The sequence below is a fragment of the Clostridium estertheticum genome, from assembly GCF_018861295.1.
Taxonomy (GTDB): domain Bacteria; phylum Bacillota; class Clostridia; order Clostridiales; family Clostridiaceae; genus Clostridium_AD; species Clostridium_AD estertheticum_D.
In genome coordinates, this window is sequence record NZ_JAHLDM010000026.1 from 1 (window position 1) to 57,671 (window position 57,671).

The window sequence follows — 57,671 nt, forward strand, 5'->3', positions numbered from 1 at the left end:
GCTTTAGTTGTGGAGCTAAAGGTGACATTTTAACTGCCGCCCAGTATACCGAGGGTATAGAAGGATTTCATAATAGTATGAAATTTTTAAGCACAAAATATAATGTTGAAATTGAAACACAGGACCCTAAGCCTTCTACAAACCGTGACTTTAAGGCGAAACAAAATTTTAATTATCAAAAGAAAACCACATCTAAATATTATTATGAGGATGAACTTGGAAATATATTATATAAGATTTGTAGAAGAGAGTGGATTGATAATGGCAAAAAGAAAAAGGATTTCATGGCTTATGCTAAAGATAATAATAGTTGGAGCTTTGGAATAAAGGCTGCGAGACATGTTATTTATAAGCTACCAAAGGTTTTAGATGGCATTAAAAATGATAAAACTATTTTCTTTGTAGAAGGAGAAAAATGCGTGGATGAAATTTTCAAGTTAGGACTAGTCGGAACTACCACTGCTTTTGGAGCTAGGGGATTTTCATCTTATAGTGCAGATTATGTTACTTCTTTAAAGTCCGCCAATATAGTAATTCTACCTGATAATGATGAAAGTGGTAAGGCTTATGCAAATGATGTTCTAAGTGTTATAAAGAATGTGGTCAAATCTGTAAAAATAATAGAACTTCCCGGTTTAAAACCTAAAGGTGATATTGTAGATTGGGTGGAAAATGGAGGCACTGTAGACGATTTAATAACTTTGGTTAATAAAGCAGATGAAGCGGTAGAAAACACCTCCGTGCAGAATAAACCTATAGGTAATATTTATGTAGATGAGTTTTGTTACTACAAATATTATAAAAAGCAGATAATTAATATCTTTAATTTTATTATTAATCCAAAATATTATATTGAAAATGAAGGTGATACTCAAATTATAGGTGATATTGTTACCCAGGAAGGGGTTATAGGTGAGAGGACTTTTAAAACCTCCGATTTTGATGATGTATTATCTTTTAGAAGAGCACTAAACAGCTTTAAAACTTTTTATATAGGAAGAGTTGAGGACCTTCAATATATAAGATTTATTATTTCAAATAAAACCCGTGAAATAAGGAAGGGCGTTACCTACAGTGGTTTTCATAAAATTAATAATCAGTGGTGCTTCGTATCGGAGCATGGCGCTTTAAATTCTGATGGAAAGCCCACTTTAGATATAGCTATGCAAAATCAATATGCAGAGCTTAATACTAATATTCTAAAGACCGATGTTATTACAAAAGAAGAGCTTTTAGAAGTTGCACCATATTTATTTAAATTTAGTATACTTAAAAATACTGCAGTCATATTAGGTTATGTATGTGGTTTGTTTCTGAAAGAAAAGCTTAAACGGAGTAGAATTCAATATAACCATCTTTTAATAGAAGGTGAAAGCAGTAGTGGCAAAAGTAGTGCTGTAAAATATATTATTACGCCTATATTGTGCATGGAAGACGGAATATTAAATGCTGCGCAGTGTACAGACTTTGCCTTAAACAAAACCGCCAGCAGTAGTAATTTTATACCTCTTATTTTAGAAGAGTACAAGCCTCACATAATAGGTAAAAATAAAGTGGATTTAATATCTGGGGTTATGAGAAATTCCTATGATAACTACAAAGGAATAAAAGGGGTAGCCACCTTAGATAAAAATAGAAGTTTTATTCCTAGGGCTTCAGTGATTTTATCTGGAGAAGTAGGTATTGAGGAAACGGCAAACATAGGAAGAAGCCTTAGAGTTATATTTGCAACTTCTTATTTTGATGAGATAACCAAAGAAAGTCTAGAAAAATTAAAGGGAAATTCTATTTTACTTAATAAACTTGGAGTCAGTCTTTTGAAGGAGGCCTTAAAAATGAGCGAGGAAAAAATCAAAGAAATCCATAGTGAAATTTTCGAAAAACTAATTGATAATGATATTAAAAATGATAGAGTTAAAAACTCTATAGCCAACTGTATGATTGGTATAGCTTTACTTAAGAGGGTATTTGATGATTTAGATTTGAATATGGAATCGTGCACAGGTTTTGCCATGAAAGAAATTATTTCATCAATAGAACGGGGGGCTTTTGAGGACTTGTTAGATGGAGGAACATCGAATAAAACAGTTATAGAACAAAATTTTGAAACTATGAATCGTATGGCAGCTAATAACGAACTTTTAAGAAATATCGACTATGATGCAGTTCTTGATTTAGATGGAGATTTTGTGCTTCGCCTTAATTATACATGCTTCTACGATAGGTTTGTAAAATACTGTAGAGAGCATAATGTGACTCATGAGGTGTTGCCACTGAGTAGTTTCAAAAAACAATTAAGTAATATGCAATATTGTAAATGCTACAATAAGCCTGTGAATTTTTCAGTGAGACAAGAAAATCCAAAGAATAAAAAGACTTTTAGGTGTGCAGTGGTTTATATTAATAAACTACGCGCAAAGAATGTTGATATAGATTTTATTGCAGATGATAACATGGTAGAATAGTTATATAAATATGCTGTATAATTGAATTAGAAAACAATTTTACAATATTGTGTTTAGGTTTTGTATTAACTAAAATAAAATATGTGAATTGAGGTGGATGTTTTGGAAAAGTGGGAATATACAAGTATTACAGTTGAATCCAAAGGGTTTATGGGCGGAATCCTAGATACAAGTCATTTTGATAATGAACTTAATAGCTTTGGAGAACAAGGTTGGGAATTAGTGTCGTGTTTCTCAACTACTCAAGATGGTGGAAAATGTAAAGAAATTGTCGCAGTCTTTAAAAGAAGGAAATAAGTATGCTTACAGGACATTAATATTTACTTCTAAATGTTCATAAGGGAATGTTCCCCTTATGAACATTGTGTATTTATATACTTAATTTTCTAGTTTGTTGTTGATATCATTCAAAACCAAAATAATTCTTTTATTTTTTCATCAGCTTGCATGGTGGCCTGCATGGTAAGTTGCGGGGTAGCTTGCGGGGTGCTTGCGGGGTCTGCGGAATAATCATCTTAAAATATCTCCTACCATGTAAAAATTATCATTCAAATGCTTTGAAGCAATGGTATGTGATAAGCCAAAGAACAATAACCATTTTATCCACAATATCATGATAAAAAATTTACTTGTCCACAATTACTATCACCAAATTAGCAAGCGATGAACCAAATTCAAAATCAATATCATTATGAGCGTATGTTCCACCATATCTCAACCAACACTCGGTTTTTCATTTTCTTCGAGTGACTTAGCAACCTATAAAATGGCAATATGATTCAACCAACTTAGTTGTGTCAACAGTGTTGACACAACTTTAATATCTTTATAGGTTTCATAAAATTGCATCCTTATATAAAGAACACGTTAATTAAATCCTTTAATTTCATGACAACTTTCCCACTTTTAAGAAAAGGTGATACTATTATAGATTAAAGCTGGAACTATAAAAGAGGCAGGAATACCTGCCTCTTTTATGGAATATCTCGATTTACCTACCCAGTTTATCATTATAATATTTTTGATTAGGACTTGTAGGTTTATTAGGTATTGATAGCTTTAATAGACTACCTTTTAGCAAAGGGTTTAATATCTTTTCAATAAAATATCGTCTACTTTTAATACCACTAAAATCTTGAATTTCACTCCTACTTCTAGCCGTTTTGCAAAACTCCAATATTTTTCTGGTACTATCCTCACCTTGTTCACTAGCTTGTTCACTAGCTTGTTCACCATCTTGAGGTTTTAATGGAATAATAGTTCTAAAAACATCACCTTCTATAAATTCTGGTGCTGCTCCTGAGTATACTTTATTGTATTTATATATATTTCTAACACCAGAACCGAGTTCTTCCACTCTGCCTATTTCTTTAAAGAATTTTGCTATTTTAGGATTTTTAGGATATGGTGAAAAATTATTCGGATCAATTACACCATTACCATGTGGCTTATTACTATTTTCAGTAAAAACCCTATCAATTTCAATCACGAGTTTTGCGGGAAATGGATTCAAAAATTCTCTATGAATTAGAATATTCGAAACCACTTCTCTGAATATCTTATCTCTTAATCCTATTCTTTGGTCCTTTTCCAGATAAAATTTGTCATTTAAATGCTTTGCTATAAACTGCATAAGCCTTTCATAGCTATCGATTAAATTGGTTCTAATATCGTCCCTGTCATCATATCGGTCAATATCTTCTCTACGTAAAATAGCATCTGTTTTAAAGTGGGGGATCAAAAACATCTTTATTTAATTTATTTTTACTTTGCTTGAACTCAACAGTTATACTTTCTCCACCATTGAGAATTTCTTTTATTCTTTCAACTTTCATATATATATCAACTTCCACTCTAAATTTTTTATTTAAACCCTATAATTATACCATATAATATATTTTATCTAATTTCAAACAAAGCATACAAATTTCTTCAAAGTAAAAAATGAATCCACCCATATTTGCCATACTATGATAAGTAATGCTCCAATTCCATACAATATTATAAGTGACAGATATATACCATTAGACTTATAATCCAAGACAATTTACCATTTTTTTACAAATAAAAGATGATTATACATATAAAAATATGCTATAATTACTATTAATTAAGACGGCATTATATTTTATTACAAAGTAATGATTATTTTCATAATCCTAGGAGGTTAAATGTGAAATAATATGGATAGTTACCCAGAGTGGCTTGAAATGGTTTCAAAGAATGCAGATATCGAAATGTATAACCAGGGTTGCCAGAAGTGTTTTTATCTTACATGAAAGGTAATGTTCCTTCAAGGAAAACTATACTGAATAACGGTGGAGAATACTTAAGATATTTTACATTTAATAATGAAGTTGGCGAAGTGTTCAGCATAGTTTTATAATATTTGTGTGTATAATGAATGGTTGTGTTAAGTCGCAATTTTGTTTAAGTCTTCATCAATCGTAAAAGTACGATATATTCAACATTGTATAATATTACGTAATAAATAATAAAATTAAGATATTAAGTATTGAAGGAGAATAATAATGCAAAATGTGTTTAAATACATATGGTTAATTAGCTTTGTTTTAGGTTTTATGATGACTGGGATTGCACTTTTACTTATTAAGAAAATGGGAATAGAACATAATAAAGTAAGTAATGATGATTTTTTATTAGAGAACGAAAAGCTAATACAGAAAAAGAATATTGTAATTTTAATAACAGGATTAACGTTTATGATGATTTCTTCATTAACTGGTTTCATTGCATTTATATTTCATAATTTTTAATTCGGAATCTTCTTCCACTACGTCATAATCGATTACACAATTTTCCATAAACCATTTCATTTATATGTTAAACGAAGCATTGATTTATATAGATTATTAAGCAATTAAGTTTTTGAATATATCATTTTATTTGATATAAGGAAGCCCAAAATGGATTCCTTAAATTATTTACATCGTTTTTCAATCAGTTTTAATGCCCTATATGCTTCTTTTATGATAAGTTCTTCATTATCATTACGTATTATTTTTTTTAGTTCAGAGGTTGCAAATTCATTATTAAAAGCCGAAAAAGCCATTGTAATTTTCCAACGAAGAATGTAATCATCTTTATATTCTTCATAACACTTGATAAGTTTTTTAACAACAAAACATTCATTAGGAATATCATTATAAAAACATAAAAATCCTATACCATCAATAACCTCTCGAATTGCAAAAACATCATAATCGTTAAGGGCTTCAACTAATATAGGCAATACCGATTTATTCATTTTTCCCATTACCCTTGCTATAATATCTCTTGGCAAAGGATAACTTATTTTTTCGGAAACTTCATTAGGTAATTTAACATGTTGATTTTTCCCTATTTTCCCCACATAACTAAGCATTTGTTTCGCAATTTCACTATCCCCTTTTTCTAATGCATTACATATTTCTATTTTTGTATAGAGAGATTTCTCTTTCACAAGCGTCTCTAATAAAATAATACCTAAATCTAATTGCAAAATATTATTACAGTTTTCTAACAGCCTTATAGCAATAGTTCTTTCAAATGCTTTTTTTGATTCTAACAAAACACATAATTCATCAAGTGTCAGTAATTTATAATCATTAGTAATATCATCATCCTCTATATAACCACGTTTTTTCAACTCTTCCTTACTACTTTTCATATCTTACTCCTTATTGTTTATTAATCATAATTCTATGATTTATAAACCTTATACTATTTCGTACAACTTAAACTAAGGAAAGCAATTTGGCTTTCCTTAAAATATGTCAAGTTTTCAACACTATTACATTCACTTATCTACTCGATGCTTATTGTTATATTTAGTTTATGTTTTAAGAACAGTTTTAATTTTCAACATAATAATATTAGGACTCTATTGACGATACCACTGACTTTCCATCTTTATCTAACAGTGGAGTAATCCCTCCAGCATAACCCTCAATATTAATTAAATAGTTTATTCCTGTTTCTATATCAACAATTATTTTACAACGTGATGCCATATTCCCCTCCTCATATACAGTTTTAAATCTTTTATTTTCTTTCTTATCTTTCTTATCTTTCTTATTAAACATTTCTTAACTCCTTTGTATTTTGTTATTTTAATATTGTGCCTTTAATTGTTCTTATATGGAGTATTCGAGATTTAATGATGATTTATATTATCCCTTCTGCCTCACATCTTAACTTATAGAAATAGTTAATGATCTCTACCTCATTTTTTATTGTATCTTTTAATTTTTCTAATGTTCTTTTTCCTGTTCGCTTATCAATTAACGCAAAAATTTTAACAAGCATATTGTCTGAAATTAAGGATTTTTCAATAGATGCACTAAAATAAAACTCTAATGCTTCAAAGAAGTCATATTGACAAAAGATACCTTCTTTTTTTGTTAGCTCCCATGCCTTATAATCAATTTTTCTGTTGGTATCATAATCATCTACACTGTAATTCTCGTCTGGAAATCTTAATTCATCATATATGGCATACTGTCTTCGTTCAGCTATAAATGTACACATATTTAATACTTCTTTTTTATCAACTGTTATGTAAGCTCTTCCCATACCATCATCGGCTTTTTTATAATTTACAACAAAAAAGTCTACCCTATTTTTTAGTGCCTCACATATAAAGCTTTCTAAATTTTTCTTAACTTTACTCCATTTTCTTTGCATATAAGCCCCCTAGTATAGATTTAATTTTTTTCATTAAATTCTTGATATATTATATATATCTATACCTTTTTTATAAATTCTGTATATACGTACGCTAGCTACATATTGCTTATATTATCTGAAAACCTTGTTATCAATTTTAACCTTATATATTTGGTTTTTCGCTTTTAGTAATTTCTTTAAGCATAAACTTACTATTATCTATAAATTCATTTTCACCTATATTGTCTATAACTACTTTCGTCTATAAAAGCTGATATTACATTATAGCTCATACTATCGCAAAAAAATACCCAGTTTTTAATATCATTCCTCACTATATTCATCTCCTCTAAATATCTAGCAACCTTGCTTGTAGCATTTTTTGTAAAAATAGTCATATTATTTAATTTGTAAATTTACATTCATATACCCCTCACATAATTAAATATTTACCTGTCGGAAACTATTCTAAAATTAATTTACATATTATTTAAAATACTATCTTCTATTCCTTTTATATTTAATTTCAGTACATTCGCCTCGCCTATATTCTTTCCACTCTTTTATCTTTCCGTAATACCTTATCCCAGCCTCTTGTTTGAATTTTGTCATAGGTTGATAAAATGCTATATACTCCACTGACTCTCTAACCTCTTTTAATCTTGCTATAGGAATATGATAAAAGAGATTTTTTTTATACTCTTTTTATTAGAGTAAATCATCTTAGCCTGCGAATCCTTAGATAATGTTAAATAGAACCCATTGTCCTTATACTTTAATATTCCATATTCCTCAACCGTGTAACCTAAATCACTGAGAATATAATCTATTTTCATATATATATCAATAGTTTGCGAATGCTGTTGAAGCTACTTCTGACAATAATCAATATAATATTATTATTGTTAAGCATTGGAATGATAGTACTGAATTATTTGGTTATAAAAATATAAATGATGAATTTGTTCCTGGTAAGTTAACTGAGATTATTTTTAGAGCCTCAAAAGAGGAGAATATTAATAAACCTTATTTTATAATCGCATGGTAAATAGCAGAAGATATTAGACATATATTAGTTAAATTCGCACAAAAACAAGCGTTGATATATTAACACATATCAACGCTTGTTTCAACTTAATCAAACTATTCAAATTTTTGAGGTTCTTCTGCATAAGGCTCAATATATCCACATTTTGGACATACATAAGGAATAATTTGGCTCATATAATTTGGATTAGAAAAATCAAATATACCCTTTTTATCTTTTTTCTCTGCACCTTTCTTATAAATTCGAAAAGGACCAGACTGATCAAGAATAGCCTCTTGCATTAAAGCATTACATTTAGGACAAATATGTTCCATAATATTACCTTCTTTCTATTATAATAGGCTTATTTATTTTGATTTATATAATTATAGTCATGAAAGTCAAACTTTATCATACTTATATAGGCTATTTAAAGTATAGCATATCATAAATAGTATAACACTTATATGAAATTTCAAGAATTTAAACAGGTATCCATAAAAATTAATTGTGAATCTTCTAATCTCTGTTGCTAATCTATACTTTGTTTCATGTAACATTTATTTAACCAATTAATTTAATTAACCTAAAAGTAAACTTATATTTATAAGTACCATATTGACGTATACTAAACAACAAACTGCAAATACTAACCTTAAAGTATTAATAAAAAAGGACTGAGGTTACTATGGATTATAAACAATGTAGACACTGCAAAGAAACCAAGGAACTACAACAGTTTAATTTAAATAAATCTTCTAAGGATGGGCATCAAAAATACTGTAAAGAATGTAATAAATATTTAAATAGAAAAAATAAAGAAAGAAAAGCCTCTAAAGAAGGCAGAGTTATGCTCCCTTATAAATCCAAGAAATATTCAACTGTAAGTGATGAAGAATTACTACAAATTATAAAGGATTTCTTTAATGAATTTAAACGCGCACCAACAACCTGTGACTTTGATAATAATGATAAATATCCCCATTTCAAAACATATTATAGGCACTTTGTTTATTATAAACCAGATACTTTAGTGTCTAGTTGGAATGATATCTTGAGCTTGGCAGGTGTATCTCCTCTTGATTATAGAGACTTCTGGTCTGCATGGCAGTATCTTGTTGAGTTATCAGCGTCAATTCTGGAAGGCGACTGTCTCTTTCAATATTGCGGATTTGGTTTAGATTTTAAACCAGATATTTATATTCCTCTTAAGCATAAAGTAATTGATGCGGCTACTTCCAATTACGCATGTAAACACAAGGTAAAACAATATAAAAAAGCTACCGATAAAGGTGCCTCTGTAGAATACTGGTGCTTAAACAAAAATAACAGGCCCGGATTAAACTTACCGAATCTGAAATATGTTTTTGCTGATGAAATTATTTTGAAGTTATCGGAACTAGGTTATCATAAATTATGTTATGATATCGAGAACCTTCATCTAGTATATAAAGACTTTAATGACGCATATAATATTCATAAAAAAGACTATATAATTAAAAAGCTAAAGGAATTTCATCTTAAAAATGGTAGAGTTCCTTTTACTAGAGACTTTTTAGGCAACCCAGATTACCCCTCCTCATCAGCTATAACACATTCGTTTGGAACCTTTAATAATGCATTAATTGCATCCGAATTAACTATAAATACTTTTGCTAATTTACCCTTTGATGAAAAAATAGCTAAGGTGATTTAATGAATCTTGTTAATAAACTTGGGAGGTTGCCTAAATGGCGAGAACTACGTCCCCCTAATACTACTTTTACTCAAAAGGTTTATTATAAATATTGGGGTAGTATTGAAAATTGTGTTACCGCAATTGGACTTGATTATACTCACTTAAAAAATTCATCTATCGACCTCAGAGTTAACTCAAGACTAGATTCAATAATAGAATTTAAAACATTATACAATCGCATGCCAGTAATTAGTGAGTTTGGCGCTAAAAATGCCCTTCCTAGCTACCACTGGGTCTGCAATAATTTTGGGACTTATGAAAATTTAATAATACATTTAGAAAATCTCATAGATACTAACTCTAATATTTAAGGTCATTTTATCAACAATATTATGATAAAATAGTATACTTGTCCACAAATTAGGTGTGTACTATTTTATCATTCCTTCTCTGTTTCTCTTTTTACTAAACCATAAATAATATCAATACCATTTATTAATGTTTGCCTTTGCCGAGCATTTATTTCTATATTATTAAGAAGTATTTTTCCGTCTCCTGCTAAATTCTTTATCAATGTTGCTATTTTTTCTAGCTCAATAAATTCAGAATCATTAAGCATATTGTACTTTTGACCTAATTCCTTAACAACATGGATATCATTACACAACAAATAATCCAATGAAACATTAAAGTATTCTACAAAATTCCTAATAGCATTCATCTCTGGTACTCTTTTATTATTCTCGTATTGGCTAATAGTTGTTTTCGTGAATGCATATCCATATTGCCTATTAAATTCATTAGCAATTTGCTGCTGAGTTAATTTCTTAGACAATCTTATGCTCTTAAATCTTTCTCCAAAAGTATTCAAAATAAATCCCTCCATAACCTTAGCTTTATTTATAATTATGGCCAAACATTCTCTTATCTACTCGATGATTATTTTTATATTTAATGCCTGTAATTAAATATACCCCCTCGCTTTTACACTAACCCATTTTATGCTAAAATTAATTAGAGGTGTTTTATATGAAAAAACTAATAAAAGTTGTAGCAGCTATTATTGAAAATGAAAATAATGAAATCTTATGTGCCCTTCGCTCACCAATAATGTCCCTTCCAAACATGTGGGAATTTCCTGGAGGTAAAGTAGAAAGTGGTGAAACTTTAAAAGAAGCTATTGAAAGAGAAATAAAAGAAGAACTCCATTGCGATGTTGAATTTATAGATATATTTAATGATAATACTTTTGAATATGATAAATTTATAGTGAATTTGATTACCATTAAGTGCCGCATAACATCTGGTGCTCCTACAGCAAATGAGCATTCGAAGTTGATATGGTTACATAGAGAAAATTTACTTTCACTAAACTGGGCTACAGCAGATGTGAATGCGGTAAATCAGCTTTTGAAGGAAGTGTAATGCACGGTTGAAAACTTTAACTGAGATAGAACAAAATAAGGATTTAAAATCTATTATAGACTTTAAACCAATTGATGAAGGCAGTCATAATCAAATTAATATTTCCCAGGATATTTTAAATGCAAGTGAAACAGGCTTAATAAATAGCTTCGTAAATTCCAATTTAGCATTGAGACCCAAACTTATTTTAAATGATTATAGTAAAGGTAGTAAAGTATTAAGTGATATTGTTGTAGAACTTATGAACTGCAATGAATTTATGATATCTGTCGCGTTTATTACAAGTAGCGGTATTACCCCACTACTTGAGACCTTTAAATACTTAGAGGCCAATGGAATCAATGGTGAGATATTAACCACAGATTATCTAAATTTTAGTGAACCTAAGGCATTAAAGAAACTTTTAGAGTTTTCTAATATTCACATTAAACTATATTCTAAAAATAACTTTCATACTAAAGGATATATTTTTAAACATAGTGATCATTATAAGCTTATTATTGGTAGTTCTAATTTGACTCAAGCAGCATTAACTAAAAATAAAGAATGGAATATAAAACTATCTTCTTTAGAGGAAGGTTCATTAACAAATGAAGTAATAACCGAGTTTAGATCTATGTGAAATGAAGCTGATAATTTAACTTTAGAATGGATTGAAGCTTATGAAAAGATATATTTAAAACAAAGAGAGTTTGCTCGAAAAAGCAAAGTTCCTAGACTTTCTCAATACACACTAAAGCCCAATAAAATGCAGGTATCTGCAATTCAAGCTTTAGACGCATCTCGAGACAACGGAGCTAAAAAAGCTTTATTAATTTCAGCTACTGGTACGGGTAAAACTTATTTATCAGCTTTTGATATTAGAAATTTCAATCCGACACGGGCGTTATTTATTATACATAGAGAACAAATTGCAAAACAAGCCTTAGATAGCTTTAAAAATGTATTTGGGGATACTAAAAGTATGGGTATTCTTTCAGGTAACTCAAAAGATATTAATAAAGATTTTATATTTTCAACTGTACAGACTTTATCGAAAGACGAAGTATTATTAAGCTTTCCTAAGAATGAATTTGATTATATTGTTATAGATGAAGTTCATAAAGCCGGTGCCATTAGTTATCAAAAAATTGTGGATTATTTTGAGCCAAAATTTTTATTAGGAATGACAGCTACTCCAGAAAGATCTGATGATTTTGATATTTTTAAAATGTTTGATCATAATGTTGCTTATGAAATTCGTCTGCAACAAGCTTTAGAAGAAGATTTACTTTGTCCATTCCACTATTTTGGGATTACAGATATATCTATAGATGGTAATGGATTAGATGATACTACAGATTTTAAATGTTTAGTAGATGACCAAAGGGTTAATAATATTATCAATAAAATTAACTTTTATGGTTATTGTGGTGATCGAGTAAAAGGACTAATATTTTGTAGTGATAAAAAAGAGGCTAAAGAATTATCGATTAAATTTAATAAATGTGGCTTAAAAACATTAGCTTTAACAGGAGATAATACTCAACTAGAACGTGAATCAGCTATTGATCGCTTAGAACAAGATGAACTCACTAATTGTTTGGATTATATTTTTACAGTTGATATTTTTAATGAAGGAATAGACATACCCTCAGTTAATCAAGTTGTTATGCTAAGGGCTACTAAATCAGCTATAATTTTTATACAACAATTAGGACGTGGTCTTAGAAAACATAATTATAAAGAATTTGTTGTCATCATAGACTTTGTAGGAAACTATGATAGTAATTTTTTCATTCCTATAGCACTTTCAGGAGATCGAACCTATAATAAAGATAGCAAATTCGCATCGCTCATAAAAACCCCTGGGATATGTGAACAAATTGTACGAATGTAAAGTTAGATGACAATTAGTGCTGGTGTTTTCGCTTTGAAATTTAGCTAAATGTAAAAAAATTACTTTCTAATCAATTCTTTCGATTTGCCCTAAATAATAGAGAAGTACTTACAATTATGTTTTAAGGGATTCCCTATTTTGAAATCCCTTTTATTGTGTTCTATGTTTATATTCTTTTCAGAGCATCTTAATTCAAAAACAATTGAGCTCACCCATGTTTTTGTATAGCATTATTTGCTATCACCACTTATTACTATTTACTAATTTCACACCCTAATAACCCCAATAAATTACCGAATTTCTTATCTTTAATGAATGCATCAAATATCTTCTCTGCATTAGCAAGAATTAAAATTATTTCCTTACCCCCGAAATAATCTATTTTTAATTTACCAATAGGTTTCATAATATCAATCGTTGAATCATCAGCTGGAAATACAAAAGCATTGTATGTTTTCATGTTACTATTAGATAAATATTTTTTTCTTAATACTTCTTCATACATAAATTGCTTAATAATATCTTCAATACCAGGAGAGTGCTCATAACTAGCATTATAAAGCTTAAAGTTATAATACTTTGCATCCAATATGAATAGTGTTTTTGAGTTGTCGCATTCTTCCAATTTTAATATATCTGGTTCTAATGTTTTTGTTTTAGTAGCTATATATTCATTTTGTAAACTATAAAATTTAGCTTTGTCCATATCTTTGCAAATTTGATTATAGTTATTATCACACAAATAACTAAGAATATATTCCCATATTATATGGAATGAGCTAGTCCCATAGAATGTTATATCATTGGATTCATCACTATTTAATTTATTGTATATTAAATTAATTAATGATTTTAGTAAAGCTACATTTCTATCGTCATAAATTTCGCTTAGTTCTATATTAATAAGATTTATCCACGAATCATAATTAGGGACATCTGTTACTAAAGACTCAACATAATAAGAATCATACCCAAGTATATCAGCATATTTCATATAACAATAGTTCATAGCCCATGCATGAATTTTTGTTACTTGATTATAAGTATCGATGTCTGAAATAGTATGATATGTATTAAAATAAATAGGTTGATCTTCTATTAGTATTGGGTCAATTCCATTAATTGTTTCATCCCAATCTATATCATTGTTACTGTTCATATCTATGTAGGTACATTCTTTATTGTATATTCCATTTAAGAAATAATCTTGAAGTAGATAGTCAGCAATAATAATTTCATTAGAATCATCATTTCCTAAATTTGTATCAAAATATAAATCTTCTTCATTTGAAACCTTACTTGGATCAATTTTTTTAAATAATTTAATTATTTTTTTTGTAATTAATAGTTCTTGCCCTTTTGTTTTTATTTCTAAATATTTTGGTAAAATAGAAATAATATGCTGTTGCGTTGCAACAATTCCAACGTATTTAAACTTGTATTTATCTCCGCTCTTAGATTTACATCTTTTTAAAATACCTCTCTCAGTTAACTTGTGGAAAATATCTAAAATGCCATATAGATCGTCCTTTGAATATCCATATTCTTCATAGAAATACTTAATCAAAATTTACCCCTCCACAGCATTATATTTAGAAATCCCTTTTAAGTTTGCCTTTATAGTATCATGAAAAATATCTTTACCGTTATCAAAATTCTCAATAATTTCTGTAAAAGTATTATATTTAAAAACTTGATTTGCTTTATGTCTTAAAACATCATCTTTTAAATATAACAGTAATTTAAATTTAAAATCATCAGGGTCAACGATTTCTTTTTCCTTCATGAAAAATGGCCCGATTAATTTATCTTCTGCAATATCCTTATTAACTAATATAGCATTTAAAGATTTTCTAAGTGTACTCCAATTTATTATGTATGAAACATTCTCATTTATTTTCAATATTATATCTTTTTTAAGATTTCCATTCATATTTTTTTCATATTCATTTATAGATATGAATTTATATGACCATCTTCTTTTGAATGCGGTGTCTAATTTTTTTACCCCTTGGTCTGCACTGTTCATAGTTGCCCAAATATATAGGTTTTTTGGCAACCTTACAAAAGTATGAGCTTTATAACACCTGCCTTCATTTATCACTACTTGTGCTAAATAATTCATAACATCTGCATTGAATTTTATTGAATATTTACTATTATTTTCTTCATCTCTATCTAACAATTGAAATATATCTCCAAAAACATCAGCCGCTTCAGCTCTATTTATTTCTTCAATTATTAATAAGAAGTTACTATTTGGATGATTCAAAGCATTTTCTAATATTTCAATAAATGGCCCAGGCACAAATTCATAAGTTAAAGATGACTTATGCTGGATTTCTCTCTGAGTTACTGCATCTTCGCAAATATAAATATACTTGTCCTCATTTTCAACATCTTTAATATATATAGGTACTGGTTTATACGATCCTACGAAATTCGAATAATTATATCTTGAATGGAACATAATTCTCTTATAAAGTTTTTCATTAGCAAAGTATTTATCCTTAAATTCTGTATCTATAAAACTGCTCTTTCCCGTACCCGGAGCTCCGGTAATTAACCTATTTCTAGACTCATAATCGGGAATTTGATTTTCCGGTAAAATTTCTTGAAGTTGATTTACTGGTGATTGCGGCTGAACATCATTATAATTTGAAATCATTTCGGATAATATTCTTTTGTACTCATCTTCTGTAATATCTATCACTTTGGGTAACTGTGAACCTATCTCCATAGTATTTTCGTAGCTAACCCGGATGCTAACTTCTAACATCTTTTTTATAATTAGTCTACCAGATATAATATTTGTAACATTTATAATCAAACTTACTTTAAAATTGCTACCCTCTTTAATGCCTAATAATAAAGTATCATTAATAGCTAAACCAACAAGTGGGTTACCTATGCTTGTCTCAATTTTCAATTCTATTTCTTCACTACTAAATAAAGAGAAATAGTTATCATAATTCTCTAACAATAAAATTTTGTACACCATTTACACCTCTTTTAAATTGTTGACAAGCTTATCGTTGTCCATTTTTGTGACTTATTACTACATTTGTTTTCTAAGACGGATTCTTTGTTTTTATGCTTACATTCTATAAAATACAATATCTCTTCATTCTTACAATATTTCTTGAAAATTATTTTATCCCCTGATACTAGGTTTTTATCTTTCCTATAATTATTTATTTCACCAGCAAGTCTTGGATCTTTACCCATTCCTTTTATTGTAATGGTACACTTATAATACTTACTACTTTCTTTATCTATGATATCTATTGGTAGTGTATTATTAAGTTCAAAAACTTTCTTTAAATTACCACTTAAAGAAACAGCACTTTGGTTCGAACTTGTTTCATTAGTATCTGTAGGGTTAATATTTTAGTTCCTTCGAGTATATACAAAGTTATCACCCCTATTCTAATTAATTATACACACCATTAACTCTATTATTGAAAACTAGATGCTTTATTAGCATTTATTTTATTCCATATTATAGGTTTAGATATTATTATATTTTTCACGAAATCTAGTAATATTAACGGCTGTGTATTATTTAATCCAACTAATTCTACCACTTTATATTTAGTTGGAGAGTCATCTCGCTTTGAAATTGATCCAATATTAGTAATTTTAATATCTTCTCCGTCAATTATTAAATTAGTAAATTCATTCTGTAGTTCAATATTATAATAAAGAAAAAATTCCTTTTGATTCCAAGGAATATAACAATTATTCTTTTTGTTATTCTCGAGTACAAAGTAGGAGTCATTTTTAATATAATCTATTAAAAACTTTACTTGTGAATTTATAACATATTTTTTTAATATTATTTTATCTCCAGACTCTAAAGATTTTAATCTTATATAGGGCCCTAGTTTAGTTAATCTTTTTTCTCTTCCAGTGGTTGGCCTTAGAACAATATCTTGTAAAGTCTCAATATCTTTAAATGTTATATTAGTATTATACTCTGTTAACATAAAAAAATCTTGATACTGTGGTTGCAGATACACATATGAATCCTTAGTATTAGTACCACCAATTTCTGTATTGTTCAACATTTTTATCAATTCATATACTTCCATAGATTTCTCCTTTATATATATTTTTTAATAACTTTTGCAATCCCTCTAGACATTAATGGAGGAACAGCATTACCTATTTGCATATAAGTCTTTAAATAAGCGCCCAAAAATATATAATCATCTGGAAATGATTGAACTCTTGCAGCTTCTCTAGGTGTTAAACTCCTAACTTGTGTAGGATGAATATGTGAATGACAATCCATTTTCATATGCGCAGTTATAGTTCTCGATGGTTTGTTTTCAATAAGCTTAAAATATTTATCCTTGAATACATGATTTCTATGAGCATAAGGCATAATATCTGCTATTTTATCACTTGTTGAATCCTCGCCTTGATCTAATCTTTTATATATTTCATAATTTACATCACTACAGTAACGTGCTTTATGATTAAAAACTACATACGAATTCGAACCATTATTAATTTTTCTTAGATACTCATTAGTTTTGTTGAAATAGATATTCTTATCAACCTTTTTCCCACTTTCTTCTGAATCATTTTCTGTCATATTCTTTATTCGTGTGGCATCAAGGGGCTTTATTAATTCAAGTGCATCCTTTAAATCAAATCTCTGATTTGTATTTGTACTATTCTTTATTTCCTCTATTATCTGTTCTGGTGATATATTCTGAGTTTCTTGAATATCACTTCTGATTCCAATATAAATCAATCTTTTCCTATTTTGTGCCACAGAAAAGTCATGAGAATTAAATACATTATATGCTACATTATAACTAACATTTTTCCCGTTTTTAATAATATTTACATTATTAAAATCTTCAACTACTTGATCTGCTACTTTTAACATACCTTTAACATTTTCCATAACTACAAATTTGGGTTTAATTATTGCAATTGCTTTTATATAATACTTATACAGTTCATTTCTTGGATCATCGATTATTCGTTGTTGATTTGCTGAACTAAACCCCTGACAGGGTGGGCCTCCAATTACTAAGTCTATTTCCTTGTTAAATTTAATTAGGTTATCTAAACTTTCCACTACATTTCTTATATCATCTTTTATGATTCTACTTGTGTTTAAATCTGGATGATTAAGTTTATAGGTTTCTACGCAAACGTCTTCTACATCATTAGCTAGTTTTACTCTGAATCCTTCTTGAATAAATCCCAAGCTAAGCCCACCAGCACCAGCAAAAAAATCAATTAATGTAGGAGCATTAAAATCCTCTATAGCTAAACGTTGTTGTGATGCTCTGTAATTATTGTAGAATTTATCAAGCACAAAATTTGTTAGTTCTTTATTAATTATATAAAAATTTAATGCTCTACAAAAGGATTTAAATTTCCGTTGTAACAACCCTTTTAGTAGATCAAAGTCTTCACTCTTCACAATTATACCTATCTCTACCAATTCAATTTCAATTTTAAAATAATTTATACTATAATCATCTAAAGAATAATTATTTAATGAACAGAATTCTTCAATTATTCTAGTCATAATATCTATTTTTTCTATGAAAAATGCCTTTTGACTCCTATTTTCTAATCTCGATATACCTTCAAAAATCAATTTATATTTCCTCCTTAGTACAAACCACTTTTAGTAAATATTTTTTTATAGATTTAGCTATTGAATTTGCAAATAATGGAGGAACTGCATTTCCTATTTGCTTATATTGTTGGGTCCTTGACCCCATAAATATAAAATCATCAGGAAATGATTGAATTCTAGCCGCTTCTCTTGCTGTAAATGTCCTCCCTTGCCTATAGTCTGGATGGATAAACTGATTACCATCTTTATAAAGGTGGGCAATAATAGTTTTTGCTGGCAAGTCAAATACTTGAACAACATAACTGTTTTTAAATAACCTCTTTTTTTCATGTATTAAATCTGGTCTATTTTCATATAATTCTGTAAGAGTCCATTTATTTTTACTCATTTCAGTGTATCTTTGAATATCTTTATCATTATGAGTTCTTGCAACATGATTATAAATGAGCTTAAAATCACTCCGCCTTATCCTTTTTATATAATCATTAGTTTCTTTTATCTTAAATTCAACCAGTTCTTTACCTTGACCTGGTAAAAGTGTTGGTAAATCCGATATAGCTTCTGCAACTGTTACATATTTTTTTAAATCTTTGGATGGCAAATAATCCGTATCATAATGAGTAGGCTCTATTGATGCATAAATTTCATCAGGAGTAATGTTTATATCATTTCTTACACCTATAATAATAACTCTTTTTCTAAGTTGAGGCACCCCATAATTAACAGAATTTAAGACAATCATTTTAGGCGTAAAATTCACTTTATAATTTTCACTTAGTTTACTAATGATTTCTTCAATAATTAATTTTCCATTTAATTTTGCTGTCAATATCCCTGTTACATTTTCAAACACAAAAAATTTAGGTTTAAAATGATTCAATATTTTAACGTAGCTTTCAAATAAATAATTTCTAGGATCATCTTGCATTGCATTTTGATCCTTTGCTCTACCTAATGAAGAAAAACTTTGGCATGGTGGACCACCAATAATAACATCGACTTCCTTATTTCCAACCGATTCATCTAATAATTCTAAAATATTATCACTGGTTATATCAACATTTAGTACAGATTTTGTAATTTCATTCTCAGTATAATTATAGTAATTCATTCTCTTCTTTAAGGTTTCACATGCATCTTTATCTATTTCTACATGTGCTAATGAATAAAAGTTTTCCATGTAAAATCCCTCACTTAATCCTCCACATCCTGCGAATAAATCTATAAAATTAAATGTATTTCTTTTGTTCATATCTTACTCCTCACTATTAGGTTAAATATTTTTTTAAATTCACCATCCATGTTTTTAATTATACACTTTTCTTAATTCAATTCAAGAACATTCGTTCGTAGTTATTATATCCAACTTTCTTTATTTTTATAAGGAATTTTCCCTTAACTTTTCACTAAATTATTTTCAATATCACTATTCTTATTTTCATATAAGAAAACAAGATATGTTGTTTTTATTGATATATATTGTTTTTATTGATATAATTTATTTGTATGATTTTTTATTTAGAATATCTATATTATACACGAAAAGTAGGTTGCTAGGAATCCACTTTTTTACTTAGAAAAAGGTAGCGACTAAAAAGTCTCTACCTTTTCTATTTCTCGATTTATGCTTAGTAAATTCACTTCGCTCATATTCCCATCCCGTCAAGCTGAGCGAAAAGTCAGTTTTCGAGAAAATTACGAATAGAGAATATATGGATATTATAATCTAGATTCTCTTTATTTTTATATATTTATATATTTACTTAAGAAATAAATACCCATACGTGTTAGTGAATATTTGATAGTTTATAAACCCAAAAGGCTAATTAAGCTATCTTCATTTAATTATTTTATATGTGCCATTGGCCCTTTAATGTCTATTATTGATATCACTCTTTTAACATTATATACAAAAACGACAACACTAACCTCACCTCTCACCATTTTAAATTTCCTTGTAAGAAGCTAGTAAAACTTCATTGTCCTTTTTATAGTTCCAAAAGGATGTTCCACAATATTTTTTCTCTTTTTATACCTTGTCATTTCATTTTTTAGTCGTTCACGTAGCTGCTCTGCTATTACTTCCTTTGGTCCCCTGAGTGCAATCTTACCGTCTCTAGCTGTTGTGCCTATGTTTGAGCCATTAATGAAACTGTAACAGTTTTTATTGATAATTGCCATTAATGTGACACAAACTTTTCTCTCCTAATAGCATTTTAAATTCATAATACCCCCATAACTTATCCAAAGTCAAAACAGTTCCAGATTTTGTCCTATCGATTCCTGCTTTTTCTATTTCATCTTTGCGTTCATTCCGTAATTTCTCTATTAGCTCCCTTGCTCCTTCACCATAGTGAAATTTATTATGGCATCCACTGCAGAGTGATATAATATTAGCTACCACGTCAAGTGAATTCTCAAATTCATCTGAATATTGTAATGGTATTAAATGATGTGGTTCCATATATTTAATTTCAGTATTTCTTCTCAAGAAAGATTCGTGCCTATTATCAACTTCACATTCAAAATCAGCACGTATTAATGCCTAAATTGCTTTCTTCTTACTTCTTTTATATACCTTTCTTTTTCCTTCTGTTTTTTATTCTTGTTTTGGTTCTGGCTCAGGTATATATTCTTCTTTTTCCACTTGCAGATCTTCTACAGTTATACTATCAATTAATTCTGAATCAGCTTTATTGTTTTCAATTAGCAAATAGGACTCGTCCACTTTGTTACCAATTTCTGTAACAGGGTCGTATCCGCCTCCTTAAAAAAGTAAATATAGAAGTATAGGGTGTACATTTAGTATAGAATAAGTCATGAATGAAAATTAAGAATAATGCCTTTCGAAAAGTTACCTCTAATTTCAATTACATTTATTAGGCTTCCGATGCGACCCTCTTGTAGCATATGGAAGCATATTCGAACATATTTTACTTGCTAACAGCATTGCTTGAATCTGGATCTTTAGGGCCTATTTCTAAAGAAGAAAGTTCTAATATTTTATCTCCATAAATATCTTTAATTGGACAAGGATAAACCGAGTTTATACTTTCGTCTAAGACTGAAACAAGTTCTCCATCTTTCATTATATAAAGCGATTGCGATCCACTTTGTGCACCGATAGAACCGGATACAAAGACTCCATTTATATTACTTTTAGCTTTTGATATATTCATACTTATACAAAATTCGGAATCATTTTGCGCTGTGCTTACTAAACTATACTTATCATTTATATATGTTTTTTAACTAATGAAACTGCATATTGCTAAGAACATTAATAGCAAATTCCTTTCTCTCATAAAAACCCTGGCAGAGTGAACGAAAACTAATTTCTATGAAATATTTTAACAATGAGGTTTCATGGAATGTTCATATTCCTGTTAGGATTAAGATTAAAACCAGATTTTTAGCCGTTTTCGTAACATAATTATAAATTTTTATTAAAAAACGAAATATAGATTTTAAAACTTGCACGCATTTTTAGTTTTTGCTCAGCCTGCTGGTAGACGTGAACAAATTGTAGCCACAATTTGTTTTGCTAATAAATAAAATTTAAATTTATTTCTATTTTAGAAAAATTGATTTACAAGTAGCTTAATTTAAATATCCCGCCACTCGCCTTCCATATAATTAGATTTTATAGGCTAGCTTTGCTGTGCTTATTTTTATCAAAAGCATAACATTGAGCATAACTCAACTTCTACAAGGGCTTATCACTGTGTAAAAATCAATATATTTTTTACCACACTGTATAATCAATACCGTCTAAATCCAAACTATAAGTAATTCGGACTACCGATTTTGGGAATATTCCTTCTTTAAAAGAATCCTTTGTAATTTTAGGGAAATTATAATCTACTAAATATTTTCTTTTTTCAAGTACTTTATATTTACTTTCTCTTATACTTGAACCCAATTCATATCCTTGCTTTAATAATTGCATCTCTAATTTAGCTTCATCATATCCTAAATTTATTAATTTAATTTTCATATCATTAACTGATAATCCAGTATTTGATTCTTCAAGTCTGCAAAAATAGAGATATAATTCCTTTTTACTAAATAACTGGTGCTGTCCTGTAATTGTAATAATACTTCCATATCTTTTTATTGTTGATTTTACTTCAAAACTTTCATTATCACTTTCTATATCATGACTTCCGCTGTTTGCTGCTGACCATTCTACATTTTTGTTCATCTTATATAAATATTCTAATACAAGCATCTCTGCAATAATGCTGTATGCTTTTTTATCATATATTGAGTTTCCTAAAAGTTCTTTCCAATGCTTCCACCATTCAACGGGATTGTTCAAAAGCCTAATTCTATCCTCGCCATTTTCACCAGGTCCAATAAACTGTACACAAAGTGTTGCAAATTCATTCCTCACATTTTCTATAAAACAGCTTAATATAAGATACTTGCTGATAATACCATCAATATATATTTCTTTAGAATAAAGCCTGGCATTTGCGAATTTTTCATATATATCTTCTTCTTTATCATATGGTATGGCTATACCATATTCTTCATCCATCCGTATTACAATTGCTGGAAATTGCTTTGGTACATTTATAATTTCTCTGACACCTCTTTTAGTAGATGCAAAGTATTCTCGTATTTCATCCAATATGTTCATTCTTTTATATCCCTTCTAAATAGTTTACTTTCTTCTTCAAACTTAAACACTTATTTCCAAATCCTTAAATAATGAACGTACATATTCCCCCTCACCGCCTATGTATAGAGCCGGCTCAATAACTTTTGTTCTTGCAGTATTCAGTTTCATTATAACTCTGAACAATGAATCTGCTTTAGTTGCAGTATTTCTATTAAACTCTGCTAGTTCTCCTTTTGATACCCTACTATGAAAATACATAATGTTTCTATAAACACCAATGTAATATCCCTTCCCTGAGCGATCAATCAGATTAAGAATTGTATCCGTAGTAAATCCAGGTGATTCAATTACATCAAGTGTTTTTTGTACATTTCCCTGCCATGATAAATATATGTACCACCATAATGTTCGCAGCCATATTTTGCTTCCGCGTTTCCAAAAGTGCGCTTCATTATCTTTTCCCCACCTATCTGTCACTAAATCAGGTACTACTTTCAATGATAAATATCTCCAAAATCCATCATCTGAAGCAGTTCTCATATTAAATAAAGATCTATTTTCAAAATAGTTATAGATATAAATTCCAAAATGAATGTCTATATCATAGTCCCTTGAATATTTTTCTTTTACTTCTTTATAAACATTCTGTAATTCATTTCTCATTTCTAAATAAAAATCATCTACACTAGGTAGACATGATGAATCTCTTATCCATTCAACCATTAGTGTCTGAGCTTCCTGTCTTTTTAATGTTTTCATACTCATTTTTATGCCTACATCCTTTCATCAAAAAACTCTCTTATTGAATAAGACAGTAATTCAGGTTTACTTGCATTCCATCCTAAAGTTGTTATAAAATAATTTACAGCTTGTGCAATACTACCATTTTCAAACTCTGCCGCTTCACTTACTATAGAATCCCAAAATGATTCACTTCTTAGTTTAGTTATAACTATCGTTAATGCACTTGCCATAATTTCTTTTAAAAGTTGCTCATTATATGTTGTCTTTGTCTTATCCAAATACTTATAATTTTTATGACCTGAATTAATATATATTGAAAAGCATTCTGCAAAATCATCATATCTCGGATCTTCCCACTCACAGTTTAAATACCATAATGGTTTTTGTGAATCATTAATTTCATAGATAGGAAACATTGATCCAGTACCATCAAGTCTTAAGTAAAACTTATCTATTTCTACAACTATACATCCAGAAGAATTTGCAAGATGCTGTTCATTGTTTAATGGATTACCAGGCTTTTTTATGTATAGAATTGTAGTAAATTCTACATCTCCTCGTAACTGTGCTTTGTCAAAAAAATATTCCATATTAATATTTAATTCTTCACATGTATTTTTTATTTCACCAACCTCTATTATTCCACGCTGTTTTGAATCTGCAGAAGTCCACACAACAGCAATTCCTACCACTGAATTACTACATGCAACACCCTTTTCACCAAAAATAATGTCATAATTATTAAACTTATATTGTCTATTTATGCTAAGGTTATGTTCATCTATATTCCATATCCCCTCATTGTCACTTATCATATATATTACCGAATCATCACTAATTCTCTCACACTTAAGGAAATTCTTTTTACTGTTTTCCATATAACAAAATGAATACTCTGATATCTCAATACTTATATTCTTTAACATATCTTCTGTAATCATTGGAAAAGATGAAATAGCTGCTAGCATTATTTACCCTCCCTATCTGCTTCAATGATAAATGCAGGCTTAAAGTCTCTTCTTTTCATATTTATTTTTATACTGCATTCTATACTGTATTTGTGAGATTCTTTTGAATTTATTGTAAATCCATAAAAATTATTATCAGATTTCAACTGATTTATAACTAATTTATCATATTTCTGTGTTAAATTAGTTTCATCCAATATCATTGAATAGTTTAGACTGTTTTTATCATCAAATGTTATTAATTTAATTTTTATATATTCAATATCAAATGGAAATTTCATTCTCATTTTCTCTTCCCATTGAGCAAATGTAATAGTTCCACCTTCTGCATCAACACCAAAACTAAGACTAATATTACGTATCTTATTTTTAGCTGTTACTAATGTTATGACCTCAATTCCATCTTTCATATATTTTATATTGTTCTTTTCTAAAGAAAAAATTACATCTCCATGTTTTTCAGTATGTCTTGAGTTACTTTTATTTTTTAATGATACGCTTGGTTTTTTTCCAAAATTCTGAGGTGGTAATAATAAATCACCAAATACTTTACCTAGTCCACTACTTTTTTTTTGAATCATAGATTCATCATCTGCTGTAAATTCTTTAGATATCTTACCCCTAACATGTCCTTGAATTTTATTTATAATTTGTGGATGGTTGTTATACAAGCTAAAATCATTCCACGATGTATGATCTGCCATTTCTCCTTTTCGTACATACTCTTCAAGTGAATATTTTTCTGAAGTACCAGTAAGTTCATTTTCCGAATTTAATACAAATACTCCAATAATATAATTATCATTATCTGAGGCCTGTATACCATCAGTCCAAGAACCTACATTTTCATATGAAACTAACATACCTGGTTTTCTTGTAAACGTAACTATAGGTTTATTCTTTTCTATATCAGCATTTATACAGTTAAAATATTCATAAGGACTGGGTTTATTGTCTGGATATTCCATTTTTAATAATTTTCTATTTGCTTTTATAAAACAAAGTGTACCAGCTTTACCCTGTTTCAATACATTCTTTAATACTATTTTCTGATATTTTATATCAGCTTCATTAATGATGTCATCATACTGTAATTTCCCATTTGCAACTGCACAATTATATAATGATTGTATTATCTGATATGCTGGCTCCATTGAATCTTTTGTCACTGGATTTGAATTAATGCTTGCTCTAAGAAATTTTCCATAAGGATAATGTGTATTATTTAATCTTGGAGAATACCATCTTTGCAAAGAAATTCTAAGATATTCTTCAATATTATACTGCCAAGATTGTTTTTTTTGCTCTCCACCCTCTGTAATATCAACAATTTGATTATTTGATAGTAACTCTTCTTGATTTATATACGGTATTATAATAGTTGTACCTGTTTCATCATCTTTATATTGTTCAATGTTAAATATGTCAAGGATACGATTGATATAATCTTTATCTGTTAAAGGCTGCGTTTTATTTTCGCCTCTTTTTTCTCCCCACCATGCTATTCCTCGTTTAGACTTACCTTCATATTGAGGTATTAATGAGTCAGCATTGTTTTCATCTTCTACCAAACATGCTGCCATTCTTGATTCGTATTCTCCATCCTCTTTTCTTATTCTACTGTAATACAAAACCAATCCCATTCCCACACGAAAATACACTGTTTTCCCAAGTCCCCATGAACCGCCTGCACCCTCTGCATCTTGAGGTTTACTTATTTCATAAATAAGTTTTAATAAATTTCCATAGTTATTATCTGATAAATCATCGTAATGAAGCTTTCCTGTAAGTCCAACAGTATTAGTATCACTAATTGATATATATTTATATTCTTCTTCATTATATCTTTTATCTAATGTTTCTGTTATTCCTTCAAGTTCGCTATTAAACCTAAGTTTATTAAAAGAACCAGTTTTGAATTTTACAGTAACATATTTGTCTATATCATTTTTAGCATCAAGACTATTTTGCACTGATTCTCTTATAAATAAATCAAGTATAGGCATATCATTATTTTGTATAAGTTTTAGTAAGGAGCTTCCTGATTGCGTCATTCTTCCCGGTTCAGCTATTTCAATCTTCATTTGTATCATCCAAATCCCCTTCATCATCAAATATATCATTCTTAATATGTATTGAAACTGTTTCTACATAATTAGTGCCTCTTTTTCCTCCTGGTATATTTATACTTAATCCAACTATATCCTCATCAAGATTTAAATCATATCTGTTTTTATTTGTATTACTTGCTTTAGATCTACCAGATACTTTATAAATTATTAACTGTGGTGTCATATCAAGACCTGACTTATTTCCATTTCTTAAAATTCTTACTTCTTTTGATTTACATTTATTTATTTTTTCTATAAATTCTTCATCTTTATTATTTAAAACTATATCTGAAATTATATCCGTAGGATTACTTAACACTCCAATATCAACAATATCAGAGTTTTCATCTTTTTGAGTACGTGATACAATATTAACAGTTCCCTGTTTTAAGTTGTCCCAAGCACCATATTTATTACTTTCATTACCTGATACAATTACATTCCAATCTGTAAGTTTTCCTTCATCTGTAACTTTATTAATCCATTCAGCAATACTATCAATATCATTAAATGATTTTAATCTATCTACAAATTTATACTTTTCTAACATTTTACTTATTTCTTTAAATTTAATATTTCTCCATATAAGATTGTTTTTAGCATGTTTATTTTTACTTTTCTTCTCTTCTAGTTCCCCTAGGCTATTTAAAAAAGTTTCTACAATATTGATGTTATGTTTAAGTATTTCATTATTACGATAAAAAAGATACGTCTGCATAGATGCTCCTGTATAATCCATATCAGAAGGTTTTGCACTTTGCATTTTATTTTTAGCAACAACTCGTATAAAACTATATTTAGGAGTATTTTTTACTTTAGGTCCATAATTTTCAGGCTTTATTCCCATGCTATCCATATATTTAATTTCATTTCTTAAATCTTGATCAAGTTCAGATAAAAATTCAAACTGCTCCTTGGTCTTTGGTGTAATCCAAAGTCTTTGCAATAATTCATACCCTTTTCTGTACCCAAACCACCTTCCCATTTGCATAAGCGTATCAGCTTGTCCAACAGAACGTAAAAAATATGTACTAATTAACCCTTCTATAGTTAATCCTCTTGATAAAGTAGCACCACCTATGACTATAAAAGCTGGTGCAGGTTTTGGCATACTTTTAGCATCAGGATATGCAAGCCTTACATGCATCCCATCATTAGTCACTCGATTTTTTGAACAGTTATCAATACATACATGTATTCCATTATGATACTCAAGTTCGTCTTCACTATCCAAATGAATATTCGTTATTTGTTTCAAAAGTACCCTTATTTCATCTTCAATTTCTGTGAACTTAGGATATTTATTTATTTCTTCATCAGTTCTATCATAATCTGGATATTGTTCTTTAAAATTTTCAAAAGTAAATTTATTTGTCTCATCATTCCAAATTTCTTCACATTTTTTACATACATATTCATCATTATTCTGTTGTAGCCACCTTTGTATTGAATCTGCTATATGCTGATGATGATCTTGCCTTTGGCTAGAATGTACAAGCATACTTATTGCTTTTTTGTAATTCCACAATCGCATTGATGCTACACCACACAAAAACCAGCATATTGCATTTTTTAATGAATCCGGTATATCAGCTATTGTTCCATCATGAATATCTTTAATTCTTTCAAGATTTCCCTCGTCAATAATCCTTACAATATTCATTCCATCATACTCATCACTATCAACTCCAAATATCTGTTGTGGTCCAAAGTATTCTTTTGATACCCCAAGTGCTGATATGAAATTTCTAGGATATAATGATTCTTCTCCATGTTCATTTAAAATATTAGCATATGGTGTTGCTGTATATCCTATATAGTTCATTGCTTGATAATGTGAATTAATTTCTTCACTTTTTTCATTTTTCCCATTAACCAAATTTACTATAAGTCCATTTATTGTTTTACGCTGATTGTTAGTTATATCTGTAATATCGGCAGTATTAATCCCAGCTTGGTCCGCTTCATCATCTATAACCAATATTTTCATATGTTTCTGTTTATTAGCATCACTTTGAAGCCACTGTATTAATTTTTTTAATCTACCAGCATTCTTTAAACATACTGTAAAATATCTTTCTACAGAATCATCTTCGAAATGTAAGTCCTGTGTTCGTTGCCCTAATGATATTTTTTTAGCTGGATGTTCAATTCCTCTCCAAATTAAATTACCTGGAAAATTTAAATCATTTAAAAGTCTTGTCTGAGTTTGATCACGTAAATTTTCAATTGTTCCTGATAATACTATAAACATATTCCATCCCCAATCAGCAGACATAGCCATAAGTGCAGCCATATTAGAAGTTTTACCTGATTGAACATTACCGATAACAAGACCTTTTATAGGATTGCTATCTACTGTATTGCTGCTAAGCCTCTTTAGGATTTTTATTGATGATTTTTCAATATTATCAACAACCTTATCCTTAAATCCTTGTTTTAGAAGATTATTCTTATATAATATCCATGCTGACTTCTTATCCGTTGGCACTGTAACCGCATTATCTTGATTTTCATCTAATATCATGGAAGTACCTTCCATAAATTCTGCATCTTTTGTCTGTTCTTCCGCTTTCTTTTCTTGATTAACTATTTCTTTCCATCCAATTGAATTAATTTCCTCCCACCAATTTGTCTCTTTCTGCATTTCTAAAAATTTATTAAGTTCTTTTTCATTTTCTTTATTGGCATATTCAATATCTTTCCATTGTATATCATGCTCACGAGCCCCTCTAATCCAGTTTCTATGATTATCATATTTAGGTAATATGTAATTTACCATATGTATCCTCCCTTTTGTATCATAAATTTTATTAGTAAATAGAACTTGTCCACTTCGTTACAATTTATGTAACGGTTTCGTGTCATCAAACAACAAATGTAAACTCTCTATAAAAGATTATAGTCCTGTTGAATATTATTTTATAGAACTAGCCCTTTCTGTTTTCAGTTGACTGCCCCTCACCCATAGTTCACTACGGAAGTTAACAGTTATTTTGAAATAAACCTACATATAGGAAAATTTCCACCTCCTTTAAATTGACCATACCTTCCATTTTTTAATACTAACTCCCCTCCACATTTAGGACAAAAATCACTATTAACTTTTATAGCTTTTTCAGCTAAGTCTTGTGAATTGCTTTTACCTGAGGTTTTCTAGTTTCTTTACTATCAACATTTAAAGAAATTAATTTCTTTCACCCTATAATTTTCATTACATAACCCATTAACTCTCCTAAATCACCAGAAATAAGTTCAGCCACTCTTTCAAGATTTACAGGTGCAATATGACACTAGCAATATTTCCACATGATACAGGATCATTTATATCTATTTTTGCATTAGTAGGTATATCTGAAAGCATCGGATATAAGATAGTTACAGTCTTATCCCCACTACTGCTTACTGCATAAATCGCTAGTTGATATAACATTTTAGCTGGCAAACTTCTTTCCTACAAATCTGTATATTTAGCATCTAGCTATTTCACTACCCTCCCTTCATAAGTGCAAAGTCAGGTCTTGGAGTAGGTGATTCCCTGTTGCAGGAGTTAAACCCTAATGTATAAATGAACATATTCCGTAAGCTATACTGGCCTTTTACGGAGTATCCTTCACTACAGTTCTGCACTAATCTACCTATTAATGTTTCAAAAAATGCATTCATATCAAAAAAGTACCCTCGCAGATTAATATGTTTAGAACTTCCCTCTAATTGAATACCTTGTGATTCATACAAAATGTTAATTATTTCAAGGATCGCAGAGTACCTTTTTGATAATCTATTAAAGTAATTGCACGATAATGTATCCTTTGTAATTCCGCCTTGACCACAAAGTCTATTATTATCAATTCTGCTTCTATGTGATGATACGTTCTCTCCGCGCTCAATATAGCTCTTTTGAATTCCCCTATGGAGCAATTCCTCTGCTTCAACATAAATCTCATAGATAAGTAAGTCAAAAACTTAAAATTTTCTTCCCTCAACTTTCAATGTAAAATATTACAAATAAAGTTTTCCCGTTTTCAACACTCACTTACTTTTATACACATTATATCCTATTTAACTTATTAAAGGGATTAATATCTATTTTAAATAACAAAATATATCAAAAAAAGCTAAAAGGCTACATTCCTTTAATTTATATTAAAAGGGATGTAGCCTTCTCATGTTGGATTAGATATTTTCTTTAAAGTGTACACAGCTCTTTGTATATTTACAAATAATTATTTCTTTAAAGAATTATGTATTACTAATTTATTAATTTTTCATAACAAAATATTATTAATTGATTTAATTTTTTAATATCATCAGCAGAGGTAATTATTACTCTTGATTCACCAAGTGATTTCGGTGCTAGTTCAGTTTTGAAATCTGATACAATTGTTTCTATTTCAGTTAGCGGTAATTTTGTAATAACATTTTTATTACTACCATCTAAATTTATTCTCAAAAACCATTTAGTTGTATTCCCAACATATATTGAAAAATAAGCAGTAGTATCTTTGTAATTCAAATTAGTAATATCCTTATCCGCTTTACTTAGAACATTTTTTATATATTCAAATGAATTTAATTCATCCTCACTTGTTACAACAGCTCTTTTGGTTGAATTTATATTAGCTGTAGATTCAACACCGACTTTACTCTCTTCTACTTCGTCTTCTTTTCCCACAATTACATTTGACTCTGTTTCTTGTTGGTATAACCCCTTACTTACTATATCTATAACTGCGTTTGATATTGCTTTTTTAACTATTGGTCTAAATCTTTCTATTACACTGCTTGTAATTCTTGAACTGCTGACATCTCTTATTAAGTACCTTATAAATTCATCATCAGGGTTTTTAAATAGCTCTTTTAAACTATTATCTAATGTAGATGTATAAACTAACTCCTCAGCATACCTTACTAAAAAATCCTTATCAAATGACTCTTTTTTAAATCTTAGTAAAGTTTCAAAATCTGATTCCTTTAAATTCAGCAAATCAACAATAAGAAATGGTGTTTCATCCATTACATTATCTGCTGTTAAATCAGTAAAAAATTTATATTCGGTTCAATTAGTTATAATTGCTATTCTAACCTCTGTAACAGCATTAAAATATCTACAAAGTTGAGCATCGTGATTAGATAATTTTTCATTTACAGACTTAGCCTCAACAAATATAATAGGTGATCCATCTTTAAATATTGCATAATCAACTTTTTCGCCGCTCTTTTTACCAAAGTCAGCCACATACTCAGGTTTTATTTCTAAAGGATCGAAAACATCATAACCTAACACCTGTATAAATGGAATTATTAAAGATTGCTTTGTCGTTTCTTCGTTACTAATATGTACCATTCTTTCATTAACCTGCACTGATAATTTCTGTAACTCTTCCTTGAAACCCATCTACTCATCTCCTATACTCTTATATAATACCTTATTCTACAAATAGTATTATCTACCCTCTATTTTTGAAATAAATTCATGGATTTCGTATGACAAATATCCACCTAAATATAATACACAAGGATGGAACTGATATCCAAATAATTGAATAACTTATCATATTAACTTCACTAATTAAATCAAACTATTGAGATAATATATTTCCTTTTGTCTCCATGACTTCCCCAAAAATCAGCTAACTTTACCTTATCCCCTATGCATACCTTTAGCCCATCTTTTCTATTTTTTAGAAGTTCCAACTCAACCTCAATACCCTGACTTTGATCATTAGTTATTATAACTTTTATCCCATTATTTATATTTCCTAATATAAGATTACAAATAGGTGGACTACTATTTATTGGCGTAAAATATTTCAGCCATAGTACACTATCTACATTTATATAGTCATATACAAGAGCATCTTTATTTTTTTCAAATTGTAACACTGGAAAAGATGTTGCCTTAGGTATTGTTAATTTTTTTAACCTCTTATAGGACTCTTTTAAAGCACAAGTAGGTAAAACTATCTGACCTTCATCCACATTTCCAATAAACGTAACATTGCCTATGTAAGTTAAATAACCAGTATATGCTGCTACAAGTGCATCTAGTTTATCTGTTTTTTCGTGTCTTCCACATCCAGAAAGTATTTTTTCAAGACCTTTAAAACCTGATTTCTCTAGTATATCAAGTCTTTCTTTTAACCCCTTATCAGTATCTTTAGGTGAAGGAATATATTCTAACAAAACTGTAAAACAGGCATGAGGAAATACTTCTATAAACCCTTGAATAGTATTATTATATTTCCTATCGCTTATTTCTATATAACCTAATTCCTCAATCCTTGTGTAAAGATTAAATCCTGTTTTCATCCACCCTTTCCATCCAGTAATTTCATTCATGCTTCCTGGAGTAGAAAATGGATTTATTCCTCTTCTGGATAATTCATACTCGCTAACTTTTTTGTTGTAATGTCCCTTTAGTTTGCAATTTAAAGTCATCCTATACTGGTCATTATTCATAAACCCATAATTCAATTTATATGGAGCATCCACCGCTATTATAGATACTTCTTTATTTTTCAAATAATTAAGTAACCCATCAGGGACCATATTATCTATAAATTCTATATTTAGTTTCTCATCTATACTTGCCACAGTCAGTTTTTCCTTATGTACATCAACACCAATAAAGTTCACAAACCACACCACCTTGTTTAATCATCTTTCTTTTTATCACTCACTTCTCTTAGTCTCTATAATTCCCTAGTTGTTAATTGGTTTATCAAAAAAATCTTTACTCATATATATAAATAATATAGATCTTTAATATTTATTTTCCTATTGGATATCTAGTTCTAAACTCATTAAGCTGAGATGATAAACTAGAATCTAATGTACTAATTTTTTGATTGTAACCTGTAAGAGAGCCATTTGGAGACTCAACCATACCTTCGAATTCATTATATGAGTTATATATTTTCATAAGTGATTCATAAGCATCTTTATGTTTTGTTGGTGGATTAATCATTGTTTCCATTAATGCCTGTATGTCAGTTCTACCTTTAACAATTACATCCATTTCTCCATTTTTTTTGAATTCTTCATTTTTATATTTAATCGCATCATCAAAAGTATATGCCTGATTTCCATTAACATTAACAGGCGAGTTAAAAATAGCATCATGCCAAACACTTGAAATTGCCTGCGCATCTGTTTCAATTTTAATAGCTTGAAATGAAATTAAAATCATCCCTTTATTTAACATCATCATATATGCTACTTCAGCTTTTTCAGCTTTTATGACCTTTTGTTTATTTGAATATATAACACCTCCACCTGCAATAACCCCTATAAGCATTGTGATAATTATGACTTTAACTGGCGTAAAAAGCTTTTTTTTAACTACAATTTTAGTTGCCTGATCAATTTCTTCGTGAACTACATTCTCTGATTCTATCTTTTTTTGATTTTTATAAGTCCCATTAATATTTTTAATGTTTTTAATATTTTTAATATTTTTAAAAACCATAATAATTAATGGTAATATCAGAATAAAACTAATAACCGGTATTAAATCTCTTAGATAAGAGTAGCTTCCCACAAGCTCGTATCCATTATTATTTATAAATTGTAATCCAATATAATATAAAATAAATAATACGACCCCCAATATTGGAAAAATAAAAATCTTTTTCATAACAAAATGTGTTTTTCTCTTAATATTAGTTTGGTCGACGATGTTGTCAGTATCCCCCTTAACTTCTTTGACTTCCTCTACTATAATTTTAGTTCCACACTTATTACAAAACATACTATTATTAGGTAATTCTTGACCACATTTATTTCATACCATCTAATTTAACCTCCATCTGTTCCACTTATATATATCGTTCCCGTTACCTTACCTCTAAAATTTTAATTTCCTCTTATATTACAAGATTGAACATCTCCTACTGCGTTATATACTCCTAAATAATCTTTATTATTCTGTAGTTCAGTTCCATTCCTAACATCTTTTAAAGATGATTGCAATTCATTACATAACTCTATTTTAGAGTTCACACTGCTATCAGACTTATATGTTAATGCGATTTGATAATCTTTTATTGCTTCACTGAATTTCTCTGCTTTAATATTCTTTTGTGCTTCACTAATATTCAGATTATAATTTTTGGTATTACTATATTGTTGATATTTAGTAATGCCTATAATGCTAATAATTATTAAAACAATTCCTACTATACCTACCCATTTATATCCTCCTCATAAATATTAACTAATTTACTTCTCTACTTTTTACTGTAGTTGGAACATTTCTGTAATTCATTTATACCATGTTAATATTTTAGAGCACTCAGCATTGCTAAATTCCTCTTAATATTATTCATTTTATTATATCCCCCTTTAATATCAATTAGGTATAAGCCTATGCTTATACCTAATTGAGCACTTAATACTATATTTGTATGTATTAACACTCTTGTATTAACATCGAATAAAAGTTATCTTTCTTTACTGTTTAATTAAATTTTCTGTAATGGGGTCGTGTCAGCGACCAATAAATGTAACCCATCCATAGAAGATTATAATCATGTTAAATATTATTTTATTTAGCCAGCCCTTCTTATTTTTAAATAACTGTCCAGACCTCACAGTTCGTTACGGAAGTTAACTGCTATTTTGAAATAAACCTACATCTAGCAAATTATTTCCTCCCCCTCCCTACATATACATGAATTAAACTTACAAAGTCAAAAACTTCTAAATACACAGGTCTGCTATCATTACTAATGTACAGTATATAAATCTGTAATTAATTTTGTATATCTTTAAATATTTTAGAAAGATAATTTTGAAGAGATGATTTCAGATATAGAAATGTTGTATAATAGTCTTTGAATAAAGGTTAAATATAAGGAGGCATATTCTCTATGAATCAATTAGTAAAAGAAAAACTAGATAAGTTGATAGCTTTATTTCAAGAAGTATCTAGTGAGTATAAATGGGAAGGATCTTTAACTAATCATTTTACTGCATTGACTTATACATTAAATAACAGAGAGTTTGATAAAGAAAAGATAAAAGATGTGAGAAAGTATATTAATCAAAATACGGGAATATTTTCTAATTATAGAGGGACTTCTAATATCATTTTATCAGCTTTGTTATCATCTAAATATGAGAGTCCAAAACAGGAATTTGATAGAATACTGGATTATGATAAAAAGATGAGAAAAGCAGGATATAAGAATAATATGTATTTACCAATAGCAAGTTATGCCCTTTTAACTAGCTGTAGTGGAGAAGGATTGGATACAAGAATAAACAAAGCACTAGAGATATATAGTGAAACGAAAAAAAATCATCCATGGTTAACTGGTGGAGATGATTATCCACTTTCTATACTTTTAGCTAATTCAGAAGACACTGTTAAAAATACTATAGAGAATATGGATGAATGTTATAAATTGTTAAATGAAAATGGGTTCCATAAAAGTAATGGGCTTCAATTTTTATCTCATATATTGCAATTTCGTAAAGAAGAAAATAAAGTTACGGTTTTAAGATGTAAAGAAATATTTGATAAATTAAAAGATAATAACTTGAAGGTGTATACTTGTGGGTATGCCATGATTGGGTTTTTATCTTTACTTGGAGATAAAGGGTATGATGCAGTAGATCAAGTAATTGAAGTTGTAAGTATTCTTAAGTCAACTAAAAAATATAAATGGTTAACGAAAGAAACTCATTTATATACTGCGGCTGCTTTGGTTAGTGATGTATTTATTGAAAATATCAAAAATCAAAAAGATCTTATTCAAACAACTATTGGCATTTCTATTGAAACATTAATTGCAGCGCAAACAGTAGCAATCATTGCAGCAGCTAGTAGTACAGCAGCTATGGCTTCAACATCATCCTCCTAATAAGAAGGTATTGGAAACAAAAACATAGTGTTTAAAATGGACTGTCTAAATCAAACAGTACTTGTCCTTTACGTTACCAATTTCTGTAATTGGGCCGTGTCAGCCTCCTAAAAAAAGTAAATATAGACTATAGTGCATTTGGCTGAATCTTAAATGCAACTAATTTCCCTCCACCTTTAGGACAATAAGCACTATTAACTTTTATAGCTTTTTTAACTATTAGCAAACATAAACTTACAGTTTATGTAACTGCCTCCGAGGTCGTAGTAAAAACTGTAAGTTTTTACTTTGTAAGGAATTAGCTAAATGAAATATATATCAGTTGAATATATTCTGAAGCTACATGAAAAGTTGATAAGTACAACTGGTGGTTCAGATGGAGTAAGAGATATAGAACTTTTAAAATCGTCAATTGAGAACTCAAAAGTAACATTTGACGGAGAAGATTTATACGAAACAATTGAAGAAAAATGATCTGATTTGGGCCTGTTATCATTTCCCTTAACTCGTAGAATTTCTGTATTATCATACACATTGATTTCATCATATATTTTAATGGTCCCTTTTAACTTCTGTTGCAGTCTTACTACATTATCTAATGTATAAAACTTCTTTTAAATTTCCAAATTTTTTATATTAAAATCATAAATCTTCCTGCAAAATCAAAGAATCCCTATGTATATTACGATTACACACATAAAAGCTTCACAAAAATTTATAAATTAGCACTATATCTGTTATCCTAATAAGAAAAAATACTGCCTCCTTCAGTGCATACCTGACTCTGCAATAGATAATCCCTACTCCTTTCAATATTTTAACCTTATACATGGTAATCAAGATATTGAACCTGGCATTGAAGGTATCGTAAACCTGGATGATATAAATGGATTATCACTCATTTATACTCTGGAAACCTATGATGGTACAATTAATAGATTATGTTAACCAATAATGTTGATAATTAAAATATTTAAAGTGAAAGCACCAATTTACTTTAGTTATGAAACAATTAATACAGTTATCAAGATAATCATATTAATACCAGCGAGAATTGCTCCCATCCAAATAAGCTGCTTACCAAGCCCATATATTGCAATTGATTTATTAGCACGAATATCAACTCCTTTGTCAGTATATAAATATCTTAATTCAAATTTATTACCAATAATAAATTTACATTTAAGTTCATGTCCAGTAGTAGATTTATAAAATAAATACGAGTTAGTAAAAAGTAAAAGCTTCCAGTTTTTACCACGACCTCTGAGGTCATTACATAAACTGGAGGTTTATGTTTGCTCCAGTTGATACACCTATATTTCTTATTTGTGTCTATAGAGAACTCATATTGTCTACATTGACCTAATATTTCTATGGTTCTGTTTTATCTTAACCGTTATCTCTTTACCCTCTATTGTCATTACACCACCACCCACTTAAAAATTTGTAACACTCTAAAAAAAATTTAATATACTATAATGTAGTCTTCTTAATGTAAAGAAAGGAGGCACTATATGAGTCGAATTTTGAGTTTAGCAGCTAACTTTCTACTGAAATGCATTATTTCTTTATTAAGAAATAAAACCAAGAAACAAATAGTTATAATAATTATTATAACTTAGCTTAAATTGCTAGGGTAATATTCCCTGTGGAGATGTATAACTACATATCATCTTCCGAAAAGTAACAATAAAATAATACATAAAATCTTTCATTAATGACATTCCATAAATTAAATTCTCATTCATCCTTTGTTACATAGAATAAAATAATACAAAATATTTAACAAAAGCTATTGTATAATAAATATACCATAGCTTTATTTCTGTCTTATAGTCCAGCTAACCCTCTTATAACTACGTTCTTTCATACACTTCTTTACACAACTAGCAATTTTTTTAATGCTTGCCTGCAGTAAGGACAAACTAAATAGCTATCCTCTAACATAGTAATAACGCCTTTTGATAATAATACAAAATCTCTACTACACATCTTGCACTTATAACGCGTATATATACTCAACATACTCTCATCTTAATTAATTATATACGTAAAAAAGAGCCACATCATACATGGGCTCTCGATTTCTTTCTTTTTTGTTCTGTTTTCTTATCTAGTTGTAAATCCCTTATTACTGTAATGTTTATTAATATAATACTTTTAATCAGGACATATTCTAAGCAAGTACATAGCAAAAATGGTACTGGATTAAGTACAACCCCTTTTATACTTTCTGTTTTTTATTCAATTCTGTTACTAATAGACTGAACAATTAGGTAATTCGCCTTGTAATGATTGCATATTTTCATCGCTTATTTGATTGGAATCTAAATAAAGCTCTTGCAGATTGACTAATCCCTTTAATACACTTATATCACTTATTTGATTATCAGTTAAATCAATCTGTTGCAGATTGCTTAATTCACCTAATGAACTTATATCACTTATTTGATTAAACTCTAAAGAAATAACTTGTAAATTAGTTAATCCTTCTAAGGGAGTTATATCACTTATTTGATTAACACCTAACTTAAGTTTTTGCAAATTGGTTAATCCTTTTAATACACTTATATCACTTATTTTATTAGCATCTAAACCAAGATTGCCTAAATTAGTTAATCCTTTCAATGGACTCATGTCACTTATTTGATTAGACGCTAAATTAAGCTCTTGCAAACTGGTTAATCCCTTTAATGAACTTATATCACTTATCTGATTACCATCTAGCCAAAGAATTTGTAAATTAGTTAATCCTTCTAAGGGGCTTATATCATTTATTTTACTCATACTTAAAAAAAGTTCTTGCAGATTGATTAATCCCTTTAATTCACTTATGTCACTTATTGAATTGCCATATAAATCGAGATTTTGTAGATTTTCTAAATTTTCAATTCCACTAATGTCACTAATGTGTTCACCTTCACAGGGTAACTTTGTTATTTTTACAACATCGCTTTTATGCAATGTCCCTGTAGGCTTATTTATTGTAGCTCTTACAACCTTCTCTAAATTTTTATCTTTAAATGTTACTATACTGTTTACCGTAACAATACAATTAGCTGTATTAATTCCATCTTTTGCAGTAGCTGTTATTGTTGCAGTGCCTTCACTTAACGCTGTTACTTTACCATTATTATCTACTGTAGCTATATTATTAGCCGAGGATGTCCAATTTACAGCTTTATTGGTTGCATCTGTTGGATTTACAGTTGCTATTAAGTTATCTGTTCCATCTACCGTTAAGCTATCTGTAGTTTTATTTAAGCTTATGTTTGTTACTTTAATTATTGGAGATATTTCTATTGGAGCTACTAAAGTTACGTTAGTTGTTGCAACTATTACGCCACTTACATTAAATAATTTAATTATAACTGTATCTCCAACTATTTTAGATGGGAATATTACTGTATTTGTTCCTAAGTTAGTAATTTCTGATATTTTAGTTATTCCATTAAATATTTGGTATTGTGTAGCTCCTTCTTGAGTTGAAGTAGCGTTTACTGTTGCTCCAAATGTATTTGCTCTTACTGTTGCAATAACCACTTGATTCCCATTTTCACCAGGTATAATACTTGCATTTACAATTTTTCCTGTTGTATTGTCTATCCAATTTCCTGAGAAATCTTTAACATAAATTGCTCCACCTTCAATTATTGCATTAGTAATTTCTGTTGAATTTGTTACGTCATTAGCATAAGCTAAGTCAAATGATTTACTCCCAATTACAACAGTACCATTAGCCGTTGTAGCAAAAGCAGATATATATGATGCCCCCACTATCATTAAAGCAATAATAAATGAACTTGTAATTTTCTTTTTCATATTAAAATACCCCCTATAATTTCGAAAAATACTTTACTCATAAAGTTACATAGTTCATGGATTTTATAATTAGTGTAATTTAATGAATAAATTTCTAATTCTTTTATATTAGCAAATTCGGTGTAATGTACAAATATCCTTTAAACGGACGACATCTTCCATTTTTTAACACTAATTTTCCTCGGTATTTAGGACAATAAGCACTATTAACTTTTATAGCTTTTTCAACTAATGTCTTGTGAATTGCTTTTACATGAATTTTTCTAGTTTCTTTACTATCAACATTTAAAAAAATTATTTTTTCACTCTATAATTTCCATTACATAACCCCTTAACTCCCCTAAATCACCAGAAACAAATTCGGCCACTTTTTCAAGATTAACAGGTTGCAATATAACACTAGCAATATTTCCACATGATACAGGGTCATTTATATTTATTTTTGCAGTAGTTGGTATATCTGAAAGTGTCGGATATAAGATAGTTGCAGTCTTATCCCCTATTCCACTTACTGCATAAATTGCTAGTTGATATAACATTTTAGCTGGCAAGCTTCTTTCCCACAAATCTCTGTATTTAGCATCCAGTAGTTTCACGACCCTGCCTTCCTTCATCAGTGCAAAGTCAGGTCTTGGAGTAGGAGATTTTCTGTGGCATGGGTTAAATCATCACCTGCGGTGCTGCAATATTAAAGACTTCAGAAGGAGATTTATACCCCCATTAAAGTTTGTATTTGTTAGGGTATGTAACTCCCACTTATAGAAGTGGGAGACTTTCCTTCTGAAATGTCGTTAAACCCTGATGTATAAATGAACATATCCTGTAAACTATACTGGTCTTTTACGGAGTAGCCTTCACTACAGTTCTGCAGCAATCTACCTATTAGTGTTTCAAAAAATGCATTCATATCAAAAAAGTACCCTCGCAGATTAATATCAATTCTGCCTCGAGGTGATGATAAGTTCTCTCCCCGCTTAATATAACTCTTTTGAATTCCTCTATGTAGAAAATCCTTCGCTTCAACATAAAGCTCATAGATAAGTAAGTCAAAGAACTTAAAATTACCTATATCATGCTCACCTCATTAAATAACTTAAGCTCTCCTAGTCTAATTCTACCAACATAAGAATTAGTACTTATAGATAACCCGCCTTTAAGTTCTATGATTTCTATAATTCCTTTATTATTAAGTGCTTTTGCTATATCACGAGTGTCATTATCATGAAGCTGTATATCCTTCAACATTATGCTGTCCCACTCTTTTAAATTGACAGTTTGATTTATTATATTTTATCTCCACTACCACTCTCATTGACCTTTTCAATTTCAATTTCTTCCTCTATTTCATCATCCTCTGCTACTTTTCATTTTCCATAATAGGTTTCTCTTTTTCTAGAAAATATGAATGGCCAATTTGTAAGTTTCAAGCATCCGCGCCTATGCACTCGCATATTCTAGCATTTAATTCTTTAAGCCATTTATCTAGTGGCAATCCCTCAAATACAGTCTTATCAAACAAAGCATAATTCATCATTAATTCAATGAACCCAAAACGTCTTCGAAGTGCTACATCTAAAAGAGCAATAGAACGATCAGCAGTATTCATTGTTCCTACAATATATACATTTTCAATCACGTCTGCTTTACAATTTTCATAAGTTGACCTGACATAGTATACAATTCGTTTTCTTGCACAGGTTTACTGTTACTATAAATCAATGCGCGCTTCTGCCACCGAGTAGTATGAAAAGCATCAATTTTAACTTACACTTACTTATATACACATTATATCCTATTTAACTTATTAAAGGGATTAATATCTATTTTATGTAACAAAATATATCAAAAAAAGCTAAAAGGCTGCATTCCTTTAATTTATATTAAAAGTAATGTAGCCTTATCATGTTGGATTACATATTCACTTTAAGGATAGACGTCGTTATGTACATTTTCAAGTGACTGGATTAAGGTGTCTCAAAATAAAATTCACTCTTTATTTTGAAACACCTTAAGTATATATAATTTTAAGTTTTTAAAATATTTTATGTTCTCATAATATTGAGTTTATTTATAGTAACATTTTGCTTTATCAATATCATTGAATAAATCCATCTTGAATTCAATAACCTCTCTTGCTGCTTTTATGCATGGTGGATAAATAGCATTTGGTTCATACCAGCCCTCATTTTCCGCTAACACTTCACGACATTTTTTATAATAAGCAGCCTTTAAATCACTAGATATATTAATTTTAGAAATACCCAAAGTTACTGACTTAGCAATTTCTGCATCTGAATTCGAAGATCCTCCGTGTAATACCAATGGTATATCAACTTTTTGTCTTAAAACCTTTAATAAATCTAATTTCAACTCTGGTTTCATTCCTTTAGGATAAATACCATGTGCTGTACCAATTGCAACTGCCAATGAATCAACCCCTGTTCTATCAACAAAATCTTTTGCAAGTTCTGGATCAGTGTATATAATTGTATTTTCTTTACCTTCTAAATATGTCCCTGTAGTTCCGGTAGTTCCTATAGTTCCTAGCTCCGATTCAACTGATACGTTTAATGGATGTGCAACTTCTATTACTTTTTTTGTGATTGCTATATTTTCTTCATATGGCATATGAGAAGCATCAATCATTACTGATGTAAACCCACAACGAATTGCACGAAGAGCTTGATCAAATGTTCCACCATGATCTAAATGAATAACCATTGGTACAGTAGATTTATTAGCCTCTTCTATACATGAAGCTATAAAACTATCTTCTAAAAATGAAAGTTCATCTGGATGAATTGCTAAAATTACAGGGGCTTGTTTCTCATTTGCACTTTCTACAACAGCTTTTAGTATTTGGCCACTTCCAATATTAAACGCAGGTACTGCAAATCCATTCTCTTGTGCTACTGTAAGCATTTCTTTCATATTAATTAACATATTACATCTCTCCTTTAAATTTAAATTGGTTTTCCCCTTTATGTTAGAGATACCAACAAGATCATATTGTCGGTACCCCTATACCTATTAATAGTTATTTATAGTAACATTTTGCTTTATCAATATCATTAAATAAATCCATCTTGAATTCAATAACTTCTCTTGCTGCTTTAATACATGGTGGATAAATAGCATTTGGTTCATACCAGCCTGCATTTTCCGCTAACACTTCACGACATTTTTTATAATAAGCAGCTTTTAAATCACTAGATATATTAATTTTAGAAATACCCAAAGTTACTGACTTCGCAATTTCTGAATCTGAATTTGAAGATCCTCCATGTAATACTAATGGAACTTCAACTTTTTGTCTTAAAACTTTTAACAAATCTAATTTCAATTCAGGTTTCATTCCTTTAGGATAAATACCATGTGCTGTACCAATTGCAACTGCCAATGAATCAACTCCTGTCCTATCAACAAAATCTTTTGCAAGTTCTGGATCAGTGTATATAATTGTATTTTCTTTACCTTCTAGATATGTTCCTGTTGTTCCCGTAGTTCCAATAGTTCCTAGCTCCGATTCAACTGATACGTTTAATGGATGTGCAACTTCTATTACTTTTTTTGTGATTGCTATATTTTCTTCATATGGCATATGAGAAGCATCAATCATTACTGATGTAAACCCACAACGAATTGCACGAAGAGCTTGATCAAATGTTCCACCATGATCTAAATGAATAACCATTGGTACAGTAGATTTATTAGCCTCTTCTATACATGAAGCTATAAAACTATCTTCTAAAAATGAAAGTTCATCTGGATGAATTGCTAAAATTACAGGGGCCTGTTTCTCATTTGCACTTTCTACAACAGCTTTTAGTATTTGGCCACTTCCAATATTAAATGCAGGTACTGCAAATCCATTTTCTTGTGCTACTGTAAGCATTTCTTTCATATTAATTAACATGTTACATCTCTCCTTTAAATTTAAATTGATTTTCCAGTTGACTTAGATAATTTAATGTAATATCTAACTTTTTCTATACTATCCTTTTCTACTTGGTGCATTAGGGTAAAGAAATTTATATTAGGATTTTCTCCCAGTTGTTTTTTCGTACTTTCACAACAAGCATCAAGAAAATCAGTTCCTACATTAATCTTATTAATACCATATTCTACGGACTTTTTTATATTATACTCACCTGAACCTGAACCTCCATGTAAAACTAATGGCATTTTGGTAAGTTCTTTAATTTCTTTTAATCTTTTAAAATCAAATTTGGGGATCATTCCATCTGGATAATTTCCATGCGATGTTCCAATTGAAATTGCAAGAGCATCTATTCCAGTCTCTTCAACAAATTTTTTTGCTTCCTTAGGATCCGTATACATAGAATTAGCTGTAAAGCATTCACCTTCGCTCGCACCCATACACCCAATCTCACCTTCAACGCTAACATTAAATTTACTAGCAAATTCAACTACTTTTTTTGTTAACAAAATATTGCCATCTAGATTAAATCTAGAAGCGTCTACCATAACTGATGAAAATCCATCTTCTATAGCCTTTTTCAAATATTCATATTCTTCCCCATGATCAAAATTTAGTGCAACTTCAACACTAGCCCTGCTTGCTAACGTTTTCACAATTGGTGTTATTAATTCGCTATCACTATGCGTTAATAAATGCTCTTGGACAATATCTATTATTATTGGTGCTCTTTCAAGCTCAGCAGCCATGATTACTGCTCTTGCCGTTTCTAAGTTAAAACAATTAATTGCCATTACTGCATAGTTTCCTTCATTTGCTCTTCTAAGCATCTCTTTCATTGAAACATACATATTTAATATCTCCTTTACTTTAATTGTCAGATGTAGAGATTGATGATAAATCTAGTTCTTCTTCTTCTTCCAATATTTCCTCTTCTACTGCTGTTTTCTTTGTTAAGATTAATATTGATGCACATATAATTGTACCAACTCCTAATGCTACTAAAAATCCTAATGGATTTTTCATAGCTGGTACTATAAACATTCCACCTGAAGGAACGGGACTTCCTACATTCCAAAGCATTGCAAGTCCGCCACCAATCGATGCTCCTATTGAAGATGCTGCTATAACACGTATAGGATCTTTTAATGCAATCGGAATAACACCTTCAGTAATCATACATATGCCCATTGGAAATGCAATTTTTATATTTTCTGATTCGACTCTCGAATATTTTTTTCTAGCCAATACCCATGATAAAGTAACTCCAAATGGTGGAACCATTGATGCTAAGATTTTTACAGCTTCTGGGCCATAGACACCTTGGGTTAATAAACCATCTGCAAATAATGAGGCTACTTTATTTACCGGACCACCAAAATCAAATGCAGCCATCGCACCCATAATCATACCAAATGCAAATCTAGAACCACCTTGCAATCCTAATAACATATCCGTTAATTTCTTTGAAAATAAAGCGATTGGTGTTCCTAATAGAAAGAACATAATTAAACCAATAACCAATGTGGAAATGAGTGGTAATATCATCATAGGCATCATCCCTTGAGCCCATTTAGGAACTTTTAAATTGTTTTTTAAATACAATACAAAATATCCTGTAAGATATCCACCTAACATGCCTCCTAGAAAACCAGTTCCAAGTGCACTAGCTATCATACCTATCATTAATCCTGGCGCAATGCCTGGACGATCAGCAATTGAATATGCAATTGCCGCACAAATCACCGGAACTATAAGACCCATCCCAAAAACTCCAAGAGAAACAATTGCACTAGGAATTGAAAATCCTAATTTATAATCTTTAATTACTTGTCCTCCAGTAAGGTTTCCTATTGCAATACATAACCCCGCCGCAACAACAAGTGGTAGCATATAAGAGATAGCAGTCATAGCATGTTTTTTAAGTTGTAATTTTTTTAACATAATCATTCTCCTTTCAATTTTTATGATATTAATAAAAGTTAAAAGTCAGTAATGTATTTAATAAAGCTGTTTTCACATTAATAAAACGTTACTTATATTTGATAGGAATAATAATATTAAATACATTATTTATACTTAAAGTCCTAGATCAGTTTGAATTTTTTTAAGTAGAGCTTTTGGTGATTTAATTACAGTATTAGTTGGTACATTTATAACTTTTTTACCTTTAAATCTTTCTTTTCCACCAACATTAATATCTGCTGCAATAATGACTACATCGGCTTCTTTAATATCAATTTCTTTTAATTTATCTTCTGTTCCTATTGTCCCCTGTGTTTCAATATGCACAGTGTGACCCAACTCTTTAGCTGCCCTTATCAATTTTTCTTTTGCTATATAAGTGTGAGCAATTCCTGATGTACAAGCTGCAATTCCAACAATATTCATTACTAACTCCTCCTTACTTTTAATTTTCTTCGCCCGCTGAAAATATATTTAGAATTTCTTCATTAGTTTTAGCAACTAATAATTTTGCACAAGCATCATCATCTCCAAGAGTACTTGCAACTTTTGCTAATAATTTAACATGTACACTTGTTTTATCTTCATCAGTTACAGCAAATAAGATAATAAATCTAACTGGGAGACCATCTAAAGTTTCCCATTCAATGTCTTGTTTGGTTCTACCCAAGGCTAACGATGTCTTATTCACAAATTTTGATTTTCCATGGGGTATTGCAATATAATTACCAATTCCTGTTGTACCTAGTGACTCACGATACAACACATCTTCTAAAAATGCTTCTTTATCTGAAATTTTATTGTTTTCAAACAATAGCTCCACTAATTCTCTTAAAGCTTCATCCTTTGTGGTTGCTTCCATCTCTAATTTTATTGTTTCTTTTTTAATTACTTTTGCTAGATCCATAATTATACCTTCCTTTCTACATTTAGTTAGTAAAAAATCTTTTTACATCTTTTGCTGTTATACATTCACTTAAATATTTAATATTATTTTTAGAATGATATAGTTTTTGTATTTCTACTAAAATAATTTTTAAATACTCATAATCATCACTAATTAAAAAAAATGAGATTCTATTTTCATTAGTAATTATATTTGAAATTGACATTGCTATATGATTTATACCCTTTTGAATATTAATAAATATTTCAAAATTACCCTTAAGAATAACTTTTTTAAAAATAGCTTTTATATTTAAATCTTGATTTATTATACTTTTTATACTTTCTTCACTTTTGTTTATGTAAATATTTTTTTCAAAAACATTAGACTTTAAATTTTCTATATTAATCTCTTTATTGAAATTTTCAAAAGATTCATTAAGCAACATATTAGTTATATTTTGAATGTCACTATCTTTTAGTAATGCCGAAATGATAAGGTAAGGCTTTTCTTTAATATCTAAATGGACAGTTGAAATAATAAAATCGATGTCATCTATATTAGTCATACTTAATTTATGCGTAGACATTATGTCAACAATTATCCATTGAGGAAATGCTCTCCTGATTCTTGTTGTAAGTAATTGTGATGTTCCATATCCACTATGACAAATTACTAACACTCTTTTTTTACTTATACTTCTTTCAATTGCTGCTTCAAAATACATTGCCAAATATCCTATTTCATCAGTACTTATGCTACTTAAATTATATTTTTTAGTTAGAATAAAGATTGCTAATTCGCATTGACCTATTATTTCGCTATACCTATCTTGTATTTCTTTAAGTAATGGATTTTTTATTTGAATATTATATTTGAGCCTATTAAGCATTGGTCTAACATGTAATAATAAAGCTTTAAATAGTGTTGTATCTTTTGTTAAATCGTAATCTATAAAATCTGATATCTGAGCAATCATTTCTATTGTTAATTTTTCACTTTTATTATTTGAATTATTATCAATAGATTTTGAGCTTTCGCTTGCTAGTTTTCCAAGTCGTGTTGATACAAGAAATTGATAAATGTAGCATATTTCAGATTCGCTTATTTTAACTTTATATTTTTTTGAAATATTTTCAATTAATATTAATGTGTTTTCATAAAGTAACTTATCTACACCATCTTGTATTCTAAATTTACTGGAACTATCTTCTATCTGATTTCCTTCTTCAATTCTTTTTAAGCAAATCAAAATATGTGTTAACAAATTAATGTAATATGGTTCATTAATACTACATTTCAAATTATCCTCTAAGTCATTTAATAGAGATTCTATATATAAAACCCAATCTATATTAAACAACTCTTGCAATCCATTAAATGTTGTAGTGTCTAATCTAGAAATTACTGAAAGACCAAGTCCTTCCATACTTTCATTTTGAAGTTCATCCAATAAGGAAGCTATTGCTCTTCTAATGCTTATTTCATCACCCAATATTTTTGTGCCTTCAATTGTTTTCTCTAATCTAATGTGAAATTTCTCTAACCATCCCTCAATATATTTAAAATCGTTTACAATAGATGCTTTACTAACATAATATTTATCAGATAACTTTTGAATAGAGGTATTAGTATTTGATTCAATTAATAAAAGTTTAATAATTTCAATTCTTCTGCTACCTATTGATAGTTGATCTTCTACTTTACTCAAAGAATTAATATCATTTAACAATTGTCTTTTTGCACATGCATCAATTTTTATTACGATTCCATATCCAGTCTTTCTATCTAAAGTTATGGGATATTTATTTAAATATTTTTCTATAATTTGTAAATCTTTTATCAATGTTTTATCTGACACTTTTAATTTAACTGAAAAATATTTAATAGCTCTGTATTCGTTTTCTTTCAACATCAACTTTATAAAACTTTTTTGCCTTAATGTTAAAGTATCCATCTATTACCTCCTTTTTTATTACTAGCTATCTTCTATATTTATATAGTATCACTAGCAATATTTTGTTAAAATACCAAACCACTTCCTTTATATTAAGGAAGTTATAGCATACTAATACTTCCTTATTAATAAGGAACCGTTTACATGATATTTATTTCATAAATTTATATACTAATATATTGTGTAATAGCAAAACTCATTTTAGTTAATATTTTATTATCCTGAATGAATATTCTATGCCTATTTCGTTTAGTAAAACAAAATCTCACGAAATAAAAGCTTATCGAACAGATCGCTATTTGTTCAATAAGCTTTTATAGATTTTAACTAACATATTTCAATCACTCTATCACTTACAATATAACTAATACAAATCTGCTTTATTAACAGTATTTAGTAATTCTAACTTATGTTTAATTACTTTCTTTGCTTCTAAAATGCAGCTTGGAAATATTTGATTTGGTTCATATTCATCTGGATTTTCCTTCATGTATTTTTTAACTGCATTAAAGAATACACTTTTTACATCACTTGATATATTAACTTTACATATACCAAGTTTTGCTGCTGCTGAAACCTCTTCATCCGGATTCCCTGAGCCACCATGTAAAACTAATGGAATATCAGTTATGTTATTAATTTCTCTTAATATATCTAAGTTTAGCTTTGGTTTAAAATCTTTTGGATATAGACCATGTGCAGTTCCTATTGCTACAGCTAATGTATCAACGTTAGTCCTTTGTATAAAATCTTCAGCTTGTCGTGGATCTGCATAAATTATTTCACTTGTTCCCCCTTCAAATGATAATCCAGTATTTCCTATTGTTCCAATTTCACCTTCAACAGAAACATTTACTGAATGTGCAATTTCGCTGACTTCTTTTGTAAGCTCAACATTCTCTTCATATGATAATGTTGAGCCATCAATCATTACAGATGTAAACCCACAATTAATAGCTCTTATAATATCCGCTTTAGTACCACCGTGATCTAAATGAATTACAACAGGTACTTTAGCCTCATATGCCATTCTCTTTACAGTCTCTGCAAATGCATCTGTTAAATATTCTATTTCTGTTGGATGAATTTCAAGAATTACTGGAGCATTTAGTTCTTCAGCACCCTCTATTACAGCTTTTAATATTTCTAAACTTCCTATATTAAACGCTGGAACTGCAAACTGATTCTTTTTTGCGATAGATAAAAGTTCTTTCATATTAATTAACATACTTCATTCCCCCTAGTTATTATCATTTTTTTCTTTTTTAATAAACCAACACAGAAACATGTAACTATTGTTCCAGTCACTAAAGCTAGTATATACATTGGTAAATTTCCTATCACATGTGGTATAGGTGCAATCCAAATCCCACCATGTGGTGCTAATGATGTACAATTAAACCCTAAGGAAATTGCGCCTGCTACACCTGAGCCTATCATTAAGGATGGAATAACACGAATTGGATCTGCTACCGCAAAAGGGATTGCCCCTTCTGTTATATATGATAATCCAAGTACCCAACATGACTTGCCTGCTTCTCTTTCTTCTTCAGTAAATTTATTCTTAAATATTACTGTTGCTAATGCTAATCCAAGTGGCGGAGTCATTCCGGCTACCATACAAGCAGCAATTGGAGCATATACTCCTGAAGCCATTAATCCAATACAGAAAGTTGAAATAGCTTTATTTAATGGACCACCCATATCAGATGCCATCATAATACCAATTAAAGCTCCAAATAGTACACCGTTCCTAGTGCCCAGTCCATTTAAGAAATATGTTAAGGCATCTAAACAATATTTTACTGGAGTACCTACTATGAAGACCATTACAAATCCCGTAATACCAACGCTTAATATTGGAATAATTATTAATGTTTTTAATGATGCTACCGATTTTGGAAGCTTAATATTTTTAATTAAGAATGCTGTTAAATATCCAGCTAATAAACCACCAACTAATCCACCTAAGAAGCCTGCCCCCAGTAATTTAGCCAACATACCTGCAACCATACCTGATACAATACCTTCTTTTCCGGCTATAGAATATGCTATCCCAGCAGCAAGTACTGGAACCATTAATCCAAATGCAACGTCTCCACCTATTTTACTAAATGCTCCTGCTATTATATTATAGCTAGGATCTTTTGGATCACCTGCATGAATACCAAAAGCAAAACTCAAAGCAATCAAAATACCTCCAGCTACAACAAATGGTAACATTGTGTATACACCAGTCATCAAATGTTTATATATACCAACTTGTTGAGCCTTTTTCTTCTCTTTATGTTCAGTTTTTAACTCATAAATTGATATGTCTTTATCAACAAGAATCTCTTCGAGAACCTTTTTAGCATCTCTAACAACTTTATTAATCGAAACTTCTACTAATTTTTTACCGTTAAATCTACTTAAATCTATTTCCTTAGCAGCGGATATAATAACTATATCTGCTGCTTCTATATCCTTTGCTGTCAAAACATTTTCTGGAGCAGATGCACCTTGAGTTTCTACTTTAATATAAACCCCTAATTCTTTTGCACTCTTTTCCAATGCTGCTGCTGCCATATAAGTATGCGCAACCCCTGTAGGGCATGCTGTTATAGCGACTATATTTTTCATACAATTCCTCCTTTAAAATCTTTTTAGAATTACCTTATATAATGAAAATTAATCTGAACACACTTACTTATTAAATTAGTTCTAAGGCCCTCATAATTTCATCTTTACTACTAGCCATTTTAAGCGTATTTCTAAAATCTTCATCCATGAATTTTCTCGATAACATACTAAGTATTTTCAGATGATCACTATTATTTTGCATAGGTACTGCAATCATAAACATGAGATAAATTGGTTCATCATCTATAGATTCATATAGAATATTTCCTGTTAGCTTTCCAATTGCAATAGACGCCTCAGTTACATATTTAGATTTTGCGTGAGGAATCGCAATTCCAAAGCCGATGCCTGTACTAAATTCCTCCTCCCTCTTTAACACATCTTTTATAAATAGTTCTTTATTTGTAACAATTCCTGTTTCTTTTAATGATTCCGCTAATGCATCAAAAGCATCAAACTTTGAGCTCGCATTTATATTTAATAAAATATTTTCCTTTTTTACTATTTCTTTTATATTCATTTTACTAACCCCCCCGTTTCAAATAACGTTTCCAATGCATTTAAATTTTCTACTTCTTTTAATCTATTTAATAGATACTCATCAGAAATAATTTCATATAATCTTTTGAAAAAATATTTAGTATGCTGATTATCATCAAAATTAACTGATAATAACATAACTAATTTAACTTCTTGGTCTCCCCAGATAATTGGATTTTTCAGCTTAATTATAATTAATGACTGTGTTATCACTAGCTCTTTACACCCATGAGGTACAGCTATAGATCTACCAACAGAAGTTGGTGTTTTTTCCTCACGTTCTAATAAACTTTTAGTGTAACCACTCTTTACATAATTAATATTTTCTAAGTATCTTCCATATTTATTCAAAACTTCATCACGTGTTTGAATATCTTCTTTGAAAATAAACACATTTTGTTTTAAAAAATCTATACCTTTAGATTTGTTAAACAAATTTGATATCCAGTTTTTAATTATATTAATCTCATTAATTTCTATGAAATCATTAATTTTTATTGAATTATCTTTATCATCTGTTATTGCATTTGTCGAATTCAATATTAAATCAAAATCCATTAGAGTTTCCTCATCTATACAACTGCTTGTTATTATTTTAGTTATTTCAATCTCTTTTATCTCCTTTTGTATAACACTTTCTAGATATTTAGATATTGTTATTCCACCATCACATATTAAGCAAGTTTTTAGGTATCTTCCTTGATGTATTCTATTAGCTGAAATAACAATATGTAAGCAAATATACCCTATTTCATTTGTATCAAAAGATATTCCACACTCTTTTTCTAGTTCATCTATTGAAGTTAACACTGCACTATATATTCCTGTGTACTCGTATTTAATTCTATTTAGTAATGGATTGTCCGATTTTAATCCGAATTTCATTCTTCGGATAGCTGGTTCTAAATGAAGTGATAAATTTTTAAATAACTCCTTATCATCAATAAACTTAATTCCTAAGCAATTACTTATGCTTGTTATAAATTTTTCAACGAATAGTGTATTTTTTAATTTTAAATCATTGTTTTTATTATTAATTTGATTTCTGCAAGATAAAATATATGTTGTTATTTCATATAATTCATCTGTACTTACCTTAATTTTAAAACCCTTTTCTATTTTAATTAAAATAATTTCTGCGGCTAAGAATTCGTTTGTATTTTTTAAATACGTATTGTTATTAATAATGTTCTTTCCTATTTTTATTCTAGAAATTAATATGCATAGTTTAATAAGCAAAGTATAAAAGTCATGCTCTGTAAACTTATTATTTAGCACACTCTCTGATAAATTTATACACTTTATAATACTATCAATATTTAGTTCAATAAAAATATTCTGAATTCTACTATACAGTACGTCTGTCATTCTAGTGTCATGTATATAACGCATTTTTTTAGCGTCTTTTTCTAAAAAAATATTATTATTTAGACATAATTCTTTAAATGCTTCTCTTATACTGCTTTCATCACCACATACAGAAATTCCTGAATTTTCTTTTTTAATTAAGTTAATATCCATTTTTTCTAAATATATAGAAATCTTATTAATTTCACTACTTATGCTCGTTTGGCTTTTATGAAGCTCTTCGGAAAACGTTTTCATCGTATATGGATTCTTATTAGTAAAAAGAACTCTTAAAATATGGTATATATTAGTACTAAATGCTTTTTCAGTTGCCTTTGATAGTTCTAAATTTCTTTTAACTTCTAAAATAGATTGATCAGAACCTATTAATTTCACTCCTCTATTTTGTTTTTTTTCAATAAAACAACCCTTTAACAAGTTCTTTATTTCAGGTGAATCAAGATAATTGTAAACAGTTTTTTTAGATACATTTAATTTATTTGCTAAACAGTAAACTGTAATGTAATCCATCCTTTCTATAAGAATTTCTATAATGCAATTTAAATACTCATTCTTCATATAACATCCACCCTTGTTTTAATAAACTGTTAACATATAATGCATCCTCCTTTATGATTTTATATTATCACACGAGAAGTTCCACATTCAATATCATAAAGCACTAAGTTTTTACCACTTTATAATCTAATGTGGTAAAATTATTTTCTGTAATTACACAGAATAATTTTTATATTAAATCATTCTTTTAAAGTTCATATATTACACTAACAATGCATCTGTACATTTCACCATATAATTTATATTTATTTTATTTATTAAAAGAATTAATATATAAAAAAATATTAACTATAAAATATACTATCAAAGAACTATAGATTTTGTCAAAAGACTGGATAAAAGCTCATTTAAAAGAACAAATAAAAATTTTATTAAATAAAGTCATAATAAAATTTTAATTTAATAATATTGTTTATTATAAACTGAAGATTTATGGGAGTAAAGAAAAACCTAATGGTAATCTAAAATGATCTTATAGAATAGAAAAATGAAAAAGTAGTTAAGACGTAGTCTTAGCTACTTTTAATATTTGTGTTACATAAAATAAGCTTGTAGTTAGTTCATTACTACAAGTTTATTTACATGTATTATTGTAGGTTTAAGAGAGTAAGTTTTGCCAAGTACCGTTACCGACAATTCCATCAATAACTAAGCTATTGCTTTTCTGATATTCTTTAACAAGCTCTACAGTTTCATTTCCATAAATACCATCGATAGAAAGGTTAAGTATTTGCTGGAGCTTTTTAATAGTACCTACAGTTAATGGACCACTGGCTCCGACTACAACTAAACCATTATTATTTACATTCAGATTTCATTAAATCGTTGGGGTATATGTGTTGTTAAGCACTCAGTTAAATTTAACTGAGCAATTACGCTTTTGAATGGATACTTTTGATACAATATAATTTTCGTTATGTTGAATAGGGTATTCATTGGCTAATGGATAACAATGGATACAAAAACATACTAATAGGTAATGAATAATGGTAATATGATGTAAGCACTTGCAATATGTGGTTGTAATTTTTTTCAAGAAATATGTTCAATAAAAAAAACGTTATTTTTAGAACGTAATAACAAAATTGGAGGTTTTTTAGTATGGGAGCTTTAGATGATATATTTTCATTATTGTTCGTAATCTATATTTTAATTGGAATTGTTTGTTTTATATATGCTTATTTAATAGGTTTCAAAAAAAAGATAAATCTTATATGGTGTTATAAAAATACAGATTTAATTAATAACCCAAAAATCATTAAACGATATGTAAATAATTTTTGGTTATTAGCTTTAGTAGCTTTTTTTAATAGTGTTATTATTTATTTTATGTCTTCGCAAGCTACTGTTACTATTACAAGCTTTATTAACATAGCTTTTGTATTATTTGTAGCATGCACATCTGTTAATGATAAGTTTTAGTATATTCAGTTTGATTATAATACATATTGAAATATGTATATGTTATAGTCTAAATTTACCATACCATATACAATTTTAATTACATTGTATATTCTCAATTAGACACCTTTTATGCAGTTAAATAGAGCCTCATTGCATAAGGTAAAAGTATGAATGAGGATATAGGCTAAATAGGGGTACAAAACAAATGTCGTGAAGGTCTGTTTTCACGGCATTTGTATTATATATATAAATCTAACCTATAAGTTCAAAATTAATGTAACATAATTAGCTATGAAGGAGGAATGACATGAATCGTAAAGTTAAAATTTCGATTGAAAAAAATAAATTATTAATAATAGCTCTAATAATTATTTTAGTGTTTGGATCTTATACTTTTTTCACTCAAAAGCAAAAAAAACAATCTACAAATGAAGCATTTATAAATTGTTTAAATGAAGCAGATGCTTGTTTTGCGGTTCCTTATAGCAAATTTGATGAAGAAGATAAAGTATATTACTACATGAAGGCATCTGCAAATTTACATACAGCTATGTATATATTGCCTTTTACGTCTTATGCTAATGTTGAAAATAAAAGCAGCAATTCAGCAAATGCACTATCTAGACTTTACATGTGCATTACACTACACTGTACACCACAATCAAATAATAGATTAATAGCTTTTAATAAAAAAGAACAAGAGATATATATGTATTTGCATTATATAAGCGTAAATCCTAATGATAAGAAGAATTGGGATTCGCTTTCAAAAATTGCAGAGGACATTGGGTATTAAAGTACGTTATATATAGTTTCAAAAAAATCATGCCATAGTTCGTTTTTTATCCAAAAAACGAACTATGGATGTATGACTAGCTTCAATGACCTTACTAAATAGTAAACGAACTTTAACTTGATATAACACGAACTTTCACCGTTTTTTCATTTATATTACAATTACAAAAATCAATTATAAATAATTAAATAATATAATAGGAGATGTTTAAAATATGAGCATAATTATGTGTAATGAATGTAATAAAGAAATATCTGAAAATGCTATTATTTGTCCTCATTGTGGGAATCCAAAACATTCAAATATTTATAATATAAAAGGTGAATTCTATGATTTAACAGAAGTAATAAAACTTTCAAATGAGCCACTTGTTGATATGAAAATATTTCGTAGTATTACTAAATGTAATCCTTGGGAATGTCATTTGTTTGTTGATAGTATAAGATCTTTTGGTAACTTTTTAGAGGAAAAATAACTTATTAATATTCGTACCATAGATTTTATGTAGGTATAGTATACTTATTTAGATTATAAAAGATATTTAAGTATATTTTATAATCATTTTACCTGTACCATTTACAGTATGTTTAAATATCATTGGAGCAAACATAACAAAATGAAAGTAACCCAATGTTGACTTGTTACATTGAATGTATTTTAAATAAGATAAATCTACACCATCGATGTGATTACAAAAGCTAGCTCCCTGGGCCTTATATTGTGAAATCTATAATCCAATAT

At 29.0% G+C, this 57,671-nt stretch carries 56 protein-coding genes and 2 pseudogenes; 12 read left to right on the forward strand and 46 right to left on the reverse strand.

All coding sequences use genetic code 11. The features are described from left to right. Positions 1 to 2,465, forward strand: a 2,465-nt coding sequence (locus KPL54_RS20210) for a hypothetical protein (RefSeq protein ID WP_216108344.1), incomplete at its 5' end; no start/stop codon positions are given. 102 nt (positions 2,466 to 2,567) lie between these two features. Then, complete coding sequence (locus tag KPL54_RS20215) at positions 2,568 to 2,762, forward strand: DUF4177 domain-containing protein (RefSeq protein ID WP_216108345.1); 195 nt, start codon at positions 2,568 to 2,570, stop codon at positions 2,760 to 2,762. Between the two features lie 694 nt (positions 2,763 to 3,456). Here KPL54_RS20215 and KPL54_RS20220 read toward each other — a convergent pair. Continuing rightward, a complete protein-coding gene (locus KPL54_RS20220) occupies positions 3,457 to 4,206 on the reverse strand; it encodes a Fic family protein (RefSeq protein ID WP_253203630.1) in 750 nt (249 codons plus the stop codon). Positions 4,207 to 4,996: 790 nt separating this feature from the next. Here KPL54_RS20220 and KPL54_RS20225 point away from each other — a divergent pair. Continuing rightward, the gene (locus tag KPL54_RS20225) at positions 4,997 to 5,242 is read left to right on the forward strand and encodes a hypothetical protein (protein ID WP_216108346.1); all 246 of its coding nucleotides are present in this window, start codon (positions 4,997 to 4,999) and stop codon (positions 5,240 to 5,242) included. 164 nt (positions 5,243 to 5,406) lie between these two features. On the opposite strand, the gene KPL54_RS20230 is transcribed toward KPL54_RS20225, so the two are convergent. The 6 genes from KPL54_RS20230 to KPL54_RS20250 all read right to left on the reverse strand — a co-directional run bounded on the left by KPL54_RS20230 (position 5,407) and on the right by KPL54_RS20250 (position 8,495). Further along, positions 5,407 to 6,135, reverse strand: a complete 729-nt coding sequence (locus tag KPL54_RS20230; protein ID WP_216108347.1) for a hypothetical protein — start codon at positions 6,133 to 6,135, stop codon at positions 5,407 to 5,409. 205 nt (positions 6,136 to 6,340) lie between these two features. After that, on the reverse strand, positions 6,341 to 6,550 hold the full coding sequence (locus KPL54_RS20235; protein WP_216108348.1) for a DUF6440 family protein: 210 nt from the start codon (positions 6,548 to 6,550) through the stop codon (positions 6,341 to 6,343). Between the two features lie 82 nt (positions 6,551 to 6,632). Further along, a complete protein-coding gene (locus tag KPL54_RS20240; RefSeq protein WP_216108349.1) occupies positions 6,633 to 7,151 on the reverse strand; it encodes an SF0329 family protein in 519 nt (172 codons plus the stop codon). A 480-nt stretch (positions 7,152 to 7,631) separates the two neighbouring features. After that, complete coding sequence (locus tag KPL54_RS20245; protein WP_216108350.1) at positions 7,632 to 7,772, reverse strand: hypothetical protein; 141 nt, start codon at positions 7,770 to 7,772, stop codon at positions 7,632 to 7,634. Between the two features lie 26 nt (positions 7,773 to 7,798). Further along, on the reverse strand, positions 7,799 to 7,969 hold the full coding sequence (locus KPL54_RS26865) for a hypothetical protein (RefSeq protein ID WP_375373007.1): 171 nt from the start codon (positions 7,967 to 7,969) through the stop codon (positions 7,799 to 7,801). Between the two features lie 307 nt (positions 7,970 to 8,276). Beyond that, positions 8,277 to 8,495 carry a hypothetical protein gene (locus tag KPL54_RS20250; RefSeq protein ID WP_216108351.1) on the reverse strand — a complete coding sequence of 73 codons (219 nt, stop codon included), beginning with the start codon at positions 8,493 to 8,495 and terminating at the stop codon, positions 8,277 to 8,279. 353 nt (positions 8,496 to 8,848) lie between these two features. Here KPL54_RS20250 and KPL54_RS20255 point away from each other — a divergent pair, with 353 nt between their 5' ends. Together KPL54_RS20255 and KPL54_RS20260 are read left to right on the forward strand one after the other, a co-directional pair. Then, positions 8,849 to 9,856: a homing endonuclease associated repeat-containing protein gene (locus tag KPL54_RS20255; RefSeq protein WP_216108352.1), complete on the forward strand. Its 1,008-nt coding sequence runs from the start codon at positions 8,849 to 8,851 to the stop codon at positions 9,854 to 9,856. Further along, complete coding sequence (locus tag KPL54_RS20260) at positions 9,856 to 10,209, forward strand: hypothetical protein (protein WP_216108353.1); 354 nt, start codon at positions 9,856 to 9,858, stop codon at positions 10,207 to 10,209. The genes KPL54_RS20255 and KPL54_RS20260 overlap by 1 nt, the downstream gene beginning before the upstream one ends. A 68-nt stretch (positions 10,210 to 10,277) precedes the next feature. Here the strand turns inward: KPL54_RS20260 and KPL54_RS20265 are convergent, their stop codons facing one another. After that, on the reverse strand, positions 10,278 to 10,709 hold the full coding sequence (locus tag KPL54_RS20265) for a helix-turn-helix domain-containing protein (RefSeq protein WP_216108354.1): 432 nt from the start codon (positions 10,707 to 10,709) through the stop codon (positions 10,278 to 10,280). A 158-nt stretch (positions 10,710 to 10,867) separates the two neighbouring features. On the opposite strand from KPL54_RS20265, the gene KPL54_RS20270 reads away from it, so the two are divergent. Further along, positions 10,868 to 11,263 (forward strand): (deoxy)nucleoside triphosphate pyrophosphohydrolase, encoded by a 396-nt coding sequence (locus tag KPL54_RS20270; protein WP_216108355.1) that lies wholly within the window; start codon positions 10,868 to 10,870, stop codon positions 11,261 to 11,263. Positions 11,264 to 11,315: 52 nt separating this feature from the next. Beyond that, a pseudogene (locus tag KPL54_RS20275) lies at positions 11,316 to 13,085 on the forward strand (DEAD/DEAH box helicase family protein); the annotation flags it as partial. A gap of 310 nt (positions 13,086 to 13,395) precedes the next feature. Here KPL54_RS20275 and KPL54_RS20280 read toward each other — a convergent pair. The 22 genes and pseudogenes from KPL54_RS20280 to KPL54_RS20380 all read right to left on the reverse strand — a co-directional run bounded on the left by KPL54_RS20280 (position 13,396) and on the right by KPL54_RS20380 (position 35,207). Next, positions 13,396 to 14,709: an LlaJI family restriction endonuclease gene (locus KPL54_RS20280; RefSeq protein WP_216108356.1), complete on the reverse strand. Its 1,314-nt coding sequence runs from the start codon at positions 14,707 to 14,709 to the stop codon at positions 13,396 to 13,398. Positions 14,710 to 14,712: 3 nt separating this feature from the next. After that, positions 14,713 to 16,143 (reverse strand): AAA family ATPase, encoded by a 1,431-nt coding sequence (locus KPL54_RS20285; RefSeq protein ID WP_216108357.1) that lies wholly within the window; start codon positions 16,141 to 16,143, stop codon positions 14,713 to 14,715. An 11-nt stretch (positions 16,144 to 16,154) separates the two neighbouring features. Continuing rightward, positions 16,155 to 16,370 carry a hypothetical protein gene (locus KPL54_RS20290; RefSeq protein WP_216108358.1) on the reverse strand — a complete coding sequence of 72 codons (216 nt, stop codon included), beginning with the start codon at positions 16,368 to 16,370 and terminating at the stop codon, positions 16,155 to 16,157. 230 nt (positions 16,371 to 16,600) lie between these two features. After that, complete coding sequence (locus KPL54_RS20295) at positions 16,601 to 17,236, reverse strand: hypothetical protein (protein WP_216108359.1); 636 nt, start codon at positions 17,234 to 17,236, stop codon at positions 16,601 to 16,603. Between the two features lie 11 nt (positions 17,237 to 17,247). Then, positions 17,248 to 18,771 carry a DNA cytosine methyltransferase gene (locus KPL54_RS20300; RefSeq protein WP_216108360.1) on the reverse strand — a complete coding sequence of 508 codons (1,524 nt, stop codon included), beginning with the start codon at positions 18,769 to 18,771 and terminating at the stop codon, positions 17,248 to 17,250. A 1-nt stretch (position 18,772) separates the two neighbouring features. Next, positions 18,773 to 20,005, reverse strand: a complete 1,233-nt coding sequence (locus tag KPL54_RS20305) for a DNA cytosine methyltransferase (protein ID WP_216108361.1) — start codon at positions 20,003 to 20,005, stop codon at positions 18,773 to 18,775. Positions 20,006 to 20,718: 713 nt separating this feature from the next. Further along, a complete protein-coding gene (locus KPL54_RS20310) occupies positions 20,719 to 20,934 on the reverse strand; it encodes a hypothetical protein (RefSeq protein WP_216108362.1) in 216 nt (71 codons plus the stop codon). Next, positions 20,918 to 21,244, reverse strand: coding sequence for an HNH endonuclease (locus KPL54_RS20315; protein ID WP_216108363.1), 327 nt, complete (start codon positions 21,242 to 21,244; stop codon positions 20,918 to 20,920). Before KPL54_RS20315 ends, KPL54_RS20310 begins: the two co-directional genes overlap by 17 nt. A gap of 442 nt (positions 21,245 to 21,686) precedes the next feature. Then, positions 21,687 to 21,932 (reverse strand): hypothetical protein, encoded by a 246-nt coding sequence (locus KPL54_RS20320; protein WP_216108364.1) that lies wholly within the window; start codon positions 21,930 to 21,932, stop codon positions 21,687 to 21,689. A 566-nt stretch (positions 21,933 to 22,498) separates the two neighbouring features. After that, positions 22,499 to 23,398, reverse strand: a complete 900-nt coding sequence (locus KPL54_RS20325; protein WP_216108365.1) for a PD-(D/E)XK motif protein — start codon at positions 23,396 to 23,398, stop codon at positions 22,499 to 22,501. A 42-nt stretch (positions 23,399 to 23,440) separates the two neighbouring features. Then, the gene (locus tag KPL54_RS20330) at positions 23,441 to 24,145 is read right to left on the reverse strand and encodes a hypothetical protein (RefSeq protein WP_216108366.1); all 705 of its coding nucleotides are present in this window, start codon (positions 24,143 to 24,145) and stop codon (positions 23,441 to 23,443) included. An 8-nt stretch (positions 24,146 to 24,153) separates the two neighbouring features. Beyond that, positions 24,154 to 25,092 carry a hypothetical protein gene (locus tag KPL54_RS20335; RefSeq protein WP_216108367.1) on the reverse strand — a complete coding sequence of 313 codons (939 nt, stop codon included), beginning with the start codon at positions 25,090 to 25,092 and terminating at the stop codon, positions 24,154 to 24,156. Then, positions 25,092 to 27,185 carry a hypothetical protein gene (locus KPL54_RS20340; RefSeq protein ID WP_253203634.1) on the reverse strand — a complete coding sequence of 698 codons (2,094 nt, stop codon included), beginning with the start codon at positions 27,183 to 27,185 and terminating at the stop codon, positions 25,092 to 25,094. The genes KPL54_RS20335 and KPL54_RS20340 overlap by 1 nt, the downstream gene beginning before the upstream one ends. Further along, positions 27,166 to 29,985, reverse strand: coding sequence for a Z1 domain-containing protein (locus KPL54_RS20345; RefSeq protein ID WP_216108368.1), 2,820 nt, complete (start codon positions 29,983 to 29,985; stop codon positions 27,166 to 27,168). The genes KPL54_RS20340 and KPL54_RS20345 overlap by 20 nt, the downstream gene beginning before the upstream one ends. A 209-nt stretch (positions 29,986 to 30,194) precedes the next feature. Continuing rightward, complete coding sequence (locus tag KPL54_RS26605; protein WP_216108414.1) at positions 30,195 to 30,314, reverse strand: topoisomerase DNA-binding C4 zinc finger domain-containing protein; 120 nt, start codon at positions 30,312 to 30,314, stop codon at positions 30,195 to 30,197. A 163-nt stretch (positions 30,315 to 30,477) separates the two neighbouring features. After that, the gene (locus KPL54_RS20355) at positions 30,478 to 30,648 is read right to left on the reverse strand and encodes a hypothetical protein (protein WP_216108369.1); all 171 of its coding nucleotides are present in this window, start codon (positions 30,646 to 30,648) and stop codon (positions 30,478 to 30,480) included. Between the two features lie 44 nt (positions 30,649 to 30,692). Next, entirely contained in the window at positions 30,693 to 31,124 is a 432-nt protein-coding gene (locus KPL54_RS20360) for a 5-methylcytosine restriction system specificity protein McrC (protein WP_216108370.1), read from the reverse strand. 331 nt (positions 31,125 to 31,455) lie between these two features. Further along, positions 31,456 to 32,220 carry a hypothetical protein gene (locus tag KPL54_RS20365; protein ID WP_253203635.1) on the reverse strand — a complete coding sequence of 255 codons (765 nt, stop codon included), beginning with the start codon at positions 32,218 to 32,220 and terminating at the stop codon, positions 31,456 to 31,458. A 42-nt stretch (positions 32,221 to 32,262) separates the two neighbouring features. Further along, on the reverse strand, positions 32,263 to 32,601 hold the full coding sequence (locus tag KPL54_RS26200) for a type I restriction enzyme HsdR N-terminal domain-containing protein (RefSeq protein WP_253203636.1): 339 nt from the start codon (positions 32,599 to 32,601) through the stop codon (positions 32,263 to 32,265). 179 nt (positions 32,602 to 32,780) lie between these two features. Then, positions 32,781 to 33,842, reverse strand: a complete 1,062-nt coding sequence (locus KPL54_RS20370) for a DUF429 domain-containing protein (RefSeq protein ID WP_216108371.1) — start codon at positions 33,840 to 33,842, stop codon at positions 32,781 to 32,783. Positions 33,843 to 33,975: 133 nt separating this feature from the next. Then, positions 33,976 to 34,986 (reverse strand): annotated as a pseudogene (locus KPL54_RS20375) (zinc ribbon domain-containing protein); the annotation flags it as partial. 74 nt (positions 34,987 to 35,060) lie between these two features. Beyond that, positions 35,061 to 35,207, reverse strand: coding sequence for a hypothetical protein (locus KPL54_RS20380; protein ID WP_216108372.1), 147 nt, complete (start codon positions 35,205 to 35,207; stop codon positions 35,061 to 35,063). 869 nt (positions 35,208 to 36,076) lie between these two features. On the opposite strand from KPL54_RS20380, the gene KPL54_RS20385 reads away from it, so the two are divergent. Together KPL54_RS20385 and KPL54_RS20390 are read left to right on the forward strand one after the other, a co-directional pair. After that, positions 36,077 to 37,072: a DUF4003 family protein gene (locus tag KPL54_RS20385; RefSeq protein ID WP_216108373.1), complete on the forward strand. Its 996-nt coding sequence runs from the start codon at positions 36,077 to 36,079 to the stop codon at positions 37,070 to 37,072. Between the two features lie 306 nt (positions 37,073 to 37,378). Then, on the forward strand, positions 37,379 to 37,546 hold the full coding sequence (locus KPL54_RS20390) for a death on curing protein (protein ID WP_216108374.1): 168 nt from the start codon (positions 37,379 to 37,381) through the stop codon (positions 37,544 to 37,546). Positions 37,547 to 39,328: 1,782 nt separating this feature from the next. Here KPL54_RS20390 and KPL54_RS26205 read toward each other — a convergent pair. From KPL54_RS26205 to KPL54_RS20470, 16 genes are all read right to left on the reverse strand, one after another. Beyond that, entirely contained in the window at positions 39,329 to 40,894 is a 1,566-nt protein-coding gene (locus KPL54_RS26205) for a leucine-rich repeat domain-containing protein (RefSeq protein ID WP_253203639.1), read from the reverse strand. A gap of 302 nt (positions 40,895 to 41,196) precedes the next feature. Continuing rightward, positions 41,197 to 41,490 carry a hypothetical protein gene (locus KPL54_RS20400; protein ID WP_216108375.1) on the reverse strand — a complete coding sequence of 98 codons (294 nt, stop codon included), beginning with the start codon at positions 41,488 to 41,490 and terminating at the stop codon, positions 41,197 to 41,199. Between the two features lie 469 nt (positions 41,491 to 41,959). Beyond that, a complete protein-coding gene (locus KPL54_RS26210) occupies positions 41,960 to 42,139 on the reverse strand; it encodes a hypothetical protein (protein WP_253203641.1) in 180 nt (59 codons plus the stop codon). Positions 42,140 to 42,317: 178 nt separating this feature from the next. Further along, a complete protein-coding gene (locus tag KPL54_RS20410; protein ID WP_216108418.1) occupies positions 42,318 to 42,500 on the reverse strand; it encodes a hypothetical protein in 183 nt (60 codons plus the stop codon). A 458-nt stretch (positions 42,501 to 42,958) separates the two neighbouring features. Continuing rightward, entirely contained in the window at positions 42,959 to 43,837 is an 879-nt protein-coding gene (locus tag KPL54_RS20415; RefSeq protein ID WP_216108376.1) for a ketose-bisphosphate aldolase, read from the reverse strand. Positions 43,838 to 43,931: 94 nt separating this feature from the next. After that, on the reverse strand, positions 43,932 to 44,810 hold the full coding sequence (locus tag KPL54_RS20420; RefSeq protein ID WP_216108377.1) for a ketose-bisphosphate aldolase: 879 nt from the start codon (positions 44,808 to 44,810) through the stop codon (positions 43,932 to 43,934). Positions 44,811 to 44,830: 20 nt separating this feature from the next. Next, the gene (locus KPL54_RS20425; RefSeq protein ID WP_216108378.1) at positions 44,831 to 45,685 is read right to left on the reverse strand and encodes a class II fructose-bisphosphate aldolase; all 855 of its coding nucleotides are present in this window, start codon (positions 45,683 to 45,685) and stop codon (positions 44,831 to 44,833) included. Between the two features lie 19 nt (positions 45,686 to 45,704). Further along, positions 45,705 to 46,778, reverse strand: a complete 1,074-nt coding sequence (locus tag KPL54_RS20430; RefSeq protein ID WP_216108379.1) for a PTS fructose transporter subunit IIC — start codon at positions 46,776 to 46,778, stop codon at positions 45,705 to 45,707. Between the two features lie 135 nt (positions 46,779 to 46,913). Then, positions 46,914 to 47,225, reverse strand: a complete 312-nt coding sequence (locus KPL54_RS20435; protein WP_216108380.1) for a PTS fructose transporter subunit IIB — start codon at positions 47,223 to 47,225, stop codon at positions 46,914 to 46,916. Between the two features lie 19 nt (positions 47,226 to 47,244). Further along, positions 47,245 to 47,706 (reverse strand): PTS sugar transporter subunit IIA, encoded by a 462-nt coding sequence (locus KPL54_RS20440; RefSeq protein WP_216108381.1) that lies wholly within the window; start codon positions 47,704 to 47,706, stop codon positions 47,245 to 47,247. A 22-nt stretch (positions 47,707 to 47,728) separates the two neighbouring features. Continuing rightward, complete coding sequence (locus KPL54_RS20445; RefSeq protein WP_216108382.1) at positions 47,729 to 49,642, reverse strand: BglG family transcription antiterminator; 1,914 nt, start codon at positions 49,640 to 49,642, stop codon at positions 47,729 to 47,731. Between the two features lie 364 nt (positions 49,643 to 50,006). Further along, positions 50,007 to 50,870, reverse strand: a complete 864-nt coding sequence (locus KPL54_RS20450) for a ketose-bisphosphate aldolase (RefSeq protein WP_216108383.1) — start codon at positions 50,868 to 50,870, stop codon at positions 50,007 to 50,009. Further along, on the reverse strand, positions 50,864 to 52,264 hold the full coding sequence (locus KPL54_RS20455; protein WP_216108384.1) for a PTS fructose transporter subunit IIC: 1,401 nt from the start codon (positions 52,262 to 52,264) through the stop codon (positions 50,864 to 50,866). Before KPL54_RS20455 ends, KPL54_RS20450 begins: the two co-directional genes overlap by 7 nt. Before the next feature lie 70 nt (positions 52,265 to 52,334). After that, positions 52,335 to 52,784, reverse strand: coding sequence for a PTS sugar transporter subunit IIA (locus KPL54_RS20460; protein WP_216108385.1), 450 nt, complete (start codon positions 52,782 to 52,784; stop codon positions 52,335 to 52,337). Next, on the reverse strand, positions 52,781 to 54,730 hold the full coding sequence (locus KPL54_RS20465; RefSeq protein WP_216108386.1) for a BglG family transcription antiterminator: 1,950 nt from the start codon (positions 54,728 to 54,730) through the stop codon (positions 52,781 to 52,783). The genes KPL54_RS20460 and KPL54_RS20465 overlap by 4 nt, the downstream gene beginning before the upstream one ends. A 598-nt stretch (positions 54,731 to 55,328) precedes the next feature. After that, positions 55,329 to 55,541: a peptidoglycan-binding domain-containing protein gene (locus tag KPL54_RS20470; protein ID WP_216108416.1), complete on the reverse strand. Its 213-nt coding sequence runs from the start codon at positions 55,539 to 55,541 to the stop codon at positions 55,329 to 55,331. 290 nt (positions 55,542 to 55,831) lie between these two features. Between KPL54_RS20470 and KPL54_RS20475 the strand changes: the two genes are divergently transcribed. The 3 genes from KPL54_RS20475 (at position 55,832) to KPL54_RS20485 (ending at position 57,405) form a co-directional block, all read left to right on the forward strand. Further along, positions 55,832 to 56,152, forward strand: coding sequence for a hypothetical protein (locus KPL54_RS20475; protein ID WP_216108387.1), 321 nt, complete (start codon positions 55,832 to 55,834; stop codon positions 56,150 to 56,152). A 289-nt stretch (positions 56,153 to 56,441) separates the two neighbouring features. Beyond that, complete coding sequence (locus KPL54_RS20480; protein WP_216108388.1) at positions 56,442 to 56,930, forward strand: hypothetical protein; 489 nt, start codon at positions 56,442 to 56,444, stop codon at positions 56,928 to 56,930. A 214-nt stretch (positions 56,931 to 57,144) separates the two neighbouring features. Then, positions 57,145 to 57,405: a zinc-ribbon domain-containing protein gene (locus KPL54_RS20485; RefSeq protein WP_216108389.1), complete on the forward strand. Its 261-nt coding sequence runs from the start codon at positions 57,145 to 57,147 to the stop codon at positions 57,403 to 57,405. Positions 57,406 to 57,671: the final 266 nt, after the last annotated feature.

Excerpts from the sequence above, each read along its gene's own strand:
- KPL54_RS20390 (WP_216108374.1), top strand. The coding sequence starts at position 37,379 with ATGAAATATATATCAGTTGAATATATTCTGAAGCTACATGAAAAGTTG.
- KPL54_RS20435 (WP_216108380.1), bottom strand. The coding sequence starts at position 47,225 with ATGAATATTGTTGGAATTGCAGCTTGTACATCAGGAATTGCTCACACT.
- KPL54_RS20240 (WP_216108349.1), bottom strand. The coding sequence starts at position 7,151 with ATGCAAAGAAAATGGAGTAAAGTTAAGAAAAATTTAGAAAGCTTTATA.
- KPL54_RS20330 (WP_216108366.1), bottom strand. The coding sequence starts at position 24,145 with ATGAGTATGAAAACATTAAAAAGACAGGAAGCTCAGACACTAATGGTT.
- KPL54_RS26865 (WP_375373007.1), bottom strand. The coding sequence starts at position 7,969 with ATGAAAATAGATTATATTCTCAGTGATTTAGGTTACACGGTTGAGGAA.
- KPL54_RS20230 (WP_216108347.1), bottom strand. The coding sequence starts at position 6,135 with ATGAAAAGTAGTAAGGAAGAGTTGAAAAAACGTGGTTATATAGAGGAT.
- KPL54_RS20430 (WP_216108379.1), bottom strand. The coding sequence starts at position 46,778 with ATGTTAAAAAAATTACAACTTAAAAAACATGCTATGACTGCTATCTCT.
- KPL54_RS20235 (WP_216108348.1), bottom strand. The coding sequence starts at position 6,550 with ATGTTTAATAAGAAAGATAAGAAAGATAAGAAAGAAAATAAAAGATTT.
- KPL54_RS20480 (WP_216108388.1), top strand. The coding sequence starts at position 56,442 with ATGAATCGTAAAGTTAAAATTTCGATTGAAAAAAATAAATTATTAATA.
- KPL54_RS20325 (WP_216108365.1), bottom strand. The coding sequence starts at position 23,398 with ATGAACATATTGGATGAAATACGAGAATACTTTGCATCTACTAAAAGA.
- KPL54_RS20340 (WP_253203634.1), bottom strand. The coding sequence starts at position 27,185 with ATGATACAAATGAAGATTGAAATAGCTGAACCGGGAAGAATGACGCAA.
- KPL54_RS20290 (WP_216108358.1), bottom strand. The coding sequence starts at position 16,370 with ATGGGTAAAGATCCAAGACTTGCTGGTGAAATAAATAATTATAGGAAA.
- KPL54_RS20345 (WP_216108368.1), bottom strand. The coding sequence starts at position 29,985 with ATGGTAAATTACATATTACCTAAATATGATAATCATAGAAACTGGATT.
- KPL54_RS20310 (WP_216108362.1), bottom strand. The coding sequence starts at position 20,934 with ATGGCAATTATCAATAAAAACTGTTACAGTTTCATTAATGGCTCAAAC.
- KPL54_RS20225 (WP_216108346.1), top strand. The coding sequence starts at position 4,997 with ATGCAAAATGTGTTTAAATACATATGGTTAATTAGCTTTGTTTTAGGT.
- KPL54_RS20335 (WP_216108367.1), bottom strand. The coding sequence starts at position 25,092 with ATGCTAGCAGCTATTTCATCTTTTCCAATGATTACAGAAGATATGTTA.
- KPL54_RS20460 (WP_216108385.1), bottom strand. The coding sequence starts at position 52,784 with ATGAATATAAAAGAAATAGTAAAAAAGGAAAATATTTTATTAAATATA.
- KPL54_RS20250 (WP_216108351.1), bottom strand. The coding sequence starts at position 8,495 with ATGGAACATATTTGTCCTAAATGTAATGCTTTAATGCAAGAGGCTATT.
- KPL54_RS26210 (WP_253203641.1), bottom strand. The coding sequence starts at position 42,139 with ATGTTGAAGGATATACAGCTTCATGATAATGACACTCGTGATATAGCA.
- KPL54_RS20425 (WP_216108378.1), bottom strand. The coding sequence starts at position 45,685 with ATGTATGTTTCAATGAAAGAGATGCTTAGAAGAGCAAATGAAGGAAAC.
- KPL54_RS20285 (WP_216108357.1), bottom strand. The coding sequence starts at position 16,143 with ATGGTGTACAAAATTTTATTGTTAGAGAATTATGATAACTATTTCTCT.
- KPL54_RS20445 (WP_216108382.1), bottom strand. The coding sequence starts at position 49,642 with ATGGATACTTTAACATTAAGGCAAAAAAGTTTTATAAAGTTGATGTTG.
- KPL54_RS20465 (WP_216108386.1), bottom strand. The coding sequence starts at position 54,730 with ATGAAGAATGAGTATTTAAATTGCATTATAGAAATTCTTATAGAAAGG.
- KPL54_RS26205 (WP_253203639.1), bottom strand. The coding sequence starts at position 40,894 with ATGAAAAAGAAAATTACAAGTTCATTTATTATTGCTTTAATGATAGTG.
- KPL54_RS20295 (WP_216108359.1), bottom strand. The coding sequence starts at position 17,236 with ATGGAAGTATATGAATTGATAAAAATGTTGAACAATACAGAAATTGGT.
- KPL54_RS20260 (WP_216108353.1), top strand. The coding sequence starts at position 9,856 with ATGAATCTTGTTAATAAACTTGGGAGGTTGCCTAAATGGCGAGAACTA.
- KPL54_RS20475 (WP_216108387.1), top strand. The coding sequence starts at position 55,832 with ATGGGAGCTTTAGATGATATATTTTCATTATTGTTCGTAATCTATATT.
- KPL54_RS20450 (WP_216108383.1), bottom strand. The coding sequence starts at position 50,870 with ATGTTAATTAATATGAAAGAACTTTTATCTATCGCAAAAAAGAATCAG.
- KPL54_RS20415 (WP_216108376.1), bottom strand. The coding sequence starts at position 43,837 with ATGTTAATTAATATGAAAGAAATGCTTACAGTAGCACAAGAGAATGGA.
- KPL54_RS26200 (WP_253203636.1), bottom strand. The coding sequence starts at position 32,601 with ATGGGTTTCAAGGAAGAGTTACAGAAATTATCAGTGCAGGTTAATGAA.
- KPL54_RS20255 (WP_216108352.1), top strand. The coding sequence starts at position 8,849 with ATGGATTATAAACAATGTAGACACTGCAAAGAAACCAAGGAACTACAA.
- KPL54_RS20455 (WP_216108384.1), bottom strand. The coding sequence starts at position 52,264 with ATGAAAAATATAGTCGCTATAACAGCATGCCCTACAGGGGTTGCGCAT.
- KPL54_RS20485 (WP_216108389.1), top strand. The coding sequence starts at position 57,145 with ATGAGCATAATTATGTGTAATGAATGTAATAAAGAAATATCTGAAAAT.
- KPL54_RS20320 (WP_216108364.1), bottom strand. The coding sequence starts at position 21,932 with ATGAATATATCAAAAGCTAAAAGTAATATAAATGGAGTCTTTGTATCC.
- KPL54_RS20440 (WP_216108381.1), bottom strand. The coding sequence starts at position 47,706 with ATGGATCTAGCAAAAGTAATTAAAAAAGAAACAATAAAATTAGAGATG.
- KPL54_RS20305 (WP_216108361.1), bottom strand. The coding sequence starts at position 20,005 with ATGAACAAAAGAAATACATTTAATTTTATAGATTTATTCGCAGGATGT.
- KPL54_RS20410 (WP_216108418.1), bottom strand. The coding sequence starts at position 42,500 with ATGAATACTGCTGATCGTTCTATTGCTCTTTTAGATGTAGCACTTCGA.
- KPL54_RS20385 (WP_216108373.1), top strand. The coding sequence starts at position 36,077 with ATGAATCAATTAGTAAAAGAAAAACTAGATAAGTTGATAGCTTTATTT.
- KPL54_RS20270 (WP_216108355.1), top strand. The coding sequence starts at position 10,868 with ATGAAAAAACTAATAAAAGTTGTAGCAGCTATTATTGAAAATGAAAAT.
- KPL54_RS20420 (WP_216108377.1), bottom strand. The coding sequence starts at position 44,810 with ATGTTAATTAATATGAAAGAAATGCTTACAGTAGCACAAGAAAATGGA.
- KPL54_RS20365 (WP_253203635.1), bottom strand. The coding sequence starts at position 32,220 with ATGGATGAAACACCATTTCTTATTGTTGATTTGCTGAATTTAAAGGAA.